Here is a 55,195-nt window from a genome sequence, read left to right as displayed (position 1 = left end):
ATTATCGCGCAACCCGCACGTGTCGGCCGCGGCACTGCCTTGTCCGCGCGATCACGCACGCGCGGGTCGCGATGGTAAGGCCCATTAGCTGGATCGATGACGCGGCTCAGTAGCGTATGGACATGCCCGAGTCCCTAGAGCAGGTCGTCGATCGGCGCCAACTACCCCAATATGCGGCCGGCGCTATCCAAGTGCCGTATGTGATTGATGGGATGGCCGAGCAGGTTCACTGGCGTACGGATTGGGAGGCGCATTCCCATCCGACGCACGAATTGCTGTGGAACGACAAGGGTGCGTCAACGGCAACCGTAGGCAACCGCACGTGGACAATTACGCCGTCAGTCGGTCTGTGGATCCCCGCCGGAACCATGCATCACGGGTCGATGCCAGCTGGCACGAGGTACCGAACGGCGCATTTCAGTTTCCACGATGTGTTTGCGTTGGCCGAGCGACCGGTAGCTGTGGAGATGACGCCGTTGCTTCGGTTGCTGCTGGACCGACTGAACGAACCGGGTCTGGGCGAATCCTCGCGGGGTCTTACCGAGAAGATGGTGCTGGACGTGCTGCGGCCGGCCGACCGAGAACTCCTGCTGCAGACTCCTGTCTCGGCGGCCGCTGCACCGATTGTGCGAGAGTTACAGGCCAATCCCGCGATCGTGCGATCGCTCGAAGAATGGGCCCAGCAACTCAACGTGAGTGGCAGAACTCTCACCCGGCTATTTCGACATGAGACCGGCCTGGATTTCACTCGCTGGGTCGCGGCGTTTCGTACCCAGCGCGCGATCGAACTGCTCAATCAGGGCATGCCGATCGCCGACATCGCGCAAAGGGTCGGGTTCGCGTCCGTAAGCGCGTTCGGGTCAGCGTTTCGCCGGGTCACGGGCATGAGTCCTGGACAGTTCCGCGCCCAGTAAAGGCGCCGCGCCCACTTTCCATGGTGTCGATACGCAGCACATGGCGCCGCCCGGCGGTGAAACGGCGCTTGAGTCTTCGGCGAGCGGTCACGTCGTGGTTCATCCGCGGGTGTCTGTATCACGACAATACGTGTCAGTTTGGCGCGATTGCGAAGTACCGGTTTGTCCCCTAATTTGGTTAGGCACGCCTAAGTGCAGAATCATTTTCGGAAGGGCACCATGGAGATTTCATCAACCCGTTCGGCTGGGCGCACGACGCGTCCTCGTCGGCGCAGTCGTCGGTCACGCATCCTCTCGGGGTTGAGCGTCATGCTGCTCGCGGTCGGGCTGACCGCATGTGCCTCCGATGACTCGGATGCTTCGTCCGGAGACGGCGCACAGGACGGGTTCACGCCGGTCGAGATCGAGCATGCGTACGGGACGACGGTGATCGAAGCGAAGCCCGAGCGGATCGCCACCGTCAACTGGGCAAACCATGAAGTGCCGCTGGCGCTGGGGGTCGTCCCGGTCGGAATGGCGGCAGCGAACTTCGGTGACGACAACGGCGACGGCATCCTGCCGTGGGTTGAGGAGAAGCTCGACGAGTTGGGCGGCGAGACGCCGGTGCTGTTCGACGAAACCGACGGCATCGACTTCGACGCGGTGAACGAGACCGAGCCTGACGTCATTCTCGCTGCGTACTCGGGACTGACCCAGGAAGACTACGACCTGCTTTCGGAGATCGCGCCCGTCGTCGCGTTCCCGGAGACCGCGTGGGGAACGCCATGGCAGGAAATGATCGAGCTCAACAGTGCAGGCATGGGCATGGCCGACGAAGGCGAAACTCTCATAGCCGAACTGGAACAGGAGATCAGTGACACCGCGGCGGAGTATCCGTCGCTGAGCGGCACCAGTGCGATGTTCTTGACGCACGTCGACACCGCCGACATGAGCACGGTGTCGTTCTATACGACGCACGACACCCGAGCCTTGTTCTTCGATGACCTTGGTATGACTCAGCCGGAAAGCGTGCAGGTAGCCTCCGAGGAGACTGACAAGTTCTCGCTGAGTATCAGTGCCGAGCAAGCCGACAACTTCAGCGACGTCGACGTGATCGTGACGTACGGCGGCGAGGAAATCGTCTCCGCGCTCAACGATGATCCGTTGTTGTCGCAGATCCCGGCCGTGCAGAATGGCGCGATCGTAAGCCTGCCCAATGCCGATCCGCTCGGTACGGCCGCGAACCCCACGCCATTGGCGATCTCCTGGGTGCTTGACGATTACGCCGGGCTCCTGGCGGAAGCGGCAGATAAGTCCCAGTGACCCAGACAGACCACACACCCGCACTGGAAACCTCCAGTGCGGGTGTTGCGGCGATTAGGCGCACGCGGCGCACTCGCGTGTCATGGCTAGTGGTCATTCTCGCCGTCCTCGCGGTGGTGATGTTCCTGTCCGTGACGATCGGTTCGCGTTCGGTATCGCTCGAGGACGTGTTCGCGGCGGTCGGTGGCTCGACCGATGGGTTTGATCAGGCCGCAGTCGCGAAACGCATCCCGCGGACCCTACTGGCCGTCCTTGCCGGGCTCGCGCTGGCCGTTTCGGGAACGGTGATGCAGGGAGTCACTCGCAATCCGCTCGCCGATCCCGGCATTCTTGGTGTCAATATGGGCGCCTCGGTCGCGGTGGTCGCGGGCATCGCATACTTCGGACTGGTCAGCGCGTCGAGCTTCATCTGGGTCGGGATCTTGGGTGCTGCTGTGGCGGCACTGTTCGTCTATGCCGTGGGATCACTCGGTCGCGGCGGCGCGACTCCGCTGAAACTGGCACTGGCCGGGGCGGCTACCGCCGCTGCCTTGTCGTCATTCGTCGTCGCGATCATGCTGCCGCGCAATGACATCGCAGGCGGGGTTCGATCCTGGCAGATCGGCGGCGTCGGGGGAGCGACCTACGCCAGCCTCGGACAAGTGCTGCCGTTCTTCATCGTTGGATTTGCGATCTGCATTCTCGCCGCTCGCGGTCTGAACACGCTTGCGCTTGGCGATGACCTGGCGGCGGGACTGGGCGAGCGCGTGGCGCGCGCACGTGCCGCGGCCGCGCTCGGAGCTGTCATCTTGTGCGGTGCGGCGACAGCGGTCTGCGGTCCTATCGCATTCGTGGGGCTCGTAGTGCCACACGCGTGTCGACTCATCGTCGGCGTCGATCATCGATGGCTGATCCCATACGCCGCGCTCGTCGGCGCGATTCTGCTGACCGCCGCTGACGTCGTCGGTCGCGTGGTGGCGCGCCCTGCAGAAATCGATGTCGGCATCATTACCGCCTTCCTGGGTGCTCCGTTGTTCATCTATCTCGTACGTCGGCAAGGGGTTCGCGACCTATGACCGATCTGGTTCAGATCGCCGATATCGTCGCTGACGAGCGACGCCGACGCAATCGGCGCATGGCGCTCGTCGTGGGGTCCTTGGCGCTGCTGGTGGTCATCGCGTTCGCGCTCTCGCTGATGGTGGGGCGCACGTTCTATCCGCCCGGCGAGGTGCTGCGTGTGTTACTCGGCGAGCAGGTGCAGGGTGCCACGTTTTCGGTAGGACGTCTGCGTTTGCCACGTGCTGTCCTCGGAATGCTCGCTGGGTTCTGCTTCGGTATGGCTGGCGTTGCCTTCCAGACGATGCTGCGCAACCCGCTGGCCAGTCCCGATGTCATCGGGATCAGCGCCGGCGCGAGCGCGGCGGCAGCATTCGCGATCGTTGTCCTTGCTTGGGGTCCGTCGCAGGTAGGAATTGCGGCCATCGTCGGTGGCCTAGTCGTCGCACTGCTGGTGTATTTCCTGGCGTATAAGGGAAGCGTTCTCGGCAGTCGCCTGATCCTGATTGGCATCGGCGTCGCGGCAATGCTCGAGAGCGCCATATCTTACATACTGTCGCAGGCCTCTGACTGGGACCTGCAAGAGGCGATGCGGTGGCTTACCGGATCACTGAACGGGGCGTCCTGGGACCAGATCGTTCCGCTCGCGATCGCGATGGTTGTTCTCATTCCGCTGCTATGTACGCAGTCTCGGGATCTATTCATCTCGCAGTTGGGAGACGATGCCTCGCAGGCGCTCGGGGTCCGCGTGGGCCGAATGCGGCTGGTTGTGATCGTCGTGGCGGTCACGTTGCTGTCCTTCGCCACAGCGGGATCCGGGCCGATCGCGTTCGTCGCGTTCTTGTCCGGACCGATTGCCGGACGCCTCGTGGGACCGGGTAAGTCGCTGTTGATCCCGGCCGCGCTCGTGGGTGCGTTGCTGGTGTTGGCGGCTGATCTCGTGGGACAGAACCTGCTGAGCGTCCGCTATCCCGTGGGCGTCGTGACCGGCGTCCTCGGTGCCCCCTTCTTGATCTACCTAATTGTGCGCACCTATCGCGCGGGAGGTTCTCTATGACCGCAGAGCACACGCTGAACGCCGAAGATCTCACGCTGAAGTACGACGATCGCACGGTCATCGACGATCTCACGCTGCACATCCCGCCGGGCAAGATCACCGCAGTCGTCGGTGCGAACGCCTGCGGGAAGTCGACATTGCTGCGGTCCATGTCGCGGCTGCTGTCGCCGGCGTCCGGGCAGGTGCTGCTCGATGGCAAGGCGGTGCATCGACTTCCGGCGAAGCAGTTGGCGCGACAACTTGGACTGCTGCCTCAGTCGCCGATCGCGCCTGAAGGAATCACCGTCTCCGACCTGGTAGCCCGAGGTCGCCATCCACATCAGGGTTTATTGTCACGTTGGAAGCATGAAGACGACCTTGCGGTTGCCGCCGCGCTGGATGCGACTGGCGTTGTGCACCTGGCTGACCGGCCAGTCGATGAGTTGTCCGGCGGCCAACGGCAACGGGTGTGGATCGCGATGGCGCTCGCTCAGCAAACCGACGTCCTGCTGCTCGATGAGCCGACCACGTTCCTGGACGTCGCGCATCAGGTCGAGGTGCTGGATCTGCTCACCGATCTCAATCATGACCGCGGTGTGACCATCGTGATGGTGCTGCACGACTTGAATATGGCTGCTCGCTACTGCGATCACCTCATCGCGATCGCTGACGGCACTGTGCACGCCGCCGGGGACCCGCGCGAGGTGCTGACCGAGAACACGGTGCGCGCAGTTTTCGCCCTCGAAAGCCACATCATTGCCGATCCGGTCTCGCAACGACCGCTGATGATTCCGATCGGGCGACGTAAGACGATGGCGGCGAGTGATAGTCGCTGATCCGTCCGCGACCGCCTGGGGTAGTGGCGAGTTATTCCCGGCCTTGCGGCTTCGGGCGGTTGGCGCGTCCGGCAAACCATCCTTCGGACGCGTCGGGGAAGGCGTCGAACCGCGGCACATAGGCTTGATATCGACGATCGGCGTGCTGTCCAGCAGGTCGAGACCGCCTACCTGCAGCAGGTTTCCTTCTCACTTGCATAGCCGTACCACAGTCAGACCGAGTCGATTAGGTCTGCGCGGGTTTCGGGTCGCGAAGATGCGGCGCGTCGTCCAGCAGCGGAACAGGCCGTAGCGTGACCTCGGTGCTGCGGTCGAAGACATAGACGAGGATCAGATGGCTGAAGCCCTCGATATCGTCGAGCCCGTCCGCGTAGATCGCGTCGATTTGGAAACACGGTTTGTCAGTTAGGTCGAAAGAGTGATGCTGCCGCTCTCGGTGGAGACCGTGAGCGTCTTGGCGCTCTTCGGGTCGTTGGCGAGCGAGTCCTCGATGTCGCCGCTGTCGGTAATGGTTGAAACCGAGTAGGCGACATCGGGGACCGTCAGGGTCACCGACCCATTCTCTGTCGTGATTGCTACGTCGGACGGCGCTTCGGCGAACGTGAGGTCGATCGCGCCGCTTTCAGCGTTGGCGGTGACGTTCTGGGAGGTGACACCTGTGGCGGTTTGATCGCCATTCGCGCTGTTAAGTGTGAGGTCGCCCGACATGTCGGAAACCTGGATGGAACCGTTGTCTGTCGACACCGCGAACGGTGTATTGAATCCAGCCGCGGTGACGTTACCGTTGTCCCCGGATAAGGTCACGGTGGTCGTCTCCGGCACTCGGACCTCATAGCGAATATCGCAAGCGCTGAACGGCCCGCAATCGGTATCGAGAGTGAGCTCGCCTGCCGACATCTTCCAGATCGCATCGTCGCTGTTGCCCGTGAACCATCGGGTGACCTCGAGTTGATCGACATTGGCGGGTCGGATGTAGATATCGCCACTGCCTTTCGAGATAGTCACTTCGTCGTTCGGAATCTCGAACGTAGTGGATTCGCGTTTCTCGTCACCACCTGATCCGCAGCCGACTAAGGAGGTGACGGCGATCACCCCGATGAACGTCGTCAGGCGGTATGGCCGAGGGATCAGAATTCCTGCGTGCATGGGGACCTCGCTGGACTCACGGTGAGGTGTCACGAGTAGTGATGCTCCGGACGGTGGCTGCGACTGCTTTGCGGATGGCGTTGCTATCGACACGATCGGGATCGGCTAAGTGCTCCATGGAGAGGCCGTTAGTAATGCAGTGCAGGATCAACGTGGCGTCGGCGGGTTCGACGGTCAACGTCAGGCCGTTGCGCTCTACCACCTCAATGATTGCCTGTTCAGCGATGGCCCGCTGCTGCCGTCGCATCGCTGTCCACGCGATAGACACGTCATCGTCATGTGCCGCACGAGCGGCGAATTCGAGTGATAAGCGCCCGCGCTCCGTATCGGTGGTGACTTCTTCCGCGATGATTTCGCCGACGGTTTCCGCAACGTCGAGTTTGCCGGTGGTGGCCTCGAGGAGACGGTGTAACTCGTCGTCTGCCCGTGCCTGGAGGACTGCGGCAAATAGCCCCTGTTTGCTACCGAAGTTTGAGTAGATGGCGCCTTTGGTGAAGCCAGCGGCGTAAGCAATCTCGTCGATCCTAGCGGCGACGTAGCCTTCTTCAGCGAATGCGCGCGAAGCCGACGCGATGAGTCTCGCGCGCACCTCTGAACGCGGTGTTCGTGGGATTGGTTGGCGGGCTGAATCGGTCACCAGCCGAACCTAGCATACTTCAAGTATTGAGTACCATAGGTACTGAGACCGGTAGAGGTGCCGGTCCGCTTCTCAATGTGAACGCACACCGCACCGGCTGTCCCGTCGAACTAATGTCGAAGGAGAATCAGTTGTGCGATGAGACTGCGGCTGGGTGAGTAGCGTCGGTATGTGGCGGTTGGTGCCCGAGTGAGCGGTCGGCGACAGGGGGTCACATGGGTCGGCGGAAGAACTGGTTCGACGACGGTGGGCAGGACTACACGAGGTTTCGTCCGACGTACCCGATCGAACTCGCGTCGTATCTAGCGACACTGCCGGTCGGTCGCGAGCGGGCATTGGACGTAGGGTGCGGGACCGGACAACTGACCGTGCAACTCGCGGACTACTTCGACGACGTCCTCGGCGTCGATCCCAGTGAGAGCCAGCTGGAACACGCCACTGTGGGTAAGAACGTGCGATACCTGACTGCGCCCGCCGAGAACCTCCCCGTTGCCAACGACAGCACGGATCTAGTCACGGTCGCGCAGGCAGCGCACTGGTTCGAACTCGATCGGTTCTACGACGAGGTGGGCAGGGTCGCTCGCGAGGGCGCCGTACTGGCCTTGATCAGCTACGGCGTGCTAAGCATTGCCGATCGCGATATCAACGACCGTTTCGCGCGGTTCTATCGGGACGAGATCGGCCCGTACTGGCCGCCGGAGCGCCGCCATGTCGACTCCGGGTATGCAGACCTGAAATTCCCGTTCGCGCCGATCGCTACCGACAGGCAGTTCACGATCGAGCGCACCTGGCAGTGCGAGGAGCTTCTCGGCTATATATCGACATGGTCTGCCACCCGGCGGGCGATCGAAGCCGACCAGCGCGACGTGCTCGATTACTTCGCAGCCGATGTTGCGAGGTTATGGCCACCGAGGTTATGGCCACCCGAGCGCGCTGTGCGCGTTACCTGGCCGGTCATCACCCGGCTGGGACGCCTATAAGCGGATACACATCCGACCCGCCGACGCCGCAACAGCACTGTAGGCCGACCTGATCAGAGGACTCCGGTAGCTGCGGCCCTGCCTGCATGATGGCGAAGTGCCCTCGCCGACGGTTATGGATTCGCGCAGCACGAGCGGGCCAGGTTGGTGCGCTAGACGCGCTGCGGCAGCAGGATCTGCAAGTCGCGTTCGAGCAAACGGCCCTGCGCTACCCGCGTTGGGCGCGCTCGGACCTGGCGCAGGCGCAGGTGTTGGCCGCGTATGGCCGCGAGCAGCTCATTCGCCAGGTCCCACACGACCTCGCACACGAACTTGACCACCTCAACCGCGAACTCAATTCAGCGGTTCTCGGGTTCGCTGAACGGTGGTACGGCGGATCGAAATGCGCGTATCGACGGGCCGCGACCTTCGCGATGCTCGACTTGCCGGCCAGCGCAATTCGTCGGTATCTGCTCGCCGGTAAGGCGCCACCGAAGGCTCTCGATGACGTCATCCTCGCCGCTAGTCACGTAGTCACGCTGCATTGGAAGCGGCTCGAAACTGATCGCGGCCGTTACTGGTTGTTCCACGGTGTGCCGGGCTTCCTGGCGTCGGGACCGTAACGGGCCTGAACGTAGTCACGGTCGACAAGGCGGTCCGGGAACCCCGGACCGAGTTCCCATTCGACGTCCTGCGACGTCAGCGGCTCGCGACAGTGCTCGCACACCACAACTGCGTGCGTTTCGTGATCGCACGCAGTGTGGCGTACGGTAATCGGTGGACCGTCTTCGTCGGAGAGCCACCGGTCGCCCCACGCGCCGATGGCGGCCAACACCGGATAGAAATCGCGACCCTTCGGAGTAAGAAGGTAATCGAATCGTGGTGGCTTGGCTTGATAGGGGACGCGTTCGAGCAAGCCGTCCTCGACGAGCCGCTGCAACCGCGTATTGAGAGTGTTGCGCGCCAGTCTCAGGGACGACTGGAAGTCGTCAAAGCGCCGTACGCCGTGAAAAGCTTCGCGGAGCACAAGCGGCGTCCACCAGTCGCCGATGAGGTCCATCGTGCGCGCGATGGAGCACGGCCACTCGGCCAGCGAAGTGCGTTTCATATCGCTCAGCATAACGAGTTGCTCAACAATACTGACATCTCGCGGTTCTCCTGAGTCGTTTAATGCGACGGTTGTTCGCTGGGTGCCGCGCTGGCGTTGGGAGTTGGCGCGATGAACTTGGGCGCCAGGTTCGGTGCCTCGAAAGAGGTTGCGATGCATACGAGGGGCAGGCCATCGTAAAGTCGGCCGAGCTCGGTACGCGCCCGGTGATACGTTCGCTGCGTAACACCGAGCGCGTACTGGACAATGCCGGCGTCCAGCGACTACTGAGCCGATCGATACGGCGCATTCCACAGGAATCGCCTGGCGTCCTGGACGGCCCGCGAAGACCTGAGTGCGCCCGAGCAGCTCGCGGGCTATTACGCTGACCTCCAAGAGATCTTCGTCGGATCCTCGTTCTTGTACAGCGATCTTTCGGCGAAAGTGAGCAGCGAACTCGCACCGTCCTCTGAGGCGCTACGTGGGCAAATCGAGCACGCGCTGAGAGAGTTCCTCGATGTCCTTGAGGGAGCCATTGAGCACGGCCAACGCGCCGGGGATGTCATTAGTAAGACCGATCCACGCCGTCTTGCCGGGGCAGTACATGCGCTGATCGTGGGGTCGTTCTTGGTTGCTCAAGCGACTCAAGGGACGAGCGATCTCGACGCCCAGCGTGATCACCGCCCTGCTAGATGCGGCGGAGCCGCCAGCCTTACCGTCGTAGCCGCGGTGTCGGTACGGCACGGCGCTCAGCCCGTGGCGATTCGCGGCCAGAGTGCCTCGGCGCCAGCGTCACTCACACGCGCGCCGAGCTTTCGCGCCCATTCGCGCTCATCGCCGTATTCGTCGCGCCAGGACCACAGTCGCCGCGATAATTGACCAAGTTCGTACTCCTTGGTCATGCCGATCGCTCCATGCGCCTGATGAGCAGCCGCGGTCCCGGTGCTCGCACATTCGCCTACGACAATCTTTGCCGAGGCGGCGTCGAAGAAGTCGATCTCCTCATGTGCGTTGATCCCGGCCACGGCGACCGCCATAACGGCCTGCTGCGCCGCTTCGGCCAGTCGAACGACATGCCGTTCTACCGCCTGAAAACGGCCGATGGGGCGACCGAACTGCTCCCGCTCCGCGGTGTAGCGCACCGTCAGTTCCGTGGCCCGTTCCAAAGCGCCGGCCATCAAAGCCGCTCGACTCAAGGCGCCGCGTAACCGAAGCTGTTCGGCGGTGTCCGCAGGCACCGGCCAGGTGTTCTTCGCCGGTACGACGACATTGTGCAAGACAACTGTTCGTCGCTGCTCCTGCGCAAGGTTCACTTGCTCATCGAGTTGCAACTCCTCAGTCGGTAACAACACTGCGGTCGACTGATCGTCTATGTCGAGGATCGCCAGGATCGCAGCGCTGACGCTCGCCCACGGGACGTGTCGGGCGGTGCCGGTGACAGTGAAAGCGTCACCGGTTCGCGCTACCTGTAGCTCGGTAGGGTCGTCGATGACCGTCAGGACGCCGTCCGGGAGACTGCGCTTCCCGATCGCCAGCAACCAGCCGGCCAACAGCGCATGTTCAGCAAACGGGACCGAGCTCGCCGATCTGCCCAACTCGTGCAGGACGGCGCACGCATCGGCGATCGATCCACCCGAACCGTCATACTGCTCCGGCACCGAGATGGTGGCGAAACCACCTTCACAGAGCACACTCCATAGCGTTGAGTTCCATCCCGCCGATTCAGCGGCAACCACCTCGTCCGGGCTGGAATGATCGGCGAGAATTGGGCGAAGCGCGGAGCGGATCTCCTGGACGTTCTCAGACATTACGCAGGCCTTTCGCGACGATCGAACGAAGCACTTCCGTGGTGCCGCCACGGAGGGTGAACGACGGCCCGGTCAACACAGCTTCGGCCAACAGGCGCTCGAATGTGGACGAACTGTCGGCGCGCAGTTGGACCTCGACCACGTCACGGACGACGTCGATCACGCGTTGCTCGAATCGAGTGCCAATGTCCTTGACCAAGGAGGCTTCTACCGCAGGAGCGCCACCGTCATCGATCGCCCGCGCTATCGACAGCGACATCTGCCGGATCGTCCAATAACGCGCCGCCAATTGTCCGACTGCTCGCTGTTGCTCCACGGTGAGTCCGTCGGCGGCTCGCTCGGCGATGAGGTATTTGACCAGTCCAAATGTGCTCAGGAATCGATCTGGGCCGGAGCGTTCGTATGCAAGTTCAGAGGTGACCTGCCTCCACCCGGAACCTTCCTCGCCAAGCATCATCTCGTCGGGAACGAACACGTCTGACATGTGCACCTCGTTGAAGCCGTGCGCTCCGTTGAGGAATGGGATGGGGCGGATCTCAACTCCGTCGCTGCGAAGATCCACGATCAGTTGGCTTAGCCCTTGGTGCTTGTCTTCTGCCGGCGAAGTTCGGCATAACACCGCGAAATAGTGGGTCCGATGCGCGCCACTTGTCCAGATCTTCGTGCCGTTCAGCAGCCAGCCGCCCTCGACCTGCCTTGCCGCTGAACGGACCGACGATAGGTCCGAGCCCGAGTCCGGCTCGCTCATCCCCAACGAAAACCAGCATTCTCCGGCAACGATTTTCGGGATGAAGAACTCCCGCTGCCAGTCACTGCCGAATTTCACGATCGCCGGTGCGGTCTGTCGATCTGCGACGAAATGCGCGCCGAGTGGAGCGCCGACCGCTAGTAGCTCTTCGGTGACGATGAAACGGTCTACCGCGGTGCGCGCATGGCCACCAAACTCCTTCGGTACAGCCATCCCTACCCAACCCCGCGCGGCGAGTTTCTTGGAAAACGCGGGGTCGAACCCCGATCCCATGCCCAGGCCCGGCTGATGGTCCGCGGGAAGTTCCTCCGCGATGAACCGCCTCACATCCCGCTGCAGTTCGAGTTCTGCAGGGGAGAGCGGTGTCGGTACGAATTTCACGGAGATTCCCTCCTGTGGTTCAGACGGTCGGGCGCGTTGCTCGTCTCGATCCGCACTTGCTATCGAACAAGAACAAGGCAACCCTAAGCCCTGATCGCTGGAAACCACAACGTCCGTCATGGGCGCGAGAGCAGTGCCTTAGGACAGTCGCACGTTGTGTGTTCGCGGCATGATCAGCACCTACAAGGCCTGAACACCGCGCATCTGGGAGTCTTCGAGTCGCGCCGCAGACTGTAAGCCGCGAGCACGACAGATCGGCGGGTTGTCAGCGCTTGGGGCGACGCGGGCGCCTAAACTTGTTGAAGACCAAGGACAGGTGGTGCGAGTGCTCAAGCCGCGCGAGAGCCACCGTGCAAGACAGTCGCCGATATCTAACCGGAGGATATGACCGCGATGAGCGAGACCAGTTCCGCCGAGCCATCACCACCGGGACGCGCGACGGCGCGTCCCGAGCGCAGCCAGATCGCGCGTCAACGCATGATCACCTCGGCGATAGAACTGATCGCGGAAGGAGGCCTCGCGTACGCCACGTTGGCGCGAATTGGCGAGCACGCGGGATACAGCCGCGGGCTTGCCGACTACCACTTCGGATCCAAGACGGAACTGGTCGAGCAACTGGTCGAGCACGTCGCGCGCAGTTGGGAGCATGCACTGGCGCCGGTACGCAGGGACCAGGTTCATGGACTGACGGCGCTCGTGCTCGAGTTGCGCTCCTACATGATGCGTTCCGAAGAGCACCCTCTGGCCGCACGCGTGCTCTCCGTTCTGTCGACTGAGGCGCTCACCGCAACTCCGGAGATCAAGAACACGATCGCCCGCCACGACGAATCGTTCCGTCGGCGCCTACGACGATGGATCATCGAAGCGCAAGACGAAGGAACGATCTATCCGCACATCGATCCGGTGCACGCGTCGGTCTTGATTCAAGGAATTTTGCGTGGAGTGACGCTGCAGTGGACCGTCTCTCCGGAGTCGTTTCGACCGACGGAGATGGCGGATCTCATCATCGACACCACACTCAGCGGCCTGTGCCGGCCGGCCGGGATCGCCAGCCTCATGGACATCACGCTCTCGGCAGCGCGCGACACAGATGGCGATTCTGCCGGTGAAATCGCCAGCTCGAGCTAGCGATCGCGACCTCCGGATGGTTGCATCCTGACCTGGTCGATCTTGCATGCGTGGGATAAGCGGTGCACCCGCCGTGGCGACCAGGTACGTGGGTACGTCGTACGGCGGCCCGCGCCCTCGCGAGATCGTCCTCGGACCCGAACGTGCCCTGCGTAACTCTGCTTGGCCTTGACCCTGCCCTAAGGGCACGGTTGAGACTGAATGGCAGCAGGTCCGGGATGTCTGATCGATGGCTCGCGGTGTGACCTGGCGATTGTCTACCTACCACCCTTCTGGAGACTGAAGATGGCTTCGTTGTTGTATCGGCTCGGGCGGTTCTCTTACCGTCGTTGGTGGCTGGTGATCGCACTGTGGATCGTTGGGGCAGTGATGCTCAGTGGATTGAGTTCGGCGATCTCGAAGCCCTTCGAGGACGACTTCGCCTTGCCTGATAGTCAAGCCGTCGAAGCCCAGGAGACGCTTCAGGAGGAGTTCCCGCAACTGGCGGAGGATGGAAGCCCGGGCGCCACGATCGTCTTTCAGTCGCAGGACGGAGAACGCCTAGACGCCGGTGATAACCTCACGGCGATCGAGGCGGTCGTTGCGAAACTCCACGAGATTCCTCAACTCACCGAAGCGCAGCGTGCAGCGATCGTTAATCCGGTGGTCGGGCCGGCTGCGAGCCAATCACTCAGTCCGGATGGTTCGGTAGCAGTGATTGAGGTGACGCTTGATGCTGTTCCAGAAGGCATCGAGACCGGTGTTTCCGAGGAAACTATTGCGACCGTGGCGGAGGCAAAGGAAATTGGCCGCGATGCGGGGCTCTTGGTTGAGAGCGCTGGCGCCGCCAATGAGAAGATTGTCGAACCGCCCGCTGAACTGATCGGCATCGTGGTCGCCATCGCCGTCATGATCATCACCTTTGCATCGCTGTTGGCCGCTGCGATGCCTTTGGGGGCGGCGATCGTGGGCATCGCGTTGTCCACATCGATCATTTCGATCGGCACTGCGTTCTTGACGCTCGGCACGTCCACCACGGGTCTGGCGACGATGATCGGGCTAGCGGTCGGAATCGACTACTCGCTTTTCGTGATATCGCGATATCGGCACGAGGCGACGCAGACCGACGATCGATCTCACGCTGCTGGTGTCGCGGTCGGCACGGCTGGCTCAGCCGTGGTGTTTGCCGGCGCCACCGTCGTGATAGCGCTCGTGGCGCTGTCGTTGACCGGCATGTCGTTCCTGGCGCAGATGGGCATGGGGGCGGCGGTGACCGTTGTACTGGCCGTACTTGTGTCGCTGACTGTCCTGCCGGCGTTGCTGGGGCTGTTCAAATCGTTCGTATTCAAACCCCGAGTTCCGTTGCTGTGGACACCGGAACGCCGCGCCGGTCGTACGACGATCGGTCAGCGAGTCGGAAACCAACTGACCGCGCGCCCCATTCCGTACCTGATCGCGGCCACCGTGGTGCTCGTGCTCGCAGCGATTCCAATCACTGGCCTTCGATTAGGCCTGGACACTGCAACGCAGTCCGATAAGGCCGCATTGCAGATCGAACGGGACGCGTTCGGCGAAGGAAAATCGGCGCCGATGATTGTCGTGGCGAGTGCCGATAGCGCGGAGGCGCTCACTACCGCATCCGCGGCATTTGCGGCCGAAGCCGGATCGCTGCCTCATATCGCTGAGGACGGTTTCATCGGGCCGATACCAAATGAGGCAGGTACGGCGGCCCAATTCATCGTGATCTCCGACAGCGGACCTTCCTCGCCAGAGTCGAGCGAGCTTCTTGACGACCTGCGCCTGATCGCCGACCAGGTCAATAGCGAGACCGGTGTCTACGTCGGGATTGGCGGCGTAGCGGCGGTCCAGGCCGACTTCGCGGACGCTCTGGTAGGCAAGTTGCCGCTGTATCTGATCGTGGTGGTCGGGTTGGCCTTCCTACTGTTGATGATTGTGTTTCGTTCGGTGGTCATTCCGTTGATCGCTTCGCTTGGCTTCTTGTTGTCGATCGCCGCGACCTTCGGCGTGACCGTCGGATTCTTCCAGAATGGTTGGCTGGGTTGGATATCGCCAGAGGACCGAGGCCCGATCCTGGTGTTCATGCCAATCTTCCTGATCGGAATCGTCTTCGGCTTGGCTATGGATTACCAAGTCTTCTTGGTGAGCCGGATGCGCGAGGAGTTCCATCACGGCGCGGGAGCCCAGGAATCGATCCGAATCGGATACCGAGCGGGTGCTCGCGTGATCACGGCGGCAGCGGTCATCATGATTTCGGTGTTCGCGGGCTTCACACTCTCCAGTGAGACGTTCCTGAAGCTGATGGGGTTCTCCATGGCGGCAGCGATCGTGTTTGACGCATTCCTCGTACGGATGATCATCATGCCGACAACGATGGCGTTACTGGGCGATCGCGCATGGTGGATGCCGAGGTGGCTCGACCGGGTACTACCGAGCATCGATGTCGAAGGGGAGACTTTGAGAAGTGTGCCGCCGACCGAGGTAGCCGTGACCGATGAGGCGGTATCAGCGGCGCGGTGACCGGGGCGTCACTGCGACCGCAGCGCCAACGCAGGTAGTACGTCGAGGATGGATCGAGAGGACGCTGATGGCCTGGAGTACGCGGGAGGTCGCCGAATTCGCTGGTACGACGGTAAAGACGGTTCGTCACTACCACAAGATTGGCCTGCTCGAGGAGCCTGAACGCTCGGCGAACGGGTACAAGCAGTACCAGACCAAGCACCTACTTCGAATTCTGCAGATCAAGCGGTTGAGCGAACTAGGCGTGCCGTTAGCGCAGGTGTCGGCGATGGATGCCTCGGCAGAGGATCCCGATGTCGCGATTAAGGTGCTCGATGGTGAACTGGCCAGCACCATTGAGCGGCTGGAGCGTATCCGTGCCGAGCTTGCGCTCCTGTTACAACACCGAGCGCCGATCGATGTTCCCGCGCAGTTTGCCGCCATGATTCACGATCTGTCCGAGGCCGACCGCGCCCTGCTCACTGTCTTCTCGCGTGTCTTTAACGGCGAAGTCATGGATGCAGTGAACGAGTCGTTTCTGCCGCGGACGGAGGCGGACGCCGAGTTCGAGGCTCTCGACGAGAACGCCTCCGAGGATCGCATCAATGATCTAGCTCGGCGGCTGGCGCCCGGGGCGCGGGCGTTACGCGGCCAGGAGTGGACCACCGACCTTGAGAAGTACGCAACCTATCCCGGCGGCAAGTCCATGCAGGCTATTGGGCAAGCTCTGCAGGATTTGTACAACATCGCTCAGTTGAAGGTGATGATTGAGGTCCACCGGATCGTCAGCAGCGACGGTTAGGGTAGGTGCATCGCACACGCCGTGCTTCCTCGAGGTCGGAGCACGGCTTGCATGCGCGCACATCTGGGTACTGCGGGGGTCGGCGGTTGCAATGCAGACACGAGAAGCGCTCAGTGTGTGTTGTTGCGATTACGCGCGGGGCAGCCGGACAGCGCGCCACAGCATTTCAGGTGTTCGTCTAGACGAAGCCGGCAGGTAACCCTACGATACTGAACGAGCGTTAAATACGTGACGAACGTGTCGCGCTGCCATGTTCACAACGCCGAGGAGATCCCATATGACGAACCAGCCAGCCCGCGCAGTCGCCCGAGCACTTGAGCCATTTGCGGGGCAGGTGTATTTCGCGCCGGAATGTCATGAGCGCTACCAGGCACTTGGGTTCGGCCCGAGCCCGGGGGATGGTAACGGCGTGCAGTTGCCGAACGGACCGGCGTACTTCTGTAGTCGCGGCTCGGTGATGGGCCAGGTGTCCGGCGAGGTGGTCGCGGCGGCATTCGGAGTGTTCAATCCGGCCGCGGTTGTGCCGGCAGTAAGCGAAGGATGGACGCTCACCGATGCGGACACCATATGCGCGGCTCGCACGGCCGGAGCGGTGGACCAATTGCGTCGCATTCTCGGCGAGAGTCCGGACGGGCTCGACGAAATTGTGGCCGTGCTGCGCCGAGCAACGGACGGTCTGCCGGTAGCAGGAAACCCGCTATATGCCGGATTGGTAGCACAAGATCGGCCGAATGACCCGTTGGGCGAAGCATGGTGGCTGACTGATCAGTTGCGGGAGTTTCGCGGTGACGTGCACGTGAACGCCTGGACGATCGCTGGCTTCGACGCCGCCGAGATCGGGCTTCTCACCGAGCTCTACTGGGGCCTTCCGCCGCGGAGTTATGTGCGGACGAGAGCGTGGACCAATGCGGACTTGGATGCAGCGCAGGAGCGGTTGGAGTCTCGGGGAATGCTCCGCGAGGGTGCGCTCACCGCGGACGGGCGAGCGGCACGAGAGAACGTTGAGGTCCTCACGGATCAAGGATGCGAACGCATTGTCAGTGGACTCGGTGACGGTCTCGACACCTTCGTCTCTGTCGTCGGAGACTGGTCGCGACGTGTGCGCGCAGCCGATGGTTACCCGTCCGGCCCGAAAGACGTCGCACCACGCAGCGCCAACTGACGTACGCATCCGGGTGCCTACGTTGATTGCGCGGGGCGCCGTGGGCATGTTCGTCCACCCGTACGGCTGGCGAGGCGCGACCTGAATCTGCCGAGAGCACTTGGCAGACTGATTCGATAACTGTTTAATTAGAGGTATGACGAATCAGAGCCTTGACGCCTGTTGCTGGCCGGTATCGACGAGCCCGCTGACTGCGGAGCAGTCCGAAGTGGTGGCGCGAGCGTTCAAGGCGTTGGGTGATCCGGTCCGATTGCGGCTGTTCAGCATGATCGCGAGCGCGGATGCGCAGGTGTGCGTCTGTGACCTGACCGGCGCGTTCGAGCTGAAGGCGCCGACGATCTCGCATCACTTGAAGGTGCTGCGTGAGGCGGGTCTGGTGGACTGCGAACGCCGTGGGACGTGGGTGTACTACTGGGCCATTCCGGGGGCGATCGAGCCGCTGTCGCGGCTGCTGACGACTGAGACGCTGGTATGACAACCGCGGACGTGACGACGAGCCCTGATGGCGTACGGGCTGACCCGACGCGCCGGTTGTCGTTCATAGACCGATTCTTGCCGGTGTGGATCGGCGCGGCGATGCTGATCGGTCTGTTGGCGGGGCGATGGATCCCCGGGCTGTCGGACGTGTTGTCGGCTGTGCAGGTAGACGGCATTTCATTACCGATCGCGCTGGGTCTGCTGGTAATGATGTATCCACCGTTGGCGAAGGTGCGGTACGACCGAATGGGGTCGGTGGCGCGCGATGGCAAACTGCTGTGGTTAAGCCTCGTACTGAACTGGATCGTCGGCCCAGCGCTGATGTTTGCGCTGGCGTGGATCTTCTTGGCGGATCTACCGGAGTACCGAACCGGCCTGATCATCGTCGGACTGGCGCGGTGTATCGCGATGGTGGTGATCTGGAACGACATGGCCTGCGGCGACCGGGACGCGGCCGCCTTCCTAATCGCGCTGAACTCGATCTTCCAAGTGCTGATGTTCGCGGTGTTGGGGTGGTTCTACCTGACTGTTCTGCCGGGGTGGCTCGGTCTATCCGGTAGTGAGCTGGATGTGTCGATGTGGCAGATCGCCAAGTCGGTGCTGGTGTTCTTAGGTATCCCGCTTTTAGCGGGATACCTATCCAGGCGGATCCTGGAGCGTCGACGTGGCCGCGAGTGGTACGAGGGCACGTTCTTGCCGCGGGTCTCACCGTGGGCGCTATACGGGCTGCTGTTCACAATCGTCATCCTGTTCGCGTTGCAAGGACGACAGATCACCAGTCGGCCAGCGGATGTCGCGCGAATCGCGATCCCGCTGCTGGTCTACTTCGCGGTGATGTGGGCCGTCGGGTACGCCGCTGCACGCGCTTTGGGACTGTCGTACGAACGCGCGAGCACGACCGCCTTCACCGCGGCCGGGAACAACTTTGAACTGGCCATCGCGGTAGCGATCGCGACCTTCGGCGCGGCTAGTGGTCAAGCTCTCGCCGGGGTAGTGGGGCCATTGATTGAAGTTCCAGTGCTCGTCGCGCTGGTGTACGTGAGTCTGTGGCTACGCAAGCGCGTGCTCGCGAGGTCCGCGGGCGAATTGGCGATTGAGAAGAGGCGATCATGACGAGTACACAACGTAAGAATCCCGCTGTGCTGTTTGTGTGCGTGCATAACGCCGGGCGCTCCCAGATGGCCGCGGGCTGGCTGCGTCACTTCGCGAGCGGTCGCGTCGACGTCTATTCTGCTGGATCCATCCCGGCGGACGAGATCAATCCCGCGGCACGTGAAGCAATGGCCGAGGTCGGGATCGATATCACCGACCAAGCACCCACCCTGCTTAGCGACCGGGCGATCCGCGCGTCGGACGTCGTGATCACGATGGGCTGCGGAGACGCATGCCCGATCTTTCCTGGAAAGCGGTATCTGGACTGGGCGTTGCCCGACCCTGCAGGGTTGAGCGTCGAAGCGGTGCGCCCCATCCGCGATGAGATCAAGATGCGAGTACACCAATTGTTGAAGGAGTTACTGCCATGAGCGATATCCGCGAGACCGTGCGCAGCCGCTATGCCGCAGCCGCCAACCAAAGGCAGTCCTGCTGCGGACCCTCAGTCGAGGACCTCGAACGTGCTGGCGTGTTCGGTGCGTCGCTGTATGAGGGCATGGACGATCTACCCGAAGCAGTCGCGGGCTCATTAGGTTGCGGCGTGCCGACCCAGGTCGCTGCGCTCGCCGAGGGCGAGATCGTCCTGGATCTAGGCTCAGGGGCCGGGGGAGACGCGCTCATCTCCGCACGCCGGGTGGGTAAGACCGGCAAGGTGTACGGGCTGGACATGACTGACGAGATGCTCGAGGCTGCGCGGGCCAACGCGTTAGCCGCCGGTGCCACCAACGTGGAGTTCCTCAAGGGGTACCTCGAAGACATTCCACTACCCGACGACAGCATTGACATTGCGTTGTCGAACTGCGTGATCAACCTCGCCGCCGATAAGCGATTGGTGCTGCGCGAGGCTGCCCGTGTGCTCAAACCCGGCGGGCGGATCGCATTCAGCGATGTGATTGCCTCCGAGGATATGCCCGAGCATGTGCGTGCGGATATGCAGGAATGGACCGGTTGTATCGCCGGCGCGCTCACCCGTCGCCAGTTCGAGCAGTATCTAGCCGAGGCTGGTTTTGAGAACATCACGATTGATGTCACGCATCAGGCGCACGAATACGCCGAGGCGGCGATCATTCGCGCTGATCTCCCAGGTAATCAGTAGACGCAGGCCCAGGGCGGCACCTGCCGACGACGACCAGGGGAGTCGGTCTTGGCTGGCTGTTTGGTCCTATCGTCGGCGTGGCCGGACCAGGTCGTGGTCGAAGGCGAAAACGACCGCTGCTGCCCGGTCGCGCACCTCGAGTTTGGTGAAAATGTGTGCAACGTGCGTCTTGATGGTGCCCTCTCCCACGAACAGCCGCTCAGCGATCTCGGAGTTACTGAGTCCCTCCCCGATCAGCGCGAGCACCTCACGCTCGCGAGGAGTGAGTTCCTCGATCTCGGTGCTGGGGGCCGGACCGGCCGACTCGTCTCGGCGGTAGCCTTCCAAGACCCGCGCGGTGACGGCGGGATCGAGCCAACTGTCCCCGCGCGCGACGGTGCGTACGGCGCGCTGCAGGTCGACTGCCGGCACTCCCTTTAGCAGAAACCCTGCCGCGCCGGCACGTAGCGCGCCCGCCAGCACTTCCTCGTCGTCGAACGTGGTCAGGATGAGCACGGGTGGGCCATCGTCCAACTCGCGTACGATTCGGGTCGCGCTCACGCCATCGACGCCCGGCATCCTCACGTCCATCAGTACGACGTCCGGCTGGTGTTTGGCGATCGACTCGGCGATCGTGCTGCCGTTATCTAGCTCGGCCACGATGTCGAAGCCGAAGCGCGGACGCAGGATGCCGCGTAGGCCGGTGCGAATCAACTCCTGGTCGTCAACTAAGAGCACCCGCACCTGCTCGGTCGGCCCATTGCCGGAGTCGGCGCCGCTTGACGGACCGCCACTCCACGTGTTCATACCGAACCCCTTCGCTTCGTCATCGTGGGAGCACGGCGGCGACCCGCCATCCGCCCTCATGCGGCCCGGCGCTGAAAGTCCCACCGAGTGCCTGCACCCGCTCGGACATGCCGCGGATTCCGCTGCCAGGGGAGTTCGGCCCCGGCGTCCCGTCGCTGTCTACACATACGTCCACATTGCCGTCTGCCACGTCGACTCGCACTGTCACCGCAGCGTTCGGCGCGTGCCTGGCTGCGTTCGTCAGCGATTCCTGAATGACACGGTACGCGGCCAGCCCGCGCGCTCCGCCAACGTCATCGACCCCGCCGGTCATAAATAGTTCAACCCGCATCCCGGCGAGTCGGAACGTCTTCACCAGCTCGGTGATCCGCCCGGCGTCCGGCAGCGGAGACGCGTCCTGCTTATCGCGCCATAGACCGACCGTTGCCCGGACCTCATCGAGACTCGAGCGTGTGAGCCGCTCAGCCTCGGCAAGCTCACGGTCCGCGGCGTCCCGACCCTCGTCGAGCGCGAGACGGGCAGAAGAAATGTGCAGCAGCGTCACAGTCAATCCGTGCCCGATCACGTCGTGGACCTCAGCGGCGAGGCGGACACGTTCTTCTTCCCGTGAGCGCTGCGCGAGTTCACCCTGCGCGTTTCGCAATGCCTCATTCGTCAGGTTGAGCGCGCGAGCCATGATGCACGCGACGACCGAGATGATCGTCCCGATGCTCCACGCGGCCCAGCCGGGCTCGCGAACTTGTCGCAGGAACATCCACGCGACGATCGCGACCATCAGGGCGGTCAGGGCCACAGCCGGACGCGGTGCGGCACTGAGCCCGATCCACATCGCCATCACGCAGAATGCCATCCAGGACAGCGTCGATGCCTGCCCGAACCCCTGAACTGTCAGGGCGGCGACCGGCACGATGAGCGCGCCAGCCAGTCGCCAATGCGTCAGTCCCGCAGCGGCGATGGCAGCAGCGGACATAATAGCTACTGCCGCGCAGCCCCACGCGATGATCGGTTGTTGTCGCGACATCAACGCCCCGATGATCGCGAACAGCGCGACTGCAGCCGGGCCGACCAGTCGCGCCGTGCGCGTCAATCTGTTCACACGTCGATCCTCACAGCGCGGTCCGCCGTCCCGCAAGCAGCACGCCGACGATGGCGAGCACAGCTGTGACCACCAGAGCTGTGTTGGCCGACCCGATCCCGAGCCACGGTTCGCGAACGGCCTGGGTCACGAGCCCCAGCGGCAGCCATTCGGAAATGGTCCCGAGCGCATCACCCATTACGGCCGGCGGCGGTCCGCCGACGCCGAGCAGGAAGGAGGGGAAGAACAGCAGCAAACCGACAGCTTGGGCAGACCGAGCGGTGGGTAGCACCGTGCCGAGCAGGACGCCGATGGCGATGAATGCGATCGCGCCCAGCGTGGCTGCCAGGATCACCCGGCCGAGGTCATCGACCTCCGGGATTCCGTAGACGGGCGCGGCCACCGCGAGCAGCAGGGCACCCGCGACGGCGACGGTAATCAGGCCGACCACCAGTTGCGCCAGCGCGAATGACCACCGGGGGAATCCGGCGGCCGCGAACCGCCGTAACACCCCACGCTCGCGATAAGACGCGATATGTACCGGGAGCATGATCAGCCCGGTCGCGCCGATCACGGTGGTGAAGTACGACGCGACGTACCAGTGCGACGGGTTCACTGGGAATACTTCGTTGGGCTGTGTTCCGAACACGCCGCCGATGATCAGCATCGCGATGATGGGGAACGCAACGACGAAAGTCGTTGTGACTGGATCGCGCAGCAGCAGCCGGAGTTCGGCGCCGAGCATCCGGAGCGTCGCCGGGCGGGTCTTGATCGAGTTCGCGTCGGTGGTCGACGATCCGGGTTCGTACGTCGCCGGGGCGTCGGCGAGGGGTGTGGCGGTAGTCATCACGCGGCTCCCTGCAAGTCGGTGTGGGCTGGCTGGTCGAGCAGTGTCAGTAAGGCGTCCTCCAGGCCGGGCCGATCTACGCGCAGGTCGTGCGGGATCTGTGCCCCGGTCGCGACGAGCCACGCACCCGCATGAGCGACGAGTTCTGCGTCACCGCGCAGGAAGATGCGGTCATCCTCGCGGCGCACACCGCTGAGACCTGGAAGACCGTTGAGGTCGTTCAGATCTCGAGCGAGCGCAGTGTCGCCATCGCGACGCCACGTGAACGACACGGTCGCGGCATCGGAGAACCGGGCTAGGAGGTCAGCCGGCGAGCCCTCGGCGAGGACGGTTCCATCACGCATCGCGACGACGCGTTCACACAGTTCCTCGGCCTCGCCAAGTTCGTGGGTGACGAGCAGGACAGTCGTGCCGCCCGTGCGAAGCCGCTTCACCGCTTCCCAGACATTGCGTCGGGCGGACGGGTCGAGGCCCTGCGTGAGTTCGTCGAGGATGACCAGGCGCGGGCGGTTGAGCAACGCAAGCACGAGGAACAACCGCTGCTGCTCGCCGCCGCTCATGCCGCCGAAGGCGTACTTGACGCGGTGCGCGAGGCCGAATTCCTCGAGTAACTGGTTTGCGTCGGCTGCGCCGGTGTCGGCGAACAGCCGCACCGCCTCACCGACACGCATTCGGTCTGGGAGAGCGGAACTCTGCAACTGGCTGCCGATGTGCGGGCGGATCCGGTCGGCGTCCTTAATCGGGTCCATCCCGAACACACTGATCCGACCAGAATCGGCACGGCGTAGTCCCTGAATGATCTCGACCGTCGTGGTCTTGCCGGCGCCGTTCGCCCCGATCAGACCGAGGACTTCGCCGCGACGTACCTGCAGATCGAGATGGTCGACGACTACGCGGCCGCCGTACGACTTGGTCAGGCCAGAGATATCAACGAGCACGTCGCTGTCCGCGACGCCGGATGCCGATCTGGAGTGCGAGGTTTGCTGAGCTGTCGTCTTCATGGCCTTAGTTCAGCCGGACAGGGCCTCATCCCACATCACTCCAGAGAGTGACATCGTCGTATACCCCGAGAGGGAGGCGCGCCGGCGCCGGTCCCCATCTAGAGCCAACATGTCGGCCTATAGCGGTGCCATTGGTACGCGCGACACACAACTGGGCATCACGAACTAACGATGCTCGGACATGATGCGGTTGCCGATGGTCATCACGCGACAGGCCGCGTCATAAGCCGATGGGCGGGTGACGTGTGACAGCGCCGCCCAAGATCCTTTTATCGGTTGCCAAGCGTGGCTAGGATCGATGAGTATGCGTAGGCAGACCGTCATAGGTACCGACCGGTTCTCGCTGACTACCTGGGTCCCCAGCGATATAGGCGATCTGCACGCATTGCATGCCGATCCGCAGGTGATGCGATACATCGGCGGCGCACCTGAATCAAGGGAACAATCTGAGCAACGATTAGGTCGCTACCTGGCGCAGCAAGCAACCCAGGGGTGGACGAAGTGGCGCGTCACGAATCCGCGCGGTGTAATGATTGGCCGGGCCGGCTTTGGACTGAATCGCGGGCATCGCGAGCTCGGATACACCTTGTGTCGGGAGGTGTGGGGTCGCGGAATCGGTACCGAGCTTGCGCGAGAACTCGTGGCCTGGCACCGCGAGAATCCCGACGCCGGACGGTATCGGGCGTTGGTGGCGTTCACCGAGATCGACCACAGCGCAAGCCGTCGGGTGCTGCAGAAAGCAGGTTTCGTATTCGTCGACGAACGCGATCACGAGGGGACCCTTGTAGCGTTCTACGAATGCGGATAGCCGCAGAACTCGAGGCGGTCCCGCGGCCGAAAGCTATCGTGCGCGCGTAGGGGTGGACAGAACGTGCCCGATATCGCCTGGATCAAGTTCCTCGAGGCTGTCGAGAATCAGACTTGCAATCGCAAAGCGAGGATCGCCGCGGTTGTCCTCGTCGGGCACGGCGATAACGGCCATCTGGGCGGATACTCCGGCTAGGACGCCGTTGAGTGAGTCTTCAAGCACTACGCATTCGTCGGGCGGTATCTGCAGCGTTGTGGCCGCGCGCAGGAAGGCACCCGGGTGAGGTTTTCCGAATTCGTCGTCCTCGGCTGAGAACACGACATCGAAAGACTGAGCCAGCCGTGTGCTTTCCAACGCTTGTCGGATCACCGACTCCGGGGAGGATGAGACGACAGCCATCGACTTCGACACGCGTGCGCACGCTGCGACTGCTTGTTCAGCGCCGGGCATCAACTTCACGTCCCGGAGCATGTCGCACACGCCATTGACAATCTTGTCTTCGATGTCGGCTGGGTCGGCTTGAATATTGGCTCGCTTGAACCAATAGGCCACCATGTCCCTTTGGCGCATGCCGCGCGTTTCTGTTTGCATCTCCTGGGTGAGGTGCAGACCGAATGCGCCGAAGACCTCAGACTTTGCTGCCTCCCATATTGGCTCGGAGTCGATCAAAAGCCCGTCGAGATCGAAAAGAACAGCGGGTTGCATACGTGGAGCTTTCGTCGAGGATCAGACAGGTGAAGACTATCCGGCCGCGCCGCGTGATTCGACACTGCTGGCCGCCAGGCGTCAATGAACTTAGCGGTCTAGATGGACTCCGGTCGAACGTTCGATTGCCCGGTGTTCATAGCTCGACGCCGCCAAGGCGCGGGGCCACTGCGTCAGAGACTGCGCGTATGAGGTGAAGGGGATCCTCTGTCCAGCGTGAGGCGAGCGCGAGATTACGCGCGGGATCAACCCATAGGAGGTGCCGCCCACCGTTTCCACGCGCGCTCCGCCCGGTCCGCGGTGCCCCTGGCCAGGGGACCTGATCATCATTGAGCCACCACAAGTATCCGTACCCGGGCTTGACCGGACACGGTGTCCAGGATCGCTTGATCCACTCAGCACTCACCACTCGGGTGCCGTTGTGGAGACCGCCTCTGAGGTACAGATCGCCGATGCGGGCGAGATCGCGTGCGTTGATGAATAAACCGCCGCCCCAATGTGCGCCGCCGGAAACCACCTCGACCGCGCGATCGTCGAGTTCGATGACACTGGAGGTGTACCCGTGCCACGACCAGGTCGACGATGCCCCGATCGGATCCATCACACGCTCGCGCAGGACATCCGATAGCGGCTGTCTGAATAACAGGGTGAGCACGTAACACAACAGGTTGATGCGCACATCGTTGTACGCCCAGCCATCACCTGGCGCAGTGCCGTGTACCTCCGTGCCCTCTCGAAAACTCTGCGCGTCAACGCTGGTCGGCTTGCCCCACAGTTCGCCGTCCCACTGACTTGTCTGCTGCAGAAGGTGTTGCCAGGTGATTTGCGTAGTAAGCGCCCCCTGAAGTTGGGGGACCTCGACGACGTCACTAACACGCTGGTCCGGGATGAGAAGCCCGTCATCGAAGGCGATCCCGGCCACGAGCGACACGACCGTCTTTGTGACGCTGAATGACATCTCCACCGCTTCAGGGTTGCCCCAGGTGGCTACCTCCTGACCCTCAACGATCACTACGCCGCTGCCGCCGGTCGCCGGACGAAGTGGACCCACGACGTCTCGGTGTGAGACGTCATCAACCTGCGTCGCCAGGAACGCCTCGATGTCGACTGCCTCCTTCGTCCAGCGTGCCGCGCAATCGCGCGCGAGCCGACCCAAAGCCAGACGATCTACTGCACCACTGGTCATCACCGCAGCATGCCACCCCGGGACGGTTCACGCAGCATCCTCCTGCACCGCGCGCAACCACTCACAAGCGACGTGTCGTCGTAACGGGAACCCTGCCTCGTGAAACTCGAAGCGTCAGTCGCTTGCCCATGCGATTGCCGTTTCTACTGCGAGTTGTGGGCTGGTGAGGACGATGGTCGACATGTCGTCGAGCAGGGGGAGTGCCTCGGTCATGCTTGCCTGCGCGAGTACGACTACATCGACGGTTAACGAGACCCGGCGAGCCTCCTTGGCAATCTGCGCGGCGTACGACGCCATATTCCCGGATCCGAACTCGCGCCACGCGTTGCGCGCGAAAATCTCGACTATCTCTATAGACGTGCCAGCTTCATGCGCCTCTTCGGTGAGTAGAACTCTCGTTGGCAGCAGCGTCGACTCCAACGCCGCGATCACTGCGATGCGCGTGCCGATGCTCACTGCCGCCTGCGCCATCGGACGGTCCACACGCACCACTGGGACTGTCGAACTAGTCCGTTCAGCGATCGGGCCAAGAGTCGAGCAGGTGCATACCACCACGTCGGCTCCGAGTTCGGCGAGTTGGGTCACTGCTGCCTGCACGTCAACTAAGAGGTCAGACCCCTGCCCGTAGTGCCGCGCTCGCGCCAGCAGATCCTCAGCGATGACATGCACGGTTCGAGTAGAGGCCGACGAAGTGTGGACCAGGGCGTCGAAAGTATCGACGTGCGCCTTGGCGGTGTGTACGAACCCGATTGTCACCACAAACTCCATTCTGACGCATAGGCAGGTGCACCTTGTCGTCCCGATAGCGCTCAAGACTGTGCGACCCTGTCGACGAAAGTCGCCTCCGGTGGACGATAGACTGTTTATGGGTCGTCGCTTTCGAGTACGTCGGCGCCCAACACCGAAAATATCGCCATCGGGGTGCGACGGCGATGTTTGCCGATCTCGACGAGCGTCACGCAGTAGTCGGATCGACCAACTCGCAGAATAGTCATTGTCCTTCCGAGATAGTCCACGCAGAATTACCCGACCACCCCGGTGTGGGTGTTCGACGGGTTAGAGCGTATGACTGCTTCCCGGCAGTGCGGGCAATGCCTGCCGCAGCGATTCCCTGTCCGACCGTCCGTGCACAATGACTCTCATGATCAATGAAACGGATCGGGTTCACCTGCGTCGCAGTGTTGATCTGGCGCGAACCGCGCTCGAGAACGGGGACAATCCATTTGGTGTGGTGCTGGTCGACGCCGACAGCAAGGTGAGGTTTGAAGACCACAACCACGCGTCGACGGGGGACCGCAGCCAGCACGCCGAGCTCGCAGCGGCGCGGTGGGCTCGCGAACGTGGAACCGAAGCAGCGCGCGGCGGCGACGGTCTACGCCTCAAGTGAACACTGTCCGATGTGCGCGGCCGCGCACGCGTGGGTAGGGCTGGGGCGGATCGTGGTTGCGAGCTCGGCCGGACAGTTGCAGGGGTGGCTGGCTGAGCTTGGTGCCGCAGCATGGCCCGTGCGACCGCTGCCGATCACCGAGGTTGCCCCTGGGGTGCTGGTCGACGGCCCGGTGGACGACTTGGCGGAGGAGGTCCGCGACCTACAACGTCGGTACTTTGGCGGGTGACCTGCATTCGAATCGCCTGGCGACCCTGCGCACGCGGGACCGGCGAGTTCAGATTCCGTGGACCCGCCAGTTTAGCCCGGTTACGAGCCCGCGCCGCTCGGTTCAATTTGCGTCAGACTCCATTGACCGAGTGTGACGGACAATCGCATTACCCGAGACTTCGCTACCGAGTCGCGGCGAGTCGCAGAGTCATCTTGTGCACACCTGGTCGTTCGTTGCTATCGGTTTTGCAGAAGCCCGCCTGCTCGTAGACGTGGATGGCGGTGTCGTTGCCGACGATGACGTTGAGTGAGAGCAGCGATGCGCCGAGTTGACGGGTCAGCGAGATTGCGTGATTCACGAGGGTGTGCGCGTATCCCTGCCCTCGACGTTTCGGGTCGATGATGACGCGCCCCAGGCTTGCAGTGCTGTCGGCGAGCGTCACGTCGAAGTGACCAACTACCTCGGACGTTGTGACGTCGACAAGAACCCACGCTGAGAGCCCCGCAACCTGGTTCATCTCGTGTAGCTGCGCAACGTCGACAGGCCATCGCAAACGCGGCCCGGTGAAGAGATAGAGGTCAGTCGCGTTATCGATCCAAGAGACGACGCTTTCGCAGTCACGCCGAGTGCGTCGTCGAATGCTAGGAGGAGTCGAAACGGCCATCTCTAGAGCGTAGCCACGCTGTGTCAGGTAGGGCGGCGATCCGGACCGGGCGAGGATCGCCCATCTGAATGAAGCAGGCGATGCCCATGGGCCGTGCACGCACGTTCAGCCTGACTATGTATTGCCTGCCGACCTCGAGCTCACCTTGATGAGGAGGTCCACGCCCTACGACATCCGTAGGGTCAACGTCCTGGCGAGGTTGACCACTCGGCCAGGCCGATCGCCAGCTCAGTTCGTCATCGCCGCACCGACATCGAACTCCGTGCCGAACGGATCCGTGATGTTCGCGACCCGCCCGTAGATCATGTCGTAGGGCTCGCCCGCGGTCCCACCGGCGGCTACCGCTCGCCGCGCTGCCGCATCGACGTCGTCCACCTGGAACATCGTTCCCCAACGGGAGGTCGTGGCGTGTGGATCACCGACGATGCCGCCGATCTCGTGGCCGTCCTGTCGGCGCAGGAACGTGAAGTCGACCTCGGGCAGGTCCGGGTTGGCATCCAATGTGTAGCCGAAGACCGCGACGTAGAAATCGCGAGCGGGCCCGGATTCCGCAGTGACCAGGTCGTTGCGAAGCAGGGCGCTCGGCTCGTTGACGATCTGGCAGCCGATGTGGGTGCCAGCCTGCCACAGTCCACATTGCGCACCGGTGGTGTCTTTGATGATCGCCGTCCGGCCCTGGTCCAGCACGTCCATCGGGCCGGTGATGATCGAGCCGCCCGCGTCCCGCGCCCGAGCGGCCGCGGCGTCACAGTCATCCGTCGCGAAGTAAACATTCCACCAGAACACTGTGGCGTCGGGATTGGGGTTCGGCCTGATGGCCGCTACCGGTCTGCCCCGTAGCAAGCACTGGGTGTAGTGACCGTACTCCGCCGGCCACACATCGAACTCCCAGCCGAACAACGCGCCGTAGAAGGTCATCGCGCGGTCGAGATCCGGGATGCCCAGGTCGATCCAGGTCGGTGTTCCAGTCGGCTGTGTGGTGGTCAATTCGCTCATCGTTCGCTCCTAGTCGTGTCCGTACCTTGTCGCGCATGACGCCCGGAACCCAAAGCACCGGCGGTGCCAGCGGCGGAAGTCACAGTCCTAATACTCCTAATGTAGGAGAATATCCGCCTATTGTGCAAGTAGAATCTCCCCCATGAGTAAGAAGCGGCTGTTCGACGACCCCTGCGGCATCGCGCGAGCGCTCAACGCGGTCGGCGAACGGTGGGCGTTACTCGTTGTGCGGGAGCTGGTGTTCGGCCCGAAGCGCTACTCAGACCTGCACCGTGGGCTACCACAGATGAGCCAGAACGTCCTCGCGCAGCGCTTGCGCGAGCTTGAAGCCGATGGCGTGGTGCAGCGAAGGCGTCTGGGCCCGCCCGCACGTGCTGCCGTGTACGAGCTCACCGATCGTGGGCAGGAACTGGAGCCGGTGCTCCTCGCGCTGGCCCGCTGGGGCAGCCGCGCACCACTGCCTGAGGACGGCGCGGCAGAACTCAGCGTGGACGCGCTGCTGTTCGCCTTACGCGCGACCTTCGATCCGGCACTGGCGGGGGAGCTGTCGCTGCGCTGTCAACTGGACGTTGCTGGCGACCGGTTTCAGGCCACCGTTGCGGGCGGGCGCCTCGAGTTGGCCCGCGGTGAGCAGTCCGACCCCGACGCGTGGCTGACCGTGCCGGAGGTGGCGACGTTTCGCAATCTGGTGTTCGCCGGGGAAGTGTTGCGCGATGCGGTCGAGCGGGCGGACGCCGAGGTGGCGGGTGATACCGCGCGGCTGGCTGCGCTACTGCGCTGCTTTCCCGCAGCCGTGCGGTATCCGGCGCCACAGGACCGCGGGTCGACGGAGCCCGTGTCGCCGAGGCTCGCTTGATCTGACCCGATCACCGAACCCGCGGATCTCGCCGTCAGCGCATGAAGTCGTCGAACGTTGCCTGTGGCGACGTTTCCGCAACTCGGGCCCATCTCAAGGCGATGGTGGGAGCGCGGCGGTGCGGGGTCGGCGCAATCATTTCATCCGCGCATTGCGCAGATTAACTGACATAATGTCGATTATCGGCGCATTGGATACTCCGCGAACTGCGGCGCGCGCGAGCCTGTCCGGCGCCCACCTGTATCGACGTATCCCGATCTGCGCCGACGTCGCGGCGTGAGATCCACATAGTGTCGACTCGACCGTCCACGCGTCGCGTCCGCGCCGATGTGTGCATCAAGCGGCCCGTTGTGGACCTCGAAATCCACGCCGGGTACGCCGACCGACTCGGCGACGAGAATGCCGCCGTGGCAAGTCGGTCGGAATCGCGGGAAAATGGTTCGATGCTGCGACGGGCCGTCACCGAGCTCGTCTGCCCCGCATCCGGTTACTCTCGGTAGAAACGTCACAGTGACGTTTCTACCGAGAGTAACCGCACCTCGAATGGGAGCACGAACTTGAATCTGTCCGGACCTGCGATGAGTTCGTGTCGGTGTGGCGCATGAGCGCTGCACATTCGCCAACTGGGCCTCAACGTCATAGCTACAAGCCGGCGAGCCCAGATGTCGGCACACCCGGACCGTCGGCATCTGAAGCTCGCGGATCACACAGATCAGTCGCGCCGAACGATGCACAACGCCAGTCGAGCCACGGACCGCCCGGCGTACGCGGGTTGGTCGTACTGGCGGTGATCTCGTGCATCGCGCTGCTACTACATGTGTACCCCGCGTGGCGACTGCTCACCTCGGCAGACATTATGTCAACTGGCGGTGCGGTTCTCACTGGTGTGGTCGCCGCGGCTGTGATGGTTCTGCTTCTGGTTTGCGGCCAACTGCTGAAGCGGGATCTCGCCAGCGCTATTGGCGTGACCTGGCTCGGCGTCATATTCCAACTGTTCGTGTGGACCCTCATCGGCGAGGTCCTTCGGTTCGCGCTGTGGGCAACCGACGTCGATGAGGGTGGACGGATCGCCAGCGCAGCCGTGCTCGTGTGGACGCTGCTCGTGCTGACGTACGGCTCCTGGCGAGCCCTGGCCCGAACACCGATTCGTGAAACCGACATACATATCCCCCGCCTTCATCGCGATCTCGACGGCTTACGGATCGTGCAGGTGACCGATACGCACCTGTCGCGGATTCTCGGCACGCGATGGATGGCCGCGCGGGTCCGCCAAATCAACGGGATCGACGCCGATATCTATTGCCACACAGGCGATCTAGCCGACGGGGATCCCAAGTTACGTTTGCCGGCCGCCAAACAACTCGCCGACGTCAGGGCCGAGCACAAGTATTTCATCACCGGGAATCACGAGTACTTCAGCGATGCGGTCTATTGGGGCGAGCAGATGACCGAGTTCGGATGGCGATTCCTGCATAACACGCACGAGGTCTACCAACGCGGAGAGGGCCGGTTGATCATCGCGGGGATCGACGACCCAACCGGTAGGTCGTCCGGTATCGACGGCCATGGCCCGCGGCTTGCGGACGCGCTATCCGGCGTCGACCCGGACCTACCAGTGCTGCTCCTTGCGCACCAACCCAAACAGTCCGCCGATGCGGCAGCACACCAGGTCGACCTGCAACTTGCCGGGCATACTCATGGCGGCCAGATGTGGCCGTTCCACCACATCGTGCGCGCCGATCAGAAGTATGTGCACGGCCTCCACGCCGTTAACGAACGCACCCAGATCTACGTCAGTCGTGGCACAGGCTTCTGGGGTCCACCGTTCCGCATCGGCGCGCCACCGGAGACGGCCGTCCTCACGCTTCGTGCCGCTGCGGCGCCAGCGAACTGAGGGCGAAGATCAGGGACTGATCCAGAGTCGATCCAGATCTCCGGTAGCTGCGACGACCTCGCGCGCCACGCTAACCAGCTCGGCGCTATTCGCGTTGTCATCCACGGCAGCTTGTAATACCTCCACCGCGCTACGCAGCACATATAGCCGATCTTGCAGGCTCTCCAACTCGGCGCGGCGTACGACGACCGAGTCTTCTTCTAACTGCAACACACCGGTGCCGCTCATCAAGCGTCGGCGCTCATACGCGCGTTGGCGGCATGCATGCGAGCAGTACTTCTTGCGACGCCCTGTGGGCTGCGCATCGATGATCTTGCGACTGCACCAGGTGCAGCGGACGGTTTCGGGCACGGCGCTCAGCGTAACCGCACGAGCCGTATCGCGGCGAGGATCCCAGTACGGTGAGCCGCTCACCTCACACGCCGCACAGATCCGCTAGCGTGGTTGGCGTATCGCATCTCGACTCGGAGGTCAGATGAGCGACTATCTCGGCGCACCAAGCCCTGTTGCGTTTGCGCATCGAGGTGGCGCCTGGGACGGTATCGAGAACTCGTTCGAGGCCGTTCAGCGCTGCGTCGATATCGGGTACCGCTACATCGAAACGGACGTACATCTCAGCAAGGACGGCAAAGTCGTCGCTGTCCACGATCCGTCCCTAGACCGTACGACGGACCGTACCGGACGGATCCGTGATCTCAACTGGTCCGAAATTTCCAAAGCCCGTATCGGCGGCACCGCGCGGATACCGCTACTGGAGGAACTGCTCGAGGAATTCCCCGACCTGTACTTCAACATTGACGCCAAGGTCAGCGACGTCGTCGTTCCACTGGTCCAGCTCGTCCAGGCTGGCGGTCGATCTATCGCCGACCGCGTGTGCCTCGCGTCGTTCTCCGACGCGCGCCTACGCCGGATGCGCACCCTCACTCGCGGTCAGGTAGCTACGTCCATGGGCCAAGGCGAGGTCGCGCGGTTGCGGGCAGCGTCCTTCGTGCGCAGTTCGTTGAGCGTGCTGCGGTTTGGCGGTCAAGCCGCGCAGGTGCCGATGTCGTACGCCGGACGGCGGGTCGTGGACCGTCGATTCGTCGAATCCGCGCACCAGCTCGGCAAGAAAGTCCACGTATGGACCGTCGATGACCCCGACGATATGCGCGCACTACTCGACCTCGGTGTCGATGGAATCATCACCGACAAACCCGACGTCCTCAAGGCAATTCTGCAGGACCGGGGTCAGTGGCATTCATGAACTCTTCCGACGCACCCGACTGGTTCACCCGCCAACGCCGCAGCGCTGCCGAACCCACCTGGTGGTTCTGGCGCGCCGCCACACGACATGGACGCCCGGCACTGTCGATCTTCGGCAACCTGCAGATCACAGGTGGCATTGCGCCGGACCTCCTGCGGGGGCCGCTGTTGCTCGCGCCCAACCACATCGGCAACTTCGATACCTTCGTGATCGCTGTGGCAATGTCGCGTGTCGGGCTCAACCCGCGGTTCTTGGTCACCGGCGGCATCATGACGGCGCCGGTCGTCGGCAAACTCCTCGAACGTTCTGGCAGCCTGCGGGTCGAACGCGGCAAAACCGACGCAGCCCGATCTATGCAACTCGTGGACATCGCGCTACGCCACGGCGCGCACCTGTGTATCTACCAGGAGGGGCGCGTGTCGCTTGATCCAGGGCTGTGGCCAGAACGGGGCAAGACCGGGCTGGCACGAATCGCCCTGGAACACAACGTTCCGGTCATCCCTATCGCGCAATGGGGTGCGCACGAGGTAACCAAGTACGAGGAGCCTCGGGCCATGCTCGGCTCCACGCTGTCGTCGGTGTGGCGTCGTCCGAAGCTCAGAGTGCACTTCGGCGAGCCCGTTGACCTATCCGATCTGTCAATTGATCGGCGCGGTGACGCCATCCGCGCGCGTAATCGAATCTCGGCAGCCCAAACCAGGTTGCTCGCACCGCTGCGCGCTTCCGAGCTCGACGCACCGCACTTCGTCGATGAGACTCGCCCCGTGCGCTACCCCACCACCGCCGCGTACCCAGGCGGTGTCGTTCCGGACGACTTGCCATAACTCGATTCGATACCGCCCCGGTAAAGTTGGTCGACGATGACTGCGCCGCGATCTGCTCTGTCCCACGTCCCGAGTCCCGACACGCGACGACTCACCCCGACGTCGGCAGAACTCAAGTTTTTCTACGGCCCGATGGACTGCGGCAAGTCGACGCTGGCGCTGCAGATCAACCACAATTTCAGTCGTCAAGGGCGACACGGGCTTCTGCTGACCCAGCAAGACCGTTCCGGATCCGGGGTGATCACCAGCCGCGTCGGACTGAGTGACGACGCCGTCGAAGTGGACCCGTCCCGCGATCTACAGCGACTGATCAGTGACCGCTGGCGCGCCGGTGAACCCGTCGATTACATCATCGTCGATGAAGCACAATTCCTATCCACGGCACAGGTCGATCAGCTAGCCGAACTCGTCGACGCGGCCGATATCGATGTGTACGCATTCGGGCTCGCTACCGACTTCCGAAGCCAGATGTTCCCCGGCGCCAAACGTCTCTTCGAACTCGCGGACGCCGTGACCCCTATGCAAGTCGAAATCTTGTGCTGGTGCGGTCGCTCCGGACGCTACAACGGCCGGGTGCTCGACGGCACGCTCGTCAAAGAAGGCAGTCAGGTCATGGTCGCCGATACGGTCTCCGCGACGGCGCGTTCCGTTCGCTACCAAGTGTTGTGTAGGCGACATTGGCGAGACGGCAACCTCGGTGCCGATCCGCACACCCAGGCAGTGCTCCCGCTGACGTAACGGGCTCGTCTATCACCGGCGTGACGCGTCCAAGCAATGCGGGCGAATGCCGTGCGCGCCGCCAAACCGAGACTGGACCCCATGACCATCGTCACGGGGTCCAGTCTTTAGCCAGGTTCTAGCGGGACGATTGCTTCTCGCCGCGTCGTTCGCTGAGCACGTCGAGGCGTTCAGCGAGAACTTCCTCAAGGTCTTCGATCGTACGACGCTCCAGGAGCATGTCCCAGTGCGTGCGCGGCGGCTTGACCTTCTTCGGCTCCGGGTCCGCTCCGCCGATCAACTTCGACTCGGCGCCGCAATAGCGGCATTCCCACACCAGCGGGGTTTCTGCATCATCGGCGAACGGTACGGACGTGACGTGCGACTGGGCGCATTCGTAGCGGGCCATGACTCGGGCGACCGGCTCGAAGTTTCGATCAGTTTCGTAGCTGATGCTCCCCAGGCGGCTTCCTCGTAGAGTGCGCTCTGCCATAGTGGGTCCTCCCCCAGTAATCCAACCGTATCTTCATAGCCAACGTGCTATCGGGGCACATTGTTCCCGTCGCAGACGATCTGGACCCCAGGTGTGACGCAGCACTCTGGGCTCAGGTGCCCAAACGATTAGCCCACCGGCGTCGGGCTTACGACCTCGTTCGATTCGCCCGGACGGCGCTGCGCGGCCGCGCGCCGCCGGGGCTGAACGATACCCCACCCGAACGCTGCGAGGGCAGCGATCGTGATCACTAACTCCGGCCACCACCGCAACGCCGCAGCCACCGTAGTGCCCTCTCGCAACGGCACCGACGCGACGAGGATCGCCGGCTCGAACAGCCCGGTGTCCTGCCAGATCTCGCCGTCCGGGGCGATGATCGCGCTCACGCCACTCGTCGACGCCGACAGCACTGTCCGTCCGTACTCGACCGCCCGAATTCGGCTCATCGCCAACTGCTGGTAGGGCTCGTTGGTGTGTCCGAAGGTCGCGTTATTTGTCTGCACGGTGATGATCTGAGCACCACCCTCCACCACGTCGGCGACCAAACCGTCGTACGCCACCTCGAAGCAGATCACGTCGCCCACGGTGATCGGCTCGGCGCCCGGAACGTTGATAACTCCGACTTCTTTTCCGGCGTAGAACTCGACTTGAAGCATGTCGACGAGGTCGGTGAAGATTTCCAGGAACCCGCGGATCGGCATGTACTCGGCGAACGGTACGGGGTGTCGCTTCGTATAGGTCGCGTCCGGCCCATCTTGTGGCAGCCACAAGATCGCCATGTTGCTCACATATTCACCAGGCCCGCTCACGACGGCGCCGACCAGGATCGGCGCGTTGATCGCATCGGCAGCCTGCTGAATCAATGTCGCCGCGTCCTCATTGCGATACGGGTCGATGTCGCTGGAATTCTCCGGCCACAGCACGAACGACGGCTGCGGCTGCTGCCCCGCCTGTACGGCCTCAGCTAGCGCCAACGTCTGGTTGACGTGATTGTCGAGTACGGCGCGTCGCTGCTCGTTGAAGTCCAGCCCCTCCCGGGGCACGTTGCCTTGGATCACCGCCACGGTGGCGTGTGGCGTGTCCTCGTCCGCGCCGTCCGGAATGGTGAGCCATCCGCCGAGCCCCACGATCGGGATCAGGGCCGCGCAGCCAAGGCGTACGACGCTCGCCCGCCACGGCCGTACGGCGTCTCGAGGGCGGTCACGATACGCGAACCATGCGGCCGCCAAGCTGAAACCGCACAGTGCAACCACGAACGACAACAGCGGCGTTCCGCCGTACGCGACGAAGGGGGTGAACGGGCCGGCGTCCTGGCTGAAGGCCAGCTTCCCCCAGGGAAACCCGCCGAACGGCCACCGTGCTTGCAGCGCTTCGATTGCGACCCAGCACGCCGCGGCCCAGATCGGCCACCATCGCAACCGGCGAACGACCACCAGCGCCGGACCGAGTAGCAGGAAATAAGAGGCTTGCCACACGGCCAACGCGAACCATGGCAACGGACCGAGAAACTCTCCGGCGAACTTCACGTGGAAGATGTAGAACGCCAGATGCCCGACGAAGGTGACCAACGCGGCGGACGCCCATGGGCGATGCTCCACGGCGAGTGCGTACAGCGCAGGCGTAAATATCGCCAGTAACCGCGTCAGGTCGTTCGGCGGGAATGCCGAGGCCAGTAGCGAACCAGCTCCCGCTGCAACGAGCAGCGATACCCACAGTCTGCGCACCGCTTATCCGCCGATCACGCGCAGTTCGCGCGGGGCCACTCCGAGGTTGTCCACGCCGTTTTCGGTCGCCACGACGATGTCCTCGATCCGGGCCCCATACCGTCCGTCGAGATAGATCCCGGGCTCGACGCTAAAGGCCATACCCGCTTCGAGCTGCAGCGTATTGCCCTCCACGATGTACGGCGGCTCGTGCGACTCCAGGCCGATGCCATGTCCCGTCCGGTGGATGAACTGCTCGCCGTAGCCGGCTTCGGTGATCACCTCGCGTGCGGCACGATCGATCGACTCGGCGCTCACCCCAGCGCGTACCGATGAGGTAGCCGCCTGCTGCGCGTGTCGTAGTACGTCGTACATCGCGGCGAATTCGCTCGGGGGTTCACCACCGACCACGTAGGTGCGGGTGGAATCCGAGCAATACCCATCGGGCATCGTGCCGCCGATGTCAACCACTACCGGGTCCCCCGCCTCGATCACGCGATCGCTCGCATCGTGGTGTGGGCTCGCGCCGTTCGGTCCCGACCCCACGATCACAAAGTCGACCGTGGCGTGACCAGCATCGATAATTGCCCGGGAAATATCGGCAGCGACCGAGACCTCACTGCGTCCCACCCGCAGCCACTGTTCGAGCTGGGCATGCACCGAATCGATCGCGGCCGCGGCCGCGCGTAGTGACTCAACCTCCTCGGCGGACTTCGACATCCGCAACTGGGCCATCAGGTTCGCCGCGCTGTTGGCCGAGACCGACCCCGCTTCGTTCAGGCCGAACAAATGCTGTGCCCACATCCGATCGCTGACACTCACCTTGCTGCCACCGAGAAGGCTGGTAATCACGGCGTACGGATCCTGGGCTTCATCCCAGGCAACGATGTCAATGCCGATGTTGGTAACGCCGCTACCGTCTGCGCCCGGGCGCTCCAGCGTGGGCGTGACGAGCACCGGGTCGCCATCTGCGCGCACTACTAAAGCGGTAATCCGCTCGGTCAGGTGAACGTCATGGCCACACAGGTAACGCAGGTCCGCGCCCGGCGACGCGATCAGCGCGCTGCGTCCGCTGGCACGCAACAGTTGAGCGGCGCGGGACAATCGTCGGGAAAACTCTGCCGTGGACGTCATACATCCAGAATCCCACAAGCGTGACTGTGACAGGCTGTTAGATATGACGACGATGCTGCTGGATTCGGCCAGCCTGTATTACCGGGCGTTCTACGGCGTGCCTGCGACGATGACCGCGCCCGATGGAACAGCCAACAATGCGGTCCGCGGTTTCTTGGACATGATCGCTCGCCTGATCGACACGCACTCGCCCAACGGATTCGTCGCCTGCCTGGACAATGACTGGCGGCCGGCATTTCGTACCGATGCGATCCCCAGTTATAAACAGCACCGCCTCGCCGACGAAACGGCGAACGCCGAGGACACGCCGGAGGATTTAGCCCCTCAAGTTCCGGCGATTCTGCAGGTTATTGAGGCCCTGGGCATTTGCTCGGTCGGTGTCGACGGCACCGAAGCGGACGACGTGATCGGCACCATCGCCGCGACGGGCGGCCCCTACGATGTCGTGACCGGCGATCGCGACCTATTCCAGGTGATCGACGATGCCCGCGGCGTTCGCGTGCTGTACACCGCCCGCGGTCTCGGCAATCTCGAAGTGATGGACGATGCGGCGCTGCTGACGAAGTACGGCGTACTGCCGAGTCAGTACATCGACTTCGCGATCCTGCGCGGGGACCCCTCAGATGGTCTTCCCGGCGTACGCGGAATCGGCGAAAAAACCGCGGCCGCGCTGCTGAATCACTACGCGAACCTCGACGAGCTGCGGTCCGCGGCCGCCGCCGGTGAGCCAGGCCCGATCAAGCCCGCGCAACGCTCGAATCTGAATGCCGCCGCCGACTACCTCGATGTAGCACGGACGGTCGTGGCTGTACGCCGCGATTTGCAGATCGATATCGATCCGGCGTTGCCGAAGCAGGTCGCCGATCCCGAATTGCTGGATGATCTCGTCGCACGTTGGGGCATCGCATCGAGCGTCGAACGGGTGAACGCGGCGCTAGCCCGAGCCGCGAGCGAACCAGCGTCATAAGAAAGTCCCGGGCAACCACGTGTGGTTGCCCGGGACTTCGCGCGATATGCGGCTGACCGCTACTCGGTCTTCTCCCACGTGTACTCGCCATCGTCACCGTTGATGGTGATCGTGATGGTGGCGTTCTCGCCGTCCGCCTGAGCGGTGCAAGAATACGACTTGCCGTCCTCGACCACGAGATCGTCGCTGCACGACAGGCCGGTCAGTTCCTGGTCATACTCGTTCTGAAACTGGGCGGCGACGTCGGTCGCGACCTGGTCCTTATCAAGCACGGTGGTCGCTAACGGTCCGAGCGCCAGCCAGGTGCCGACACCACCGAGCACGATGACGACGGCGGCGACGATGCCAGCGATCAGGCCGGTATTCGACTTCTTCGGCGGTGTGTTGTCCCACGGCTGAGCGGCACCGGGCTGGCCGTATCCGGGCTGCTGACCGTACCCCTGGTCGTAACCGGGCTGCTGACCGTAGCCCGGCTGCTGGCCATACCCCTGGTCATAACCCGGCTGCTGACCGTAGCCCTGGTCATAGCCCGGCTGCTGGCCATACCCCTGGTCATAACCCGGCTGCTGACCGTAGCCCTGGTCATAGCCCGGCTGCTGGCCATACCCCTGGTCATAACCCGGCTGCTGACCGTAGCCCTGGTCATAGCCCGGCTGCTGGCCATACCCCTGGTCATAACCCGGCTGCTGACCGTAGCCCTGGTCATAGCCCGGCTGCTGGCCATACCCCTGGTCATAACCCGGCTGCTGACCGTACTGCTGCTGGTCGTAACCGGGCTGCTGACCGTAAACCGAAGTCTGCTGCTCCGGGGCGTTGAAACCGCCCGTTGTCGGCGCAGCCGATGTGCCGCCAGTCTGCGGGTACTGCTGCTGGCCATATCCCTGGTCGTAACCCGGCTGCTGACCGTACTGCTGCTGGTCGTAACCAGGGTTCTGCGGCTGCTGGCCGTACTGGTCGCCGTACGACTGGGGTTGCGCGTTCGGGTCGCCCTGCTGCCCCCACTGCTGCTGACCGTACGGGTCCTGTGAGGGCGTTCCGCCGGTCTGCGGGTTCTGGGACGGGTTATTGCCTGGGTTTCCGTCGCCGTTCGGCGGATAGGTCATCGTCTACCCCTGTTCGTTTCGGTTGACTGTCGCGGCCACGAGGGCACGCCGCATCCAGGCAAGCCTACCTGGACACATACGCGTCGCGTGGATACCGCTATCGAAAAGTAAGTTGGTGGTGCGGCATAGCCCCCTAGAACCGCACCACCGACGGGTACGACGGACGGTATCGGGGATTGGTTTCGGTGCCACACCAGCAACTTCCTTACGGCTTATCGAGTTGCTGGTCGTCGTCCGGCCCCTCAGCCTCGTCCGCCAGCTCGGCCTCGTCGTCGGTCGCGGCGGCCGCCTCGGCATCGCTGGGAATCGGGCTGATCGGATCAGCGAGCACACCGCGCCGCATCGCGGCCGCAGCCTGGGCGGCAACCGACGGGACCGAGCCAGCCAGCGACGACCGGATGCGCGCCAGCTGCTCCAAGAGGTCGATGACTTGCCTGCACCACCGTACGAAGTCTCCCGGCGAAATCTCGAACCCGGCACGCGCCAGGTTCGACAGGACGACGGCCAGCGCATCACCACTTGCCCAGCGGTACGCGGCGAGTGCGAAGCCGGGGTCGGGACGCCGAATCAGTGGCGCGTCCGTCCGGGATGCCAACTCATCGAGCAACGACCACTCACTGTGCAGTGCCGCGAGTGCGGCACGGACGCGTTTGGAGCCGACGGGGGTGCGAGACGTGTCGAAGGCGTCGTTGCCGCGCGGTTCATAGAGCGTCGCCGACACGACGGCGGCCAGGTCGGGTCCGGTGAGGTCGTGCCACGCGCCGGTGCGCAGCGCTTGTGCGATCAGTAGGTCGGATTCGCTCCACAGCCTCGACAACAATCGGCCGGGTTCGGTGACCGCATCGTCATCACCCAGATAGCCCAGGTCGGCCAACACCAGACAGATCCGATCGAACGTGCGGCCCAACGATGCCGTCCGCCGATTAAGTTTGGTTGCGAGCTTGTCGCTGGCCCGCCACGCTGCCCGCGCGGTTTCAAGGTCGCGCACGTGCGGCTCTCGATCGGGACACTGGTGCACCGGGTGCAGCCGCAGGGCCTCACGCAACTCCGCGATCTCGACCGCCTCAGCGGCGCGCATTCGCTCGGGTTTCGGCTGCGGAAGGTCACGGGCCACTTGCGAAAGGTTCGTCGCGAGGTCACGGCGCGCGGGTGCTGAACGGTAATTGAATGCCTTGTTGACTTTCATATGGCCGAACGGGACGACTGCGGCGTGAAACGCCGATGCGTCGATCCGCCCTGCCCACCGCGTCTCGGTCAACGCGAGCACGTACGGACTCGACCCGCCGTACGCCTCGAATACGACCGCGACCCCGCGGTGCCGTCCGCTAGGCACCGTAATGAGGTCGCCGCGGCGCAACTTACCGATTGACGAGGAGACCTGCGCACGTTTCGCCTCATTGCGTTGCTTCGTGCTTCCGCGCTCGAGATCGGTGATCTGTAGACGCAGGTTTGCGTACTCGACGACATCACCGAGCTCGCAGGTGACGTCCGCCTGCTTGATACGGGCTTCGCGGGCCGCCGTATCGCGGCGCTGCGCTAGACCTGCTGCTGCGTGATCGGCCTGATACTGCGCGAACGAACGCTCCAGCAACTTCTTCGCATCGCTGCGGCCCAGTTGCCCGACAAGATTGACAGCCATGTTGTACGACGGCTTGAACGAGCTCTTCAGCGGGAACGTCCGCGTCGTCGCTAGGTTCGCCACCTCGAGCGGCGTCACGTCAGGACTCCACAGCGTCACCGCATGACCTTCGACGTCAATCCCTCGGCGTCCGGCCCGTCCGGTGAGTTGGGTGTACTCCCCCGGGGTGAGGCGCACGTGATTCTCGCCGTTGTACTTCACCAGTCGCTCAAGCACGACGCTGCGCGCGGGCATATTGATACCCAACGCGAGGGTCTCGGTCGCGAAGACGACTCGGCACAGTCCGCGCACGAACAGTTCCTCGACTGTCTCCTTGAACGCCGGGATCAGGCCGGCGTGGTGAGCGGCGTACCCGAGTTCGAGTGCGTCGAGCCATTCCCAGTACCCGAGTACATCGAGGTCAGCGGCACTGAGGTCGGCCGTCCGTCGCATCGCCGTCCGGCGGACCTCAGCGCGCTCGAGGTCATCGAGTAGCGGCACGCCGCCGCGACGGCACTGATCGAGCGCAGCTTCACAACCCACTCGGCTGAAGATGAAGTAGATCGCCGGCAACAAGCCTTGACGGTCGAGTCGCTGTACGACATCGGTCCGGCGTGGCGGCTTCCAGCTACCACCGCGTCGCTTCCCGCGCGGTCCCGACCAGGATCCGACGCGTTGCGCCTGTTCCCGGCTCGCTCGGTCCAAATGCGGATTGACCAGTCGCTTTCGCCCGCTTTGCGCGAGCAGGTCGTACATCCGATTCCCGAGCATCATGTGTTGCCATAACGGCACCGGGCGTTCCTCGTCGACGACGATATCGGTGTTGCCGCGCACCTCATGCAGCCAAGAACCGAACTCCTCGGCGTTACTGACCGTTGCCGACAACGCGGCCACTTGGACCTGTTCAGGGAGGTGAATGATGATCTCTTCCCAGGCCGCTCCCCGAAAGCGATCAGCGAGATAATGCACCTCGTCCATCACGACGAACCCGAGCGAATCGATCGTGTCGTTGCCGACGTACAGCATGTTGCGCAGCACCTCGGTGGTCATCACGAGGATCGGCGCCTGCGGGTTGATGGAGTTATCGCCGGTCAGTAACCCGACTGTGTCATTACCGTATCGACGACGCAGGTCGGCGAACTTCTGGTTCGAAAGCGCCTTGATCGGGGCCGTGTACGCACATCCGAGCCCCCGTGCGAGGGCGAGGTGTACGGCGAACTCCCCGACCGCGGTCTTGCCAGCCCCAGTTGGCGCGCACACCAGCACTCCGTGGCCATCTTCGAGCGACTGGCAGGCCATCACCTGGAACTCGTCCAACTCGAAGTTCAGCAGCCCGGAGAACTCGCCGAGTTGGGGATATCGATTGCGATGCGCCGAACGCGCGAATGCAGCGGCGGGGCTTTCCATAGGCACGAGCCTACTCAGGGCCCGCACTGCCCGCCGGTACGCGGCTAGTCGACGGCCTTCGGTGGTTCGACCGGGCTCGGATCCTCCACCGGCGAAGGCGCTTCGGCAGACCCTGGCGTCATGTTCAGCGGAGAGGGCTCGTCGTCATCGAGATCGCTGAACGACTCCTCCCGCCGCGCACGACGTTTGTCGTTGATTCGGGCGAACTGAATTGCGCCCTCGAACAACAAGGACATAGGGATCGCCATCATCAGCATCGAGAACGGGTCCTGCGTGGGCGTGATCAGTGCAGCGAAAACGAACGTCAGGAAGTACAGCCACCGGCGTGACTTCTTCAGGCTCTCGTACTTCAGGATGCCGACCAGGTTCAGCATCACCACCAGCAACGGCACTTCAAAACTGACGCCGAACGCGAAGATCACCATCGCGACGAAACTGATGTAGTCCGGCGCGGTCAACGCCGAAGTAACGCCATCGCCCGCGAGCGTGAGCAGGATCTTCAGTCCGGCGTTGAGCGTGAGCCAGGCGCACAGGGTACCGAGCATGAACAGCACCGACGATGAGGCCACAAACGCGCTCGACCAGCGCCGCTCATTGGTGTGCAAGCCTGGGGTAATGAACGCCCAAAGCTGGTACAGCCAAAACGGCGCCGACAGGATAATGCCGCCGATCAAGGCGACCTTCAGGCGCAACAGCAGACCGCCAGCGGGATCGAGGAAGATCAACTCGCATCGGTCGCTCGGGAATCTCATCTCGCCGGGCAACGCACAGTACGGCGTCTTCAGGAACTCAAGCAGACCGTTGTCGTACCAGATAAATGTGACGATCGCGCCGAGCGCGACGAAGATGAGGGCTTTGAATAGCCGGGAGCGAAGTTCGCGCAGGTGCTCGACAAGCGGCATCGAGCCGTCTGCGGACTTCCGGCTCTTTGCGGACTTGGAGCGGCGCGTCGGAAGACGTAGCGCCACAGTGTCCGCTCGCTATGCGGTGGTGCTGGGAGGCGTGTGCGGCTGCTTGGTCGATTCAGCCGGTGGGGTGACGACAGGAGTCTGCGGCTGCGGAGTCTCCAGCGGAGCGCGCACGGTCTGCGCTTCAGCCTTCGTGGCGACGTCCTCGTCCTTCATCCCCTTCATCTCACCTTTGAAGATACGCAGCGATCGGCCCACGGCTCGGGTCGCATCGGGGAGCTTCTTGTAGCCGAACAGAGCAAAGATGACGATCGCGATGATCACGATCTCCATGGGACCGAGGTTCATGAAAAATCCTTACGTCGCGGGCAACACAGCCAGTGTAGCCCCGGGGTGCTCGTTATGCCGAGTCTGTGTGCGATGGCGCGACAAGTTCGGTCTGTGGTGCGCGATGTGTGCCACGCTTCATTCCGGCCGACGCTGACTGCAGTGCGGTGACGATCTCGTTGGCCTGTTGGACCTGGGGTTGCATGCTGCCCAATGCTGCAGTTAACCGACGCTGTTTCGCCCGCAACTCGACCAGCAGTACCAGCAGCACACCGAGCGCTACGACGATGATCGCCACGCAGATCCACAGAACCATGGGTACGAGTCTAGGCGTTGGGCGCCGTTGTAGCCGAATCGCAGCCGACGTCGTCGTAACGCGCGAGGGCCGCGGCGCTGCGGGCGGCGACCCGCTTGGCGGCTCTGCGCACCGCTGGGTCGTCCAGGCCCGCCAAGCCATCCTGGCCGAGCTGCGACACTAGTCGGTCAAGTGTGTCGCTACTTAGTCGTAGCGCGATCCGAGCTCCACCATCGGCAGCCTCCTGCACCACGCCGACGTCGTAGTACTCGATCACCCACCGGCCTTCGCGGCTTACCTGTAATTCGACGTTCAGGTCGTCGGCGCTCGGCGTGTATACCCCCTCGGACAAGTCCCGCGGCGGTGCGTCGTGGTGTTGCCGCGGCTCATTGAGGACCTCGAGCGCACCAATGCGGTCAAGGCGGAAGGTACGTAACTCCTCAACCCGCCGACACCACGCCTGCAGGTAATCCACTCCGTCGATTCGGAAGATCTGGATCGGATCGATGACTCGATCGGTGAGTTCATCGCGGGCGGCAGACCAGTACTCGATTCGGACGGCGCGGTCATGTGCCAACGCAGAACGAAGCGGCGCGGCCGCGTGCGACTCCGCAGAAGACTCGACGGTTACCGGCGATGTTGCGCGGGTGCCGATGGCGTCCTCGAGCTTCGCCAGGGCGCCGAGCACCGTGTCGTGATCGACCGACCCCGGACTCTGTGCCATTGCCCGCAGCGCGATGACCAGCGAACTGGCTTCAGCCGCAGTTAGCTGCAGGGGACGGTCCATCCCGGCACTCTCGGTAATCGAGACCCGGTCGCCGTCGTACACCACCTCAATCAGGTCACCCATCCCCTGCCCGGGTAACCCGCAGAACGACACGGCCAGTAGGTCTTTCTTGATCTGCGCGGCGGTGGTGTCGAATTCGGCCGCCAGGTCTGACACGGTGCTGCCCGGATTACTCAACAGGAATGGCACGAGCAGACTCATCCGGTGCAGTTGTGCGCGTTGATTCCCCACGCCACCCATCAACGCTCCCCTTCCGAGTCCAATACGGCGAGTTGACGTAGCCGAGCGATGGTGGCCGCCCGCGCTTCCGGCGGCGCGAGGACTTCGACGGTCGCGCCGTACGGCGCGACGATGCTGGCCAACGCCGCAGCATCGCGTGCCCGAATGGCGATGTCGCCAGTGTGCTCGGGCTGCTCAACGCCGGCGGTCATTCGCCGCAGACCGGGCGCGGCTGTGTCGTGCAGCCGGATCACCGCTCGTAATGGTTGCGCGAACCCGGCGTCACCGACGATTGCACGCAAGTCGCGGTCCTCATGCTCAAAGGCACCGACGTCACTTGTGATGACTACATCGCTGACGATCCGAGACAGCCGGAACACGCGCGTGTCGTCGCGGTTGAGGTCATGCCCGACCAGGTACCAGCGAGCTTTCCAAGACACCAGTCCCCAGGGCTGCAGGCGGCGTCGCGAGACCGGTGGATCGGAGGTACGCGCGCGGTAATCGAACTCGACCTCCCGCTGCGCAGTGGCGGCGAGTAACAACGTGTCGAACGCCGGATCGGACCCGCGCAGTTGCGGGTCCCACCCGTTGACGGTCTCATCAACCTTCACGCCGCCCGCTTTCAGTTTGCGCACTGCGCCTTGCGTTTCGGAGGCGAACTGCGCGCTTCTCCACCAGTCAGTCGCGATGGCAAGCACGGTGGACTCAGCGGGGGTGAGGGCCAGGTCGGGCAAGAAGGAGTCGCGACCCGCGATCCGGTAACCCGGGGAACCGTCGCCGAAGGGGTGACTACCGGTCTCGATGACGACGCCAAGTTCGCGCAGTTCCTCTTTGTCGCGCTCAAACATCCGCTCGAAGGCCTGTCGACCCTTTGGCGAGTCGTCCTGGTTGTACGACACGACCGCCCGCCGGATCCGGTCAGCGCTGAGGAACTGACGCGTGGAGGTCAGGCAGATCAGGAGATTGAGCAATCGCTCGTTCTTCGCGCTAGACACGGCCTCACCCTAGCCCGTGCGGACACGGGGGCCAGGAAGGCACAACCGATATCGTGATCGCATGAGCAGCGAGAATGCCGGGGCGTCCTTGATCCGTTGGCGAAGCGCGAGGGTGACAGCGATCGGTAAATCCTGGCGCGGCGCGATCGAACTCGACGTGAGGGTGCGCGGCCGTTTCGGTCAGGACGACACCTGCGTACGCGCTCTTGCTTATCCCGCTCTCGTCGGAACCCCTGACGTCGGCGACGAACTGCTGGTCAACACGACTGCCTTGGACCTGGGCCTGGGCACCGGCGGATACGCCATCGTGATCGCGAACGTCACCCGCCTTCCCGCGGACCGCGACGGCGCCGGGCACCTGGTCAAGATGCGCTACAGCCCGCTACAGGCGACGGTGCTGGGAGTGGACGAGCAGGATTCGCCGCATCACGAAGCCATCGCGTCCTGCGACTCGGTCGACGGAATGCCGGTGGTAGTCGCCGACCTGCATTCGGCAGTCCCCGCCATCCTTGCCGGGATCCACGCCGATCGCCCCTCGGCAAAAGTCGCTTATATCTGGAGCGATGGAGGCGCACTACCGGCCTGGTTCTCGCGCTCGGTCGCGGACCTGTCTGAGGTGCTTACGGGGACGATCACCGTAGGACAGGCAGTCGGTGGGGATCTGGAGGCGGTCACCGTGCACAGCGGCCTGATCGCCGCGCGGGTTGTCCTCGGCGCGGACATCGCGATCGTGGCGCAAGGCCCGGGAAATTTGGGTACCGGAACGCCGTGGGGATTCTCTGGCGTCGCCGCCGGAGAGGCTGTCAACGCCGCGTACGCGGTCGGCGGACGACCGGTCGCCGCACTGCGTATTTCAGACGCCGACCCGCGCGGCAGGCATGTGGGCGTTTCACACCACGCGACGACCGCATTCTTCAAGGTCGGCTTGGTTCCCCTCGACGTACCCCTGCCGGACCGGCTCCCCGAAGAGTTAGACCAGGCGGTACGTCGGGATTTAACGTCAGCGCCGGAGCGCGCGGCGATCACAAACGTCGACGTCGCCGGGCTGGACGAGGCATTGCGGGCCTGTCCGGTACGCCTTTCCACGATGGGCCGAGGACTCGACGAGGACTACGCGTACTTCCTCGTCAATGCGGCCGCCGGTCGGCACGCCGCCAGGCTGCTCCCCTGATCCGTACGTCGCCCGGCACGCGTGCTCTCGTCGACCAGCGACATCTCCGCTGCCTCGTAACTCGCCTCGCTCCGTTCGCGTTCGACGACCGAGGGTGGCCGGGCTAGAGGGGACGGGGGCTTTGGGTGCGCATCGTTTCGATGAGTCGCTCCACGCGTTCATCCACGCTCTTGAACGGATCACGGCACAGTATCGTCCGAGCGGTCTGGTCGTTGACCTTCAGATGCACCCAATCAACGGTGAAATCGCGTCGTAATTCTTGTGCCACCCGCACGAACTCACCGCGTAGCCGTGCCCGGGTGGTCTGAGGCGGATTGTCTAGCGCGAAGTCGACCTGCTCGTCGGTGGTCACCCGATCGACCACACCGCGCGATTCCAGCACCCGGCACAGTCCGCGGCCACGCTTGACGTCATGAAACGCAAGGTCGATCTGTGCGATCCGTGGATCGCTAAGTTCGAGGCCGTCCCGCTCCACGTAACGATCGATGAGGCTCTTCTTGATCGCCCAGTCGATGCTTCGGCTGATCGACCGATGATCGCCGGACTCAATCGCATCCAACGCGCGCCCCCACAATTCGAGCGCGGTGCGATGCTCCGGATCGACGTCCTGATCGGCGCAGAACTGTACGGCGCGCTCGTAGTACTCGCGCTGAATCGCCAGGGACGTCATCGTGCGCCCATCGGCAAGCCGAATCGGAAGCGTTCCGGTGAGGTCCTTGGCGATGTCTCGGATCGCCCGGATCGGGTTTTCCACGGCCAGGTTCGGAAACCGCACGCCGGATTCGATCATCCGCAGCACCAGATCGCACGAAGCCACCTTGAGCAACGTGGTGGTTTCGCTGCAGTTGGAATCGCCGACAATCACGTGCAGCCTGCGATACTTCTCGGCGTCCGCGTGCGGTTCGTCGCGCGTGTTGATAATCGGACGCGAACGTGTGGTCGCGCTCGACACGCCCTCCCAGACATGCTCGGCTCGCTGGCTGAAGGAATACACGGTGCCGCGGGCGGTATGCAGCACCTTGCCCGCGCCACACACGATCTGTCGAGTCAGCAAGAACGGCACGAGCACATCGGTGACCGTGCTGAGCTCCGTATTGCGAGTGATCAGGTAGTTCTCATGACAACCGTACGAGTTGCCCGCAGAATCGGTGTTGTTCTTGAACAGATAGATCTGTCCTTCAACACCTTCAGCGGCGAGCTTTTCCTCGGCTTCAGCAGCCAACCCCTCCAGCACGCGTTCGCCGGCGCGGTCGTGCGCGATCAGGTCGGTGAAGTTGTCACATTCCGCGGTCGCGTACTCCGGGTGCGATCCGACGTCGAGATATAGCCGGGATCCATTCGCAAGGAACACGTTCGAAGAGCGGCCCCAGGCGACTACCCGACGAAACAGATAACGCGCGACTTCGTCCGGCGATAGACGGCGGTGCCCGTCCAGTACACAGGTCACCCCGTATTCGGTTTCGATACCGAAGATGCGGCGCGACAGCGCGGCGGTGCTCATTCGCTCGGCTCAGCTGCCGACCCACCCGGCTCCGGAGCGTCACTTTTACCGTTGCCGAGCAGATCGTCCAGGTACTCCGCGCTGAACCGGCGGAACGAACGCCCGACCTTGCCCCGCTCCAGCACAGCGGCCTCGAGGTTGCGCGAGGGCACCTCACGAACCTGCCCATCGGGAGCCGAGTTGGCTAATGCGTGCACGGCCAGACGAATCGCGTCGCCGATCGGCATCGCCTCGGCGTACCCCTCGCGTACGGATGCAGTCACGGCGTCCGACTGGCCGCCCATCGCGACGAAGCCGGGCTCGTCGACCACCGACCCGTCGAACGTCAGCCGGTACAGCTGGTCGGTGGCGATATCCGCGCCGACCTCGGCGACGCAGATTTCAACCTCGTACGGCTTGAGCGCCTCGCTGAAGATCGTGCCGAGGGTTTGTGCATAGGCGTTCGCCAGCCCGCGTCCGGTGACGTCCCGGCGATCGTAGGAAAACCCGCGTGTATCGGCATACCGGATGCCGGCCTGCCGCAGGTTCTCGAATTCGTTGTAACGACCGACCGCGGCGAAGCCGATGCGGTCGTACACCTCACCCACCTTGTGCAGGGTGCTCGACGGGTTCTCGGCGATCAGTAGAACGCCTTCCTCGCAGGACATCACGATGACCGAGCGCCCTCGGGCGATGCCTTTGCGGGCGTAATCGGTCTTGTCCCGCATCACCTGTTCGGCGGACGCGTACATGGGCATCGACATGGCTACCGTCCCGAACCTTGAGGCGTGTGCTGGCTAGCTGCGGACCGCTCGCGGCGCAGCCGGTCAGTGCGAGCGTCGAGGATCTCGTCGCAGATCGTCTCGATCTCCGCATCGCCGACGCGGCGTACGCCGTCGGCAGTGACGACGAAACAGATCGGGAACAGCCCGCGGGTGAGATCTGGTCCCCCGGTCGCGGTGTCGTCATCCGCCGCGTCGTATAGCGATTCGACCAGCGCGCGTACCACCCCGGCCTCGTCCAGATCACGAGACCAGAGTTTCTTCAGCGCGCTCTTGGCGAACATCGAGCCCGAGCCGATCGCGTGGAAGAGTTGCTCCTCGTAGCATCCGCCAGTCACGTCGAAACTGAAAATCCGCCCGGCGCTGGAGGCGTCGGGGTCCTCGTCGTACCCGACGAACAACGGCACGACAGCCAGACCTTGTAATGCGATCGATAGATTGCCCTTGAGCATCGCGGATAGTCGATTGGCCTTGCCGTCCAGCGACAGCGTGGCGCCTTCGATCTTCTCGTAGTGCTCCAGTTCGATCTGGAACAACCGGACCATGTCCAACGCGATACCGGCCGTGCCGGCGATTCCGATAGCGCTGTGCGCATCGGCGGCGTACACCTTCTCGATATCGCGCTGTGCGATCAGGTTGCCCATCGTCGCACGGCGGTCGCCGCCGATCACCACCCCGCCATCGAAGGTAGCCGCGACGATCGTGGTGCCGTGGCGAACCTCCGGCGAGTTAGTCACCCCCGGTGGGAGCGGCCGGCGACCGGGTAGCAGATCCGGTGCAGCGCGACCGAGGAAATCGGTGAATGACGAGCCGCCGTCGTTGAGGTAGACGGCGGGAAGCCCGCCGGAGCGTTGTTCGTTAGCCACGGACTACTGGCCGCCCTTCTGTACGAACTGCTTCACGAACTCTTCGGCGTTCGACTCAAGAACGCCGTCGATCTCGTCGAGGATCGAGTCCAGATCATCATTCATTTCCTTGTGCACCTGTGCGGCGCCCGCGGCGGGCGTGGCCGCGGCATCGTCCTCGGCCTCGTCACCGGCAGGACGTTGGCGCTCGGTGTTCTCCTGTGCCATGGCTACTCCTTCGTCTCGGCCTACGGGGTCTGTGCGAGTCGGTCAACCAACTCGGCTGCGGTATTCGATGTTTCCAGAAGTTCCTGCACGTGTGCGCGGGTACCTCGAAGTGGTTCCATCATCGGGACGCGAACATAACCCGGACGTCCGACATCGAGCACCAGACTGTCCCAGGAAGCCGCCGCGACCGATAGACCAAACCGGCGAATGCATTCGCCGCGGAAGAACGCGCGGGTATCCGGTGGCGGGCTCGACATCGCCGCGTTGACCTCGTCGGCCGTCACCATCGTGCGCATCGCTCCGCGGTGTACCAGGCGGTTGTACAGACCCTTATCGAGCCGAACATTTGCATACTGCAGATCGACCAACGCCACCTGCGGACTCGCCCAGCCGAGTGCGTCGCGCCCCCGGTACGCCTCCAATAGACGGAGTTTCGCCACCCAATCGAGGCGATCGGCCAGCCGCATCGGGTCGTCCTCAAGCGCGTCGAGCACCTCTGCCCACTCGCGCAACACTTGTGCGCTGTCCTCGTCGAGGTCCTCGCTCATGAATGACCGGGCGGCGTCGAGATACTCGCGTTGGATCTGTAACGCGGTCATCCGGCGGCCGTCAGCCAGCTCCAGTTTGCCCTCGAGCTGCCAATCGTGGCTGGTCTGATGAATCGCCGGCACCGGATCGTCCAGAGTCAGGCCCTTCGGTGCCACGCCGTGCTCGATCATCGCGAGCACCAGCGCTGTCGTCCCGACCTTCAGGAATGTTGAGGTCTCGGCAAGATTCGCATCGCCTACGATCACATGGAGTCGCCGGTACTTCGATGCGGTCGCGTGCGGCTCGTCTCTCGTGTTGATGATCGGGCGTTTGAGGGTCGTTTCCAGGCCAACCTCGGCCTCGAAGAAATCAGCGCGTTGCGACAACTGGAAACCGGGTCGCATGCCGTCCTGCCCAATGCCGACCCGGCCGGCTCCACAAAAGATTTGTCGGGTCACGAAGAACGGCGTCAGACACTGGACCAGGTCCTCAAACGGGGTTGAGCGTCGCACCAGGTAATTCTCGTGTGTCCCGTACGACGCCCCTTTGTTGTCAGTGTTGTTCTTGTAGAGGGCGATCTGTGGGTTGCCTGGAACGGATGCGAGCCGCCGCGCTGCCTCGTCCATTATCCGTTCGCCGGCCTTGTCCCAGAGCACGGCATCGCGTGGGTTGGTGACTTCCGGTGCGGAATACTCCGGGTGCGCGTGATCGACATAGAACCTCGCGCCGTTGGTCAGTACGACGTTGGCCAGATATGGATCGTCGTCGACGTCCGTGCCGTTGTGATCGAGCGCGTCGCGTGATCCAACCCGGTACCCGCGTGCGTCCGCGAGCGGATCTTCGTGCACGAAATCCCACGCCGGTTTGCGCCGCGGCGTATCGGTTGCGGCGTACGCGTCGACCAACTGCGCCGACAGCAGCATCGGGTTCGCCGTGGGATCGCCAGGCACGCTGATGCCGTATTCGACCTCCGTGCCGAGGACTCGACGAACAGTCATCAGAGGTACTGCCCCGTCCCGTGCATCGTCTCAATTGCCTCGCCCGGGTTCTTGGACTTCTTCGAAATCAACGTGCGGATGTACACGATCCGCTCGCCCTTCTTTCCGGAGATTCGCGCCCAATCGTCCGGGTTCGTGGTGTTCGGCAGGTCCTCGTTCTCGGCGAACTCATCGACCACCGCCGACATCAAATGGCTGACTCTCAACCCGCGGGAGCCAGTCGTCAAGAAGTCCTTGATCGCTAGTTTCTTGGCGCGGTCGACGATGTTCTGAATCATCGCCCCCGAGTTGAAGTCCTTGAAGTACATGATTTGCTTCTCGCCGTTGGCGTAGGTCACCTCGAGGAACTGATTCTCCTCGGTCTCGGCGTACATCCGCTCCACCACCGACTGGATCATCGCCTCGATCGTTGCGGTGCGATCGCCGCCGTTCTCAGCCAGATCATCGTCGTTGACCGGGAGATCGGCGGTCAGGTACTTGGAGAAGATGTCGGCAGCGGCCTCGGCATCCGGGCGCTCGATCTTGATCTTCACGTCGAGACGACCGGGTCGAAGAATGGCCGGATCGATCATGTCTTCGCGGTTGGACGCGCCGATCACGATGACGTTTTCCAGCCCTTCGACTCCGTCGATCTCGGCCAGAAGTTGCGGGACGATCGTCGTCTCGACGTCCGAACTAATGCCGGTACCGCGAGTGCGGAATATGGACTCCATCTCGTCGAAGAACACGATGACGGGCGTTCCTTGATCCGCCTTCTCCCGCGCGCGGCTAAAGATCATCCGGATGTGCCGCTCGGTCTCGCCAACAAACTTGTTCAGCAGCTCGGGGCCCTTGATGTTCAAGAAGTACGAGCGTGCAGCCTTGTCGTTGTCCGGCACGGCACCGGCCGCGACCTGACCGGCGTGGATCTGCTTGGCCAGTGAGTTCGCGACGGCTTTGGCAATCAAGGTCTTGCCGCATCCGGGGGGTCCGTACAGCAACACGCCCTTGGGCGGACGCAGGTTGTGTTCGGCGAACAGGTCGGCATGCAGGAACGGCATCTCCACCGCGTCCTGGATCAACTCGATCTGGCCCTGCAGACCGCCGATATCGCCGTACGAAATGTCCGGGACCTCCTCAAGGACGAGATCCTCCACGTCGCTCTTCGGAATGCGCTCGTACACGTAGCCGGATTTGCTGTCCATCAGCACGCTGTCGCCGATCGCGACCGTCGCCTCACGCAGGGCGTCGGACAGGTAGCAGACTCGCTGCTCATCCGTGTGGGTAGCGACTAGGGCGCGCTCCGGAGCGTCGTGTTCGTCGGTGAGCAACTCTTTGATCGCCACCAATTCACCGGTGCGCTCGTAACCGACCACATCGACGACGTTCATCGCTTCGTTCAAGATCACTTCGCAGCCGCGGCGTAGCGATGTCGCGGCGATCTCCGGGGAGATACCGACGCGCAACTTACGGCCGGCACTAAGAATGTCGACCGTTGCCTCGTCTACCGAACGCAGGTAGACCGCGAAGCCATTCGGGGGTGCGGCAAGTCGGTCGATTTCCTCCCGCAGGTGCGCGAGTTGCTCTTTTGCGTCGCGCAGCGTGGTCACCAGCTTGTCGTTGCGGTCGGCGAGAGCCTGCGCTCGCTGTTGAGACTCGACCAATCGCTCGGAGACCAACCGCGATGAGGCCGGGCCCGAGGCAACCTTCGCTCGGAGCCGGTCGATCTCCTGCTGCAGGAGGCGGACTTCGCTAGCCGGTCGTTCCCGACCCGGTTCGCTGGGCTGCGTCGACTCGCTCATCTGTCCCACTCTATAGCGCATGGA

At 63.3% G+C, this 55,195-nt stretch carries 58 protein-coding genes and 1 pseudogene; 26 read left to right on the top strand and 33 right to left on the bottom strand.

Features of this window, described 5'->3' with window-relative positions; translation table 11 throughout:
- The first annotated feature begins 122 nt into the window (after positions 1-122).
- The 5 genes from E1H16_RS09195 to E1H16_RS09175 all read left to right on the top strand — a co-directional run bounded on the left by E1H16_RS09195 (position 123) and on the right by E1H16_RS09175 (position 5,123).
- Positions 123-914 (top strand): helix-turn-helix domain-containing protein, encoded by a 792-nt coding sequence (locus tag E1H16_RS09195; protein WP_134323380.1) that lies wholly within the window; start codon positions 123-125, stop codon positions 912-914.
- 309 nt (positions 915-1,223) lie between these two features.
- A complete protein-coding gene (locus E1H16_RS09190; RefSeq protein ID WP_243837813.1) occupies positions 1,224-2,216 on the top strand; it encodes an iron-siderophore ABC transporter substrate-binding protein in 993 nt (330 codons plus the stop codon).
- Between the two features lie 77 nt (positions 2,217-2,293).
- Entirely contained in the window at positions 2,294-3,271 is a 978-nt protein-coding gene (locus E1H16_RS09185) for a FecCD family ABC transporter permease (protein ID WP_208378947.1), read from the top strand.
- Positions 3,268-4,308, top strand: coding sequence for a FecCD family ABC transporter permease (locus E1H16_RS09180; protein ID WP_134323378.1), 1,041 nt, complete (start codon positions 3,268-3,270; stop codon positions 4,306-4,308). The genes E1H16_RS09185 and E1H16_RS09180 overlap by 4 nt, the downstream gene beginning before the upstream one ends.
- Positions 4,305-5,123, top strand: a complete 819-nt coding sequence (locus E1H16_RS09175; RefSeq protein WP_134323377.1) for an ABC transporter ATP-binding protein — start codon at positions 4,305-4,307, stop codon at positions 5,121-5,123. The genes E1H16_RS09180 and E1H16_RS09175 overlap by 4 nt, the downstream gene beginning before the upstream one ends.
- Before the next feature lie 189 nt (positions 5,124-5,312).
- Here the strand turns inward: E1H16_RS09175 and E1H16_RS19030 are convergent, their stop codons facing one another.
- The 3 genes from E1H16_RS19030 to E1H16_RS09155 form a co-directional block, all read right to left on the bottom strand.
- Positions 5,313-5,444, bottom strand: a complete 132-nt coding sequence (locus E1H16_RS19030; RefSeq protein WP_134323376.1) for a TrmO family methyltransferase domain-containing protein — start codon at positions 5,442-5,444, stop codon at positions 5,313-5,315.
- A gap of 84 nt (positions 5,445-5,528) precedes the next feature.
- Positions 5,529-6,269 carry a DUF4097 family beta strand repeat-containing protein gene (locus E1H16_RS09160; RefSeq protein WP_134323375.1) on the bottom strand — a complete coding sequence of 247 codons (741 nt, stop codon included), beginning with the start codon at positions 6,267-6,269 and terminating at the stop codon, positions 5,529-5,531.
- 16 nt (positions 6,270-6,285) lie between these two features.
- On the bottom strand, positions 6,286-6,906 hold the full coding sequence (locus E1H16_RS09155; RefSeq protein ID WP_134323374.1) for a TetR/AcrR family transcriptional regulator: 621 nt from the start codon (positions 6,904-6,906) through the stop codon (positions 6,286-6,288).
- A gap of 215 nt (positions 6,907-7,121) precedes the next feature.
- On the opposite strand from E1H16_RS09155, the gene E1H16_RS09150 reads away from it, so the two are divergent.
- Both E1H16_RS09150 and E1H16_RS09145 read left to right on the top strand, forming a co-directional pair.
- Positions 7,122-7,886: a class I SAM-dependent methyltransferase gene (locus E1H16_RS09150; RefSeq protein ID WP_134323373.1), complete on the top strand. Its 765-nt coding sequence runs from the start codon at positions 7,122-7,124 to the stop codon at positions 7,884-7,886.
- Between the two features lie 86 nt (positions 7,887-7,972).
- Positions 7,973-8,488 (top strand): hypothetical protein, encoded by a 516-nt coding sequence (locus E1H16_RS09145; protein ID WP_134323372.1) that lies wholly within the window; start codon positions 7,973-7,975, stop codon positions 8,486-8,488.
- Here E1H16_RS09145 and E1H16_RS09140 read toward each other — a convergent pair.
- On the bottom strand, positions 8,440-8,973 hold the full coding sequence (locus E1H16_RS09140) for a winged helix-turn-helix transcriptional regulator (RefSeq protein WP_134323371.1): 534 nt from the start codon (positions 8,971-8,973) through the stop codon (positions 8,440-8,442). The two genes, E1H16_RS09145 and E1H16_RS09140, sit on opposite strands and share 49 nt — an antisense overlap.
- A 423-nt stretch (positions 8,974-9,396) precedes the next feature.
- Between E1H16_RS09140 and E1H16_RS19025 the strand changes: the two are divergent.
- Positions 9,397-9,567: pseudogene (locus E1H16_RS19025) on the top strand (hypothetical protein); the annotation flags it as partial.
- A 134-nt stretch (positions 9,568-9,701) separates the two neighbouring features.
- Here the strand turns inward: E1H16_RS19025 and E1H16_RS09130 are convergent.
- Entirely contained in the window at positions 9,702-10,760 is a 1,059-nt protein-coding gene (locus E1H16_RS09130) for an acyl-CoA dehydrogenase family protein (RefSeq protein ID WP_134323369.1), read from the bottom strand.
- Positions 10,753-11,889 carry an acyl-CoA dehydrogenase family protein gene (locus E1H16_RS09125; protein WP_134323368.1) on the bottom strand — a complete coding sequence of 379 codons (1,137 nt, stop codon included), beginning with the start codon at positions 11,887-11,889 and terminating at the stop codon, positions 10,753-10,755. The genes E1H16_RS09130 and E1H16_RS09125 overlap by 8 nt, the downstream gene beginning before the upstream one ends.
- Before the next feature lie 393 nt (positions 11,890-12,282).
- Here E1H16_RS09125 and E1H16_RS09120 point away from each other — a divergent pair, with 393 nt between their 5' ends.
- The 8 genes from E1H16_RS09120 to arsM all read left to right on the top strand — a co-directional run bounded on the left by E1H16_RS09120 (position 12,283) and on the right by arsM (position 20,202).
- A complete protein-coding gene (locus E1H16_RS09120) occupies positions 12,283-13,017 on the top strand; it encodes a TetR/AcrR family transcriptional regulator (protein ID WP_166741684.1) in 735 nt (244 codons plus the stop codon).
- 285 nt (positions 13,018-13,302) lie between these two features.
- Complete coding sequence (locus tag E1H16_RS09115) at positions 13,303-15,534, top strand: MMPL family transporter (RefSeq protein ID WP_166741683.1); 2,232 nt, start codon at positions 13,303-13,305, stop codon at positions 15,532-15,534.
- 67 nt (positions 15,535-15,601) lie between these two features.
- Positions 15,602-16,315, top strand: a complete 714-nt coding sequence (locus E1H16_RS09110) for a helix-turn-helix domain-containing protein (protein WP_134323365.1) — start codon at positions 15,602-15,604, stop codon at positions 16,313-16,315.
- Between the two features lie 277 nt (positions 16,316-16,592).
- The gene (locus E1H16_RS09105; RefSeq protein WP_134323364.1) at positions 16,593-17,477 is read left to right on the top strand and encodes an SCO6745 family protein; all 885 of its coding nucleotides are present in this window, start codon (positions 16,593-16,595) and stop codon (positions 17,475-17,477) included.
- A 136-nt stretch (positions 17,478-17,613) separates the two neighbouring features.
- On the top strand, positions 17,614-17,952 hold the full coding sequence (locus tag E1H16_RS09100; protein ID WP_134323363.1) for an ArsR/SmtB family transcription factor: 339 nt from the start codon (positions 17,614-17,616) through the stop codon (positions 17,950-17,952).
- Entirely contained in the window at positions 17,949-19,067 is a 1,119-nt protein-coding gene (arsB, locus tag E1H16_RS09095; RefSeq protein WP_134323362.1) for an ACR3 family arsenite efflux transporter, read from the top strand. Before E1H16_RS09100 ends, arsB begins: the two co-directional genes overlap by 4 nt.
- The gene (locus E1H16_RS09090) at positions 19,064-19,477 is read left to right on the top strand and encodes an arsenate reductase ArsC (protein ID WP_134323361.1); all 414 of its coding nucleotides are present in this window, start codon (positions 19,064-19,066) and stop codon (positions 19,475-19,477) included. Before arsB ends, E1H16_RS09090 begins: the two co-directional genes overlap by 4 nt.
- The gene (gene arsM / locus E1H16_RS09085) at positions 19,474-20,202 is read left to right on the top strand and encodes an arsenite methyltransferase (RefSeq protein WP_134323360.1); all 729 of its coding nucleotides are present in this window, start codon (positions 19,474-19,476) and stop codon (positions 20,200-20,202) included. Before E1H16_RS09090 ends, arsM begins: the two co-directional genes overlap by 4 nt.
- A gap of 66 nt (positions 20,203-20,268) precedes the next feature.
- Here the strand turns inward: arsM and E1H16_RS09080 are convergent, their stop codons facing one another.
- The 4 genes from E1H16_RS09080 to E1H16_RS09065 are packed head-to-tail and all read right to left on the bottom strand — an operon-like array spanning position 20,269 to position 23,911.
- A complete protein-coding gene (locus E1H16_RS09080; RefSeq protein ID WP_134323359.1) occupies positions 20,269-20,988 on the bottom strand; it encodes a response regulator transcription factor in 720 nt (239 codons plus the stop codon).
- 19 nt (positions 20,989-21,007) lie between these two features.
- The gene (locus E1H16_RS09075) at positions 21,008-22,084 is read right to left on the bottom strand and encodes a sensor histidine kinase (protein WP_134323358.1); all 1,077 of its coding nucleotides are present in this window, start codon (positions 22,082-22,084) and stop codon (positions 21,008-21,010) included.
- Positions 22,085-22,094: 10 nt separating this feature from the next.
- Complete coding sequence (locus E1H16_RS09070; RefSeq protein ID WP_134323357.1) at positions 22,095-22,910, bottom strand: ABC transporter permease; 816 nt, start codon at positions 22,908-22,910, stop codon at positions 22,095-22,097.
- Positions 22,910-23,911 carry an ABC transporter ATP-binding protein gene (locus tag E1H16_RS09065; RefSeq protein WP_134323356.1) on the bottom strand — a complete coding sequence of 334 codons (1,002 nt, stop codon included), beginning with the start codon at positions 23,909-23,911 and terminating at the stop codon, positions 22,910-22,912. The genes E1H16_RS09070 and E1H16_RS09065 overlap by 1 nt, the downstream gene beginning before the upstream one ends.
- Positions 23,912-24,215: 304 nt before the next feature.
- Between E1H16_RS09065 and E1H16_RS09060 the strand changes: the two genes are divergently transcribed.
- Entirely contained in the window at positions 24,216-24,719 is a 504-nt protein-coding gene (locus tag E1H16_RS09060) for a GNAT family N-acetyltransferase (protein ID WP_166741682.1), read from the top strand.
- A 33-nt stretch (positions 24,720-24,752) separates the two neighbouring features.
- Here E1H16_RS09060 and E1H16_RS09055 read toward each other — a convergent pair whose 3' ends face one another.
- The 4 genes from E1H16_RS09055 to E1H16_RS18915 form a co-directional block, all read right to left on the bottom strand.
- Positions 24,753-25,424, bottom strand: coding sequence for an HAD family hydrolase (locus tag E1H16_RS09055; RefSeq protein ID WP_134323354.1), 672 nt, complete (start codon positions 25,422-25,424; stop codon positions 24,753-24,755).
- A 136-nt stretch (positions 25,425-25,560) separates the two neighbouring features.
- Positions 25,561-26,610, bottom strand: a complete 1,050-nt coding sequence (locus E1H16_RS09050) for a serine hydrolase domain-containing protein (RefSeq protein WP_134323353.1) — start codon at positions 26,608-26,610, stop codon at positions 25,561-25,563.
- Positions 26,611-26,724: 114 nt separating this feature from the next.
- Positions 26,725-27,366, bottom strand: a complete 642-nt coding sequence (locus E1H16_RS09045; RefSeq protein ID WP_134323352.1) for an aspartate/glutamate racemase family protein — start codon at positions 27,364-27,366, stop codon at positions 26,725-26,727.
- A 107-nt stretch (positions 27,367-27,473) separates the two neighbouring features.
- Entirely contained in the window at positions 27,474-27,605 is a 132-nt protein-coding gene (locus E1H16_RS18915; protein ID WP_279586366.1) for a hypothetical protein, read from the bottom strand.
- A gap of 146 nt (positions 27,606-27,751) precedes the next feature.
- On the opposite strand from E1H16_RS18915, the gene E1H16_RS18770 reads away from it, so the two are divergent.
- The gene (locus tag E1H16_RS18770; protein ID WP_243837804.1) at positions 27,752-27,997 is read left to right on the top strand and encodes a cytidine/deoxycytidylate deaminase family protein; all 246 of its coding nucleotides are present in this window, start codon (positions 27,752-27,754) and stop codon (positions 27,995-27,997) included.
- On the top strand, positions 27,951-28,226 hold the full coding sequence (locus tag E1H16_RS18765; protein ID WP_243837803.1) for a tRNA-specific adenosine deaminase: 276 nt from the start codon (positions 27,951-27,953) through the stop codon (positions 28,224-28,226). The genes E1H16_RS18770 and E1H16_RS18765 overlap by 47 nt, the downstream gene beginning before the upstream one ends.
- 163 nt (positions 28,227-28,389) lie before the next feature.
- Here the strand turns inward: E1H16_RS18765 and E1H16_RS09035 are convergent, their stop codons facing one another.
- Together E1H16_RS09035 and E1H16_RS09030 are read right to left on the bottom strand one after the other, a co-directional pair.
- Complete coding sequence (locus tag E1H16_RS09035; protein WP_166741681.1) at positions 28,390-28,725, bottom strand: GNAT family N-acetyltransferase; 336 nt, start codon at positions 28,723-28,725, stop codon at positions 28,390-28,392.
- Positions 28,726-29,100: 375 nt separating this feature from the next.
- On the bottom strand, positions 29,101-29,868 hold the full coding sequence (locus tag E1H16_RS09030; RefSeq protein WP_134323350.1) for a VOC family protein: 768 nt from the start codon (positions 29,866-29,868) through the stop codon (positions 29,101-29,103).
- 142 nt (positions 29,869-30,010) lie between these two features.
- Here E1H16_RS09030 and E1H16_RS09025 point away from each other — a divergent pair, with 142 nt between their 5' ends.
- Together E1H16_RS09025 and E1H16_RS09020 are read left to right on the top strand one after the other, a co-directional pair.
- Positions 30,011-30,724: a winged helix-turn-helix transcriptional regulator gene (locus E1H16_RS09025; RefSeq protein WP_208378946.1), complete on the top strand. Its 714-nt coding sequence runs from the start codon at positions 30,011-30,013 to the stop codon at positions 30,722-30,724.
- A 601-nt stretch (positions 30,725-31,325) separates the two neighbouring features.
- On the top strand, positions 31,326-32,618 hold the full coding sequence (locus E1H16_RS09020; protein ID WP_134323349.1) for a metallophosphoesterase: 1,293 nt from the start codon (positions 31,326-31,328) through the stop codon (positions 32,616-32,618).
- Between the two features lie 9 nt (positions 32,619-32,627).
- On the opposite strand, the gene E1H16_RS09015 is transcribed toward E1H16_RS09020, so the two are convergent.
- Entirely contained in the window at positions 32,628-32,969 is a 342-nt protein-coding gene (locus E1H16_RS09015; RefSeq protein ID WP_208378945.1) for a hypothetical protein, read from the bottom strand.
- 124 nt (positions 32,970-33,093) lie between these two features.
- On the opposite strand from E1H16_RS09015, the gene E1H16_RS09010 reads away from it, so the two are divergent.
- From E1H16_RS09010 to E1H16_RS09000, 3 genes are read left to right on the top strand one after another with little or no spacing between them, the layout of a single operon-like run.
- The gene (locus tag E1H16_RS09010) at positions 33,094-33,861 is read left to right on the top strand and encodes a glycerophosphodiester phosphodiesterase family protein (protein WP_134323348.1); all 768 of its coding nucleotides are present in this window, start codon (positions 33,094-33,096) and stop codon (positions 33,859-33,861) included.
- Positions 33,858-34,685, top strand: coding sequence for a lysophospholipid acyltransferase family protein (locus E1H16_RS09005; protein ID WP_134323347.1), 828 nt, complete (start codon positions 33,858-33,860; stop codon positions 34,683-34,685). The genes E1H16_RS09010 and E1H16_RS09005 overlap by 4 nt, the downstream gene beginning before the upstream one ends.
- A gap of 36 nt (positions 34,686-34,721) precedes the next feature.
- Entirely contained in the window at positions 34,722-35,423 is a 702-nt protein-coding gene (locus E1H16_RS09000) for a thymidine kinase (RefSeq protein ID WP_134323346.1), read from the top strand.
- A gap of 118 nt (positions 35,424-35,541) precedes the next feature.
- Here the strand turns inward: E1H16_RS09000 and E1H16_RS08995 are convergent, their stop codons facing one another.
- The 3 genes from E1H16_RS08995 to E1H16_RS08985 all read right to left on the bottom strand — a co-directional run bounded on the left by E1H16_RS08995 (position 35,542) and on the right by E1H16_RS08985 (position 38,732).
- A complete protein-coding gene (locus E1H16_RS08995) occupies positions 35,542-35,895 on the bottom strand; it encodes an RNA polymerase-binding protein RbpA (RefSeq protein WP_134323345.1) in 354 nt (117 codons plus the stop codon).
- Positions 35,896-36,023: 128 nt separating this feature from the next.
- Entirely contained in the window at positions 36,024-37,619 is a 1,596-nt protein-coding gene (lnt, locus tag E1H16_RS08990; RefSeq protein ID WP_134323344.1) for an apolipoprotein N-acyltransferase, read from the bottom strand.
- 3 nt (positions 37,620-37,622) lie between these two features.
- Positions 37,623-38,732 (bottom strand): M24 family metallopeptidase, encoded by a 1,110-nt coding sequence (locus E1H16_RS08985; protein WP_134323343.1) that lies wholly within the window; start codon positions 38,730-38,732, stop codon positions 37,623-37,625.
- A 43-nt stretch (positions 38,733-38,775) separates the two neighbouring features.
- Between E1H16_RS08985 and E1H16_RS08980 the strand changes: the two genes are divergently transcribed.
- Positions 38,776-39,699, top strand: coding sequence for a 5'-3' exonuclease (locus tag E1H16_RS08980; protein WP_243837802.1), 924 nt, complete (start codon positions 38,776-38,778; stop codon positions 39,697-39,699).
- Positions 39,700-39,758: 59 nt separating this feature from the next.
- On the opposite strand, the gene E1H16_RS08975 is transcribed toward E1H16_RS08980, so the two are convergent.
- The 7 genes from E1H16_RS08975 to E1H16_RS08945 form a co-directional block, all read right to left on the bottom strand.
- Positions 39,759-40,802, bottom strand: coding sequence for a DUF4333 domain-containing protein (locus E1H16_RS08975; RefSeq protein WP_208378944.1), 1,044 nt, complete (start codon positions 40,800-40,802; stop codon positions 39,759-39,761).
- Between the two features lie 205 nt (positions 40,803-41,007).
- Positions 41,008-43,827 carry a DEAD/DEAH box helicase gene (locus tag E1H16_RS08970; RefSeq protein ID WP_134323342.1) on the bottom strand — a complete coding sequence of 940 codons (2,820 nt, stop codon included), beginning with the start codon at positions 43,825-43,827 and terminating at the stop codon, positions 41,008-41,010.
- 44 nt (positions 43,828-43,871) lie between these two features.
- A complete protein-coding gene (gene tatC / locus E1H16_RS08965) occupies positions 43,872-44,729 on the bottom strand; it encodes a twin-arginine translocase subunit TatC (protein WP_134323341.1) in 858 nt (285 codons plus the stop codon).
- Between the two features lie 78 nt (positions 44,730-44,807).
- Positions 44,808-45,083 carry a Sec-independent protein translocase subunit TatA gene (gene tatA / locus E1H16_RS08960; RefSeq protein ID WP_134323340.1) on the bottom strand — a complete coding sequence of 92 codons (276 nt, stop codon included), beginning with the start codon at positions 45,081-45,083 and terminating at the stop codon, positions 44,808-44,810.
- 52 nt (positions 45,084-45,135) lie between these two features.
- On the bottom strand, positions 45,136-45,378 hold the full coding sequence (locus E1H16_RS08955; RefSeq protein WP_134323339.1) for a hypothetical protein: 243 nt from the start codon (positions 45,376-45,378) through the stop codon (positions 45,136-45,138).
- Positions 45,379-45,388: 10 nt separating this feature from the next.
- Positions 45,389-46,384, bottom strand: a complete 996-nt coding sequence (locus E1H16_RS08950; protein WP_134323338.1) for a helix-turn-helix transcriptional regulator — start codon at positions 46,382-46,384, stop codon at positions 45,389-45,391.
- A complete protein-coding gene (locus E1H16_RS08945) occupies positions 46,384-47,358 on the bottom strand; it encodes a helix-turn-helix transcriptional regulator (RefSeq protein ID WP_134323337.1) in 975 nt (324 codons plus the stop codon). Before E1H16_RS08945 ends, E1H16_RS08950 begins: the two co-directional genes overlap by 1 nt.
- A gap of 61 nt (positions 47,359-47,419) precedes the next feature.
- Here E1H16_RS08945 and E1H16_RS08940 point away from each other — a divergent pair, with 61 nt between their 5' ends.
- On the top strand, positions 47,420-48,529 hold the full coding sequence (locus tag E1H16_RS08940; RefSeq protein WP_208378943.1) for a DUF3866 family protein: 1,110 nt from the start codon (positions 47,420-47,422) through the stop codon (positions 48,527-48,529).
- A 103-nt stretch (positions 48,530-48,632) separates the two neighbouring features.
- Here the strand turns inward: E1H16_RS08940 and pafA are convergent, their stop codons facing one another.
- From pafA to arc, 6 genes are read right to left on the bottom strand one after another with little or no spacing between them, the layout of a single operon-like run.
- A complete protein-coding gene (pafA, locus tag E1H16_RS08935) occupies positions 48,633-50,030 on the bottom strand; it encodes a Pup--protein ligase (protein WP_243837801.1) in 1,398 nt (465 codons plus the stop codon).
- The gene (gene prcA, locus E1H16_RS08930; protein ID WP_134323336.1) at positions 50,027-50,773 is read right to left on the bottom strand and encodes a proteasome subunit alpha; all 747 of its coding nucleotides are present in this window, start codon (positions 50,771-50,773) and stop codon (positions 50,027-50,029) included. The genes pafA and prcA overlap by 4 nt, the downstream gene beginning before the upstream one ends.
- A gap of 2 nt (positions 50,774-50,775) precedes the next feature.
- The gene (gene prcB, locus E1H16_RS08925) at positions 50,776-51,657 is read right to left on the bottom strand and encodes a proteasome subunit beta (RefSeq protein WP_134323335.1); all 882 of its coding nucleotides are present in this window, start codon (positions 51,655-51,657) and stop codon (positions 50,776-50,778) included.
- Positions 51,658-51,660: 3 nt separating this feature from the next.
- Positions 51,661-51,864, bottom strand: a complete 204-nt coding sequence (locus E1H16_RS08920) for a ubiquitin-like protein Pup (RefSeq protein ID WP_134323334.1) — start codon at positions 51,862-51,864, stop codon at positions 51,661-51,663.
- A gap of 20 nt (positions 51,865-51,884) precedes the next feature.
- Positions 51,885-53,390 (bottom strand): depupylase/deamidase Dop, encoded by a 1,506-nt coding sequence (dop, locus tag E1H16_RS08915; protein ID WP_134323333.1) that lies wholly within the window; start codon positions 53,388-53,390, stop codon positions 51,885-51,887.
- Positions 53,390-55,171, bottom strand: a complete 1,782-nt coding sequence (gene arc, locus E1H16_RS08910) for a proteasome ATPase (protein WP_134323332.1) — start codon at positions 55,169-55,171, stop codon at positions 53,390-53,392. Before arc ends, dop begins: the two co-directional genes overlap by 1 nt.
- Positions 55,172-55,195: the final 24 nt, after the last annotated feature.

Source organism: Cumulibacter soli, from assembly GCF_004382795.1.
GTDB classification, from domain to species: domain Bacteria; phylum Actinomycetota; class Actinomycetes; order Mycobacteriales; family Antricoccaceae; genus Cumulibacter; species Cumulibacter soli.
Note: the sequence above shows the minus strand (reverse complement) of the source record. Positions and strands in the feature narration are given on the sequence as shown.

Excerpts from the sequence above, each read along its gene's own strand:
- E1H16_RS08970 (WP_134323342.1), bottom strand. The coding sequence starts at position 43,827 with ATGGAAAGCCCCGCCGCTGCATTCGCGCGTTCGGCGCATCGCAATCGA.
- E1H16_RS09055 (WP_134323354.1), bottom strand. The coding sequence starts at position 25,424 with ATGCAACCCGCTGTTCTTTTCGATCTCGACGGGCTTTTGATCGACTCC.
- E1H16_RS09020 (WP_134323349.1), top strand. The coding sequence starts at position 31,326 with ATGAGCGCTGCACATTCGCCAACTGGGCCTCAACGTCATAGCTACAAG.
- E1H16_RS09035 (WP_166741681.1), bottom strand. The coding sequence starts at position 28,725 with ATGAACCAGGTTGCGGGGCTCTCAGCGTGGGTTCTTGTCGACGTCACA.
- E1H16_RS09145 (WP_134323372.1), top strand. The coding sequence starts at position 7,973 with ATGATGGCGAAGTGCCCTCGCCGACGGTTATGGATTCGCGCAGCACGA.
- E1H16_RS08995 (WP_134323345.1), bottom strand. The coding sequence starts at position 35,895 with ATGGCAGAGCGCACTCTACGAGGAAGCCGCCTGGGGAGCATCAGCTAC.
- E1H16_RS09010 (WP_134323348.1), top strand. The coding sequence starts at position 33,094 with ATGAGCGACTATCTCGGCGCACCAAGCCCTGTTGCGTTTGCGCATCGA.
- dop (WP_134323333.1), bottom strand. The coding sequence starts at position 53,390 with ATGACTGTTCGTCGAGTCCTCGGCACGGAGGTCGAATACGGCATCAGC.
- E1H16_RS09140 (WP_134323371.1), bottom strand. The coding sequence starts at position 8,973 with ATGAAACGCACTTCGCTGGCCGAGTGGCCGTGCTCCATCGCGCGCACG.
- E1H16_RS09150 (WP_134323373.1), top strand. The coding sequence starts at position 7,122 with ATGGGTCGGCGGAAGAACTGGTTCGACGACGGTGGGCAGGACTACACG.
- prcA (WP_134323336.1), bottom strand. The coding sequence starts at position 50,773 with ATGTCGATGCCCATGTACGCGTCCGCCGAACAGGTGATGCGGGACAAG.
- E1H16_RS09175 (WP_134323377.1), top strand. The coding sequence starts at position 4,305 with ATGACCGCAGAGCACACGCTGAACGCCGAAGATCTCACGCTGAAGTAC.
- E1H16_RS19030 (WP_134323376.1), bottom strand. The coding sequence starts at position 5,444 with ATGTCTTCGACCGCAGCACCGAGGTCACGCTACGGCCTGTTCCGCTGC.
- E1H16_RS09105 (WP_134323364.1), top strand. The coding sequence starts at position 16,593 with ATGACGAACCAGCCAGCCCGCGCAGTCGCCCGAGCACTTGAGCCATTT.
- E1H16_RS09030 (WP_134323350.1), bottom strand. The coding sequence starts at position 29,868 with ATGAGCGAATTGACCACCACACAGCCGACTGGAACACCGACCTGGATC.
- E1H16_RS18915 (WP_279586366.1), bottom strand. The coding sequence starts at position 27,605 with ATGACTATTCTGCGAGTTGGTCGATCCGACTACTGCGTGACGCTCGTC.
- E1H16_RS09065 (WP_134323356.1), bottom strand. The coding sequence starts at position 23,911 with ATGAAGACGACAGCTCAGCAAACCTCGCACTCCAGATCGGCATCCGGC.
- E1H16_RS09100 (WP_134323363.1), top strand. The coding sequence starts at position 17,614 with ATGACGAATCAGAGCCTTGACGCCTGTTGCTGGCCGGTATCGACGAGC.
- E1H16_RS08950 (WP_134323338.1), bottom strand. The coding sequence starts at position 46,384 with ATGGGTGGCGTGGGGAATCAACGCGCACAACTGCACCGGATGAGTCTG.
- E1H16_RS09080 (WP_134323359.1), bottom strand. The coding sequence starts at position 20,988 with ATGAACACGTGGAGTGGCGGTCCGTCAAGCGGCGCCGACTCCGGCAAT.
- E1H16_RS09115 (WP_166741683.1), top strand. The coding sequence starts at position 13,303 with ATGGCTTCGTTGTTGTATCGGCTCGGGCGGTTCTCTTACCGTCGTTGG.
- E1H16_RS09005 (WP_134323347.1), top strand. The coding sequence starts at position 33,858 with ATGAACTCTTCCGACGCACCCGACTGGTTCACCCGCCAACGCCGCAGC.
- E1H16_RS09190 (WP_243837813.1), top strand. The coding sequence starts at position 1,224 with ATGCTGCTCGCGGTCGGGCTGACCGCATGTGCCTCCGATGACTCGGAT.
- E1H16_RS09110 (WP_134323365.1), top strand. The coding sequence starts at position 15,602 with ATGGCCTGGAGTACGCGGGAGGTCGCCGAATTCGCTGGTACGACGGTA.
- E1H16_RS08940 (WP_208378943.1), top strand. The coding sequence starts at position 47,420 with ATGAGCAGCGAGAATGCCGGGGCGTCCTTGATCCGTTGGCGAAGCGCG.
- pafA (WP_243837801.1), bottom strand. The coding sequence starts at position 50,030 with ATGAGCACCGCCGCGCTGTCGCGCCGCATCTTCGGTATCGAAACCGAA.
- E1H16_RS08985 (WP_134323343.1), bottom strand. The coding sequence starts at position 38,732 with ATGACGTCCACGGCAGAGTTTTCCCGACGATTGTCCCGCGCCGCTCAA.
- arsM (WP_134323360.1), top strand. The coding sequence starts at position 19,474 with ATGAGCGATATCCGCGAGACCGTGCGCAGCCGCTATGCCGCAGCCGCC.
- arc (WP_134323332.1), bottom strand. The coding sequence starts at position 55,171 with ATGAGCGAGTCGACGCAGCCCAGCGAACCGGGTCGGGAACGACCGGCT.
- E1H16_RS09130 (WP_134323369.1), bottom strand. The coding sequence starts at position 10,760 with ATGTCTGAGAACGTCCAGGAGATCCGCTCCGCGCTTCGCCCAATTCTC.
- E1H16_RS09000 (WP_134323346.1), top strand. The coding sequence starts at position 34,722 with ATGACTGCGCCGCGATCTGCTCTGTCCCACGTCCCGAGTCCCGACACG.
- E1H16_RS09120 (WP_166741684.1), top strand. The coding sequence starts at position 12,283 with ATGAGCGAGACCAGTTCCGCCGAGCCATCACCACCGGGACGCGCGACG.
- E1H16_RS09090 (WP_134323361.1), top strand. The coding sequence starts at position 19,064 with ATGACGAGTACACAACGTAAGAATCCCGCTGTGCTGTTTGTGTGCGTG.
- E1H16_RS09025 (WP_208378946.1), top strand. The coding sequence starts at position 30,011 with ATGAGTAAGAAGCGGCTGTTCGACGACCCCTGCGGCATCGCGCGAGCG.
- E1H16_RS09060 (WP_166741682.1), top strand. The coding sequence starts at position 24,216 with ATGCGTAGGCAGACCGTCATAGGTACCGACCGGTTCTCGCTGACTACC.
- E1H16_RS08955 (WP_134323339.1), bottom strand. The coding sequence starts at position 45,378 with ATGGTTCTGTGGATCTGCGTGGCGATCATCGTCGTAGCGCTCGGTGTG.
- E1H16_RS09070 (WP_134323357.1), bottom strand. The coding sequence starts at position 22,910 with ATGACTACCGCCACACCCCTCGCCGACGCCCCGGCGACGTACGAACCC.
- E1H16_RS09050 (WP_134323353.1), bottom strand. The coding sequence starts at position 26,610 with ATGACCAGTGGTGCAGTAGATCGTCTGGCTTTGGGTCGGCTCGCGCGC.
- arsB (WP_134323362.1), top strand. The coding sequence starts at position 17,949 with ATGACAACCGCGGACGTGACGACGAGCCCTGATGGCGTACGGGCTGAC.
- E1H16_RS09160 (WP_134323375.1), bottom strand. The coding sequence starts at position 6,269 with ATGCACGCAGGAATTCTGATCCCTCGGCCATACCGCCTGACGACGTTC.
- E1H16_RS18770 (WP_243837804.1), top strand. The coding sequence starts at position 27,752 with ATGATCAATGAAACGGATCGGGTTCACCTGCGTCGCAGTGTTGATCTG.
- E1H16_RS09180 (WP_134323378.1), top strand. The coding sequence starts at position 3,268 with ATGACCGATCTGGTTCAGATCGCCGATATCGTCGCTGACGAGCGACGC.
- tatA (WP_134323340.1), bottom strand. The coding sequence starts at position 45,083 with ATGAACCTCGGTCCCATGGAGATCGTGATCATCGCGATCGTCATCTTT.
- E1H16_RS09195 (WP_134323380.1), top strand. The coding sequence starts at position 123 with ATGCCCGAGTCCCTAGAGCAGGTCGTCGATCGGCGCCAACTACCCCAA.
- E1H16_RS08975 (WP_208378944.1), bottom strand. The coding sequence starts at position 40,802 with ATGACCTATCCGCCGAACGGCGACGGAAACCCAGGCAATAACCCGTCC.
- tatC (WP_134323341.1), bottom strand. The coding sequence starts at position 44,729 with ATGCCGCTTGTCGAGCACCTGCGCGAACTTCGCTCCCGGCTATTCAAA.
- E1H16_RS08980 (WP_243837802.1), top strand. The coding sequence starts at position 38,776 with ATGACGACGATGCTGCTGGATTCGGCCAGCCTGTATTACCGGGCGTTC.
- E1H16_RS08920 (WP_134323334.1), bottom strand. The coding sequence starts at position 51,864 with ATGGCACAGGAGAACACCGAGCGCCAACGTCCTGCCGGTGACGAGGCC.